A 51,259-nucleotide genomic window follows, 5' to 3' on the forward strand; every position below is an offset into this window, starting at 1 on the left:
AAATGAGTGAAATAATGCGTCCGATATTGGAAATTGCTGTAATTATTCCGGGTATGCTTCTTGCATATCTGCCGGTAAAGACCTGCCTGAGGCAGGCTCCTTTTAAACTTGGATTATGGATGTTTCCGCTGCTTTTGGGAATCAGCCTGTCAGGAGGTATTGTCTGTTATTATTTTCAGATTATGACTACTTTGTTTTTGATTCCTGTATTGCTGTTTCTCATGCTGCTTTATCATAAAACTCTTCAGATCTCCATTTGGAAATCCAGTAGTATTTTTCTGGCAGTCTGTGCTGTTTTTGCGTGCGTAAAAAGTCTGTCCAGGGCAGTAAATGCTATTATGATCTTTGAACCTGATATCGCAGAAAAACAATTATGGTTATGTGTGAAAGCAGGGATTTTTTATAATCTCATCTGTCTGAGCTTTGTATTGATTGCATGGTATCCTGCCACGCATATGGTACGGATTCTGATAGCAGATGAAAATTTCGCTCAGACGTGGTATATATTCTGGATCCTGCCGTTGATTTTTATCGGATTAAATCAATTCATGGTCCCCAAATATCAGAGTACTTTATATACAGGGCGGATTTTACAGATTTATATAGTAGTCAGTATTGTTCTTTTAATAATTCTGACTCTCTTTTATGCGATATTTCTTATGATGGCATTAAGTCTGAATAAAAATGCAAGGCTTCAGCAGGAAAATCATTTCCTTTCTCTGCAGCGCTCCAGATATGACAATCTTTGTGCGGCTATTGAAGAGACAAGACAGGTACGTCACGATATCCGGCATCATTATCTTCAGCTGGCTGCATTGGCAGAAAAAGGTGATATGGAAAAAATTAAAGAATATCTGTCCAGTGCCGACAGAAAAATGCCAAGTTTTGATTTCCATTTCTGCGATAATCAGGCTGTGGACAGTATACTTGGATATTATTCGAATCATGCAAAACAAGAAGGTATTCCTTTTCTGGCACAGATTGATATTCCAGATAACTTTTTGGGGGATGAGATGGATATATGTCTGGTGCTCTCAAACCTTCTGGAAAATGCAATAGAGGCAAGTCTGAAGACAGAAGATTCCAGAAGAAAGATTGTTATAAAGATGTATTTGCATCATACACATATTCTTCTGATTCAGGCTGAGAATAATTTCGATGCAAAGATACTGGAAAAGAATGGTGTTTTTCAGTCTACAAAGCATTCGGGAAATGGAATAGGAATTCAATCCATACGCCATATCACAGAAAGAAATGGTGGTGCTAGCAACTTTACATATAAGGATGGTGAATTTACAGCAAAAATCATGATCCGAATATAAAAGAAAGATTATCGATTGGATTGAGTTTGTGAGTAATGCAAAAAACACAGGAATATATTCATTCTGTTTCACGCATATTTATACCGTTCATCTCTAGACGACACATATGGTGCTTATTGGTGATACATGTAAGGCACGCATCAGCGTAGGTGTTATCGGCAAACATATCGAACCATGTACTGGCTGGAAATTGCGAGATACCTACAGTTGATTTCCTGCCATCCCTGGTATCAAGGACTTCAAAGAGATCCCGGTATTTATCAAGATCGAGTTCCATAAGACCGAAATCATCAATCACAAGCAGCTCCAGTTTGGTCAGAACACTTTCGCATGATGCTCTGCTTATTCTGCTGGATGAACCGACCAGTAATCTGGACAGCCTGAATGAAACAGTGATCCTGAAGGCTCAAAAATCCGACAGAATATGCTCACACAAAGAGGAATTATTTCGGTTGCTTTCGGAAAGTGTAATTATCTCGACATTTGGATGATTTACTATTTCAGGCCAGCAGGCTTCTGCAGGTTCCTGTAAGACGCCAAGAACAGGAATCTGTCCATCAAGAAGATGTAAGATTTCCTCACGGAATAAAGCAGCTTTTGCCTCATGTGGACCAAGCTCATCCATAATAAGCAGGGAACAGTCAGAACACATGGAAAGAATCCTGCAACCAAGACAATTGAAAGTATCTGCAGTATGCTCATTGGCTTTTCCGCACACAAACAGAAGATTCTGTTCATTTGGATCTCTGGATTCTGTCAGATGATACATATGGACAGAATACTGATCTCCCAGATATTCTTTTGTCCGTACGGTCAGAAATCCGTCTGCAGTTCCCTGGTAATTCTTTAATATTTTTTGAAGCAACGTAGATTTACCAATCTGTTTTTTTCCGGTTAAAAATATATGTCGAGCCATATCAGAATTCCTTTTTATTTTGTAGTAATACCGATTATTTTGCCATGCTATCATTTATGACAGTTCTGTAATCAGGTCGAACTGTTTTGTTTCGAACATCCCAGAGAATTCTTCCATAAGCGGAATGTGTGACTTCTTTGATTTGTCCGTCTTCATTTAAATGGGTGTGAACCCAGTCGGTGATCTTATGTACATTTTCCAGTGTGTGTTCCTCAGATGGAAGCATGTGTTCCATAAGAAAGTCAATGTATTGTTCGTCCGGAGTTACCCAGGTTTCGCGGTGAGATTTTTCATAGCTTGTTTCAGGATCATAGCCAAGTAAAAATAATATATTAAAAAGAGAGAAAAACCATCGACTATTCCACTGAGGCGTTAGTTGTCGGCCAAATACATCCTGCATGATCTGTTCCCGGAGTAAGTTCCGTCTTTCAAGATGTGTGGTGTTACAGCACCATGCCCGGCTCATTTCAATGGACTTCATCAGTCCGTTCATACCATGGAGTGCGGGGGTCATTGAACTGAATACAAGATCAAAGGCATGTTTATAACCTGCTTTTTCGATATCTAATTTTTGAAAGTCACATACATAAAGACAGGCATTACTTAATCCTTCTTTTTGAATATGTTCCATTCCGTGTGAGATCATTTTGTCGGAGATATCAAGTCCGACTACTTTATGTACGTGCCTGGCAAAGGCAGCAACAAAACGGCCGGGTCCGCATCCGATATCTGCCACATCATAATTTTTGTCAAGAAGTCCCTTTTGTTCGAGATAATTTATTGCACTGACAACACGTTCATTTCCTTTTTGATTCTTTTTGCGTGCATTTTCCCAAAATTCTGCACGTCTGTTCCACATTTCTACCGACTGCTCATTCATATCTGCAGACTGAGATTCCTGCAGAGAAATAAAGTAATCCAATACAGAATTCATTTAAGCTCCTCCCTGAAAACTGCTTCATGAATTATTTACAGGTAAACAGATGGTCCGTTCACATCCGTAACGGTCATGTGCTGTTATAACATCCATTTCAATATCATATACGGATTGTAGTGTTTCAGATGTAATGACCTCCTTGGGAGTGCCGAATCCAACGACTTTTCCTGTTTTCATGAGGAGAACCTTAGTACCGACAGAAAAAGGGTGCTCAGGGCTGTGTGTCGACATGATAATGCAGTATCCCTGACGGGCAAGTCCTGAAATTACATTCATGAGAAGCTGATGATTTGCATAATCCAGATTTGCTGCCGGCTCATCCATGATAAAGATTTTTGCAGACTGACAGATGGCCCGGGCAATTAAAACCAATTGTCGCTGTCCGCCACTTAAAGATGTATATTTCTTGTTGGCAAGATGCAGTGCATTTACTTTTTCCAATGCAGAGAAAGCAGCCTCACGGTCAGGTTCTTTTGGGGTTTCAAAAGCCGAAAAATGGGAAGCACGTCCCATAATTACGATATCAAGAACGGTATAGGCAAATACGGGGGAATGGTATTGAGGAATATAGGCGATCATATTTGCCAGTGCCTTCGTTGTAAAGTCATGAATGTTTTTTCCGTCAATGGCTATTTTTCCATCAGTAACAGGAAGGGTTCCCAGCATCATGCGGAAGAGAGTTGTTTTTCCGCAGCCATTAGGGCCAAGCAGGCAAAGTACATCACCATAGTCGGCATTGCAGCTGATACCTTTTAAAACATCTCCATTTCCGTAACCGCCAAAAACATTTTCTATTGTCAGAAGCATAAACTATGCACGCTCCCTTCGTTTGATAATAAGATAGATAAAAAATGGAGCACCCATGATGCTTGTAACAACACCAAGTGGAAGTTCCATGGATAAAATGGAGCGGGCAATGTCATCAACCAGTATCAGATATCCGCCGCCAAGCATAGCGCTTGCAGGTATCAGTCGGTTATAATCCACGCCTACCAGTGCGCGTGCCAGATGTGGAATCATTAATCCCACCCATCCGATCAGGCCGCCAAGGCAAACAGCTGCAGCACTGAGTAGGGTTGAAGCAATGATAAAAATTAGACGATATTTACGAATATTTATTCCAATACTTCTGGCTTCTTCTTCATCTAAAGTGAGCAGATTGATCTGCCAGCGAAAAATAAAGATCATACTTAGTCCAATGATCATTGGAATGACACTCCATACAAAAGAATTCATAGTAGTCTTGGTCAGACTGCCCATGAGCCAGAAGGTGATCTGTTGAAGAACGTCATTGGGATCTGCAATGTATTTGATCATGGTTACGCCCGCATTGCAGAGTGACATGATCATAGTTCCTGTCAGTACAAGACTGAGTGTGTGAGAGTGTGCAGACTTTCGGCTGATGAGGTAGGATGCGGCAACTGCAATCACACCGCCTGCAAAAGCAGAAAGCTGAATCACCCAGTTTGAAGCTCCGTTTAAAATAGCAAAAGCAGCACCAAGACTGGCACCGGATGAAACACCAAGGATGTCCGGAGATACCAGCGGATTGCGAAACATTCCCTGATAAGTGGAACCTGCTACTGAAAGGGAAACTCCAATAAATAAAGCGGAGAGGATACGCGGCAGACGGATATTCCAGAATATGGTAGCTGCCTGCGGCAAAATATCTCCCTTATAACCAAATTTTGATAAAAATGCTTTCAGTACCTGAGAGGGGGTAAGCGGATAATATCCGACTCCAAAGGAAAGTATTATAATTATAAATAAAATTACCAGCATAACTGTCAGTAACAGACGATGATGTTTTCGCTGGGTGGTATTTATTTCTTTAGCGTTATCTGTCAAATTCATGATCACTCACCTTGTGTAACTTGACTAACTGAGTTTATGGCGCTATACTCAGAAAAAAGCGAATTGCTTTTGAAAACTATTCGCATATATATTATAATGCGAAAAAGTTGTATAGTCAATTTAATAAACGTCAAATCTGACTGAATATGGAGAAAAGAAGGGAGAGAATTTATGAACAAAAAGCACAGACATCTTTTGGCGTTGCTGTTATGCTTCGTGATGACAGTCAGCCTTTTTGCAGGTTATTCGGAAACAAAAGCGGCTTCGGAAGAGACAACACAGAGTGAGGAGCAGACTGAAACACAGGAAACCGGGGAAACACGTGAGATCACAGATATGGCTGGAAGAAAGGTTACTGTCCCGGCAGCAGAAGATATAGAATCTGTTTTTTCGACAGGCCCGGTTGCTGCAATTTTTATGTATATGGTTGCACCTGATAAACTTCTGGGATGGAATTATGAATTAAATGACGTTGAGAAGTCAATTATTCTGGAAAAATATCATGATCTTCCGAATTTTGGAATGGGAGATGCGATCAATTATGAAGCTGTAATTGCTGCTAATCCTACAATTGCACTTAATTGTGGCAAAATCAATGATGCAATGGTTTCTGACTGTGATGCGTTATCGAAAAGTCTGGGAATCCCGGTTATTGCAGTGGATAACGAACTCAATAATTCGGCAGAGGCGTTTCGATTTATGGGTGAACTTCTTGGCGTAGAGGATCATGCAGAAGAGCTTGCTGAGTATTCAGAGAAGATATTTACAGATATTGCTTCACTTGCGGATATCCCGGAAGACGAGAAGGTCAGTGTATATTTTGGCAATGGAGAGGATTCTCTGGAAACTGCACCTAGAGGATCTCAGCATGCACAGATCCTTGATGCGGTCAATGTAACCAATGTTGCAGATCTGGAACTTGGAGACGGATCTCGCGTTCAGATTTCAGCTGAACAGCTTCTTGCGTGGAATCCAGATGTGATCGTTGTAAATGGTGAACCAAAAGCAGACAAAAGCGGAAACTCTGCAGCAGAAGATATTCTGAGCAATCCAGACTACGCTTCGTTAAAAGCGGTACAGGATAACAAAGTTTATGGAACTCCAAATGCACCGTTCAGCTGGGTGGATCGTCCGGCCGGACCCAATCGTCTGATTGGTATGCGTTGGCTCTCCGCAGTGGTTTATCCAGAATACATCAAATGTGATGTTAATGAAGAAATACGTGAGTTTTTTAATCTTTTCTATCATGTTGATCTATCTGATGAACAGTTGGAAAATGTTCTTAAAGGAACTTTATAAATGTCAGGCAGAGACGTGGAATAAGACTATACAATGAGATAAAAATCTCCGGTTCAGAGTGAACCGGAGATTTTGGCATATTAAGAAAAGTCATATCTTACGAAGTATTGCACTTCCATGCAGATCACATACAGGATCTGCGAAGAGATGGTTTTTCTGACAGAATTCATCAACAGCTTTTTTGCAGCCGGAGAACTGTGTGCTGTACACATCATGGATCAGGAGAACTCCGCCTGTAGAAAGGCGTTCATAAAACAGTGGAAGCGCAGCGGCAGTCGGAGCGTAGAGATCAGCATCCAGAGATACGAAACAGAAATCTGCATCTGTAATATCGGCAAAAGTATCCGGAAACCATCCTTTATGGATTACAGTCCGTGCAGGATCAGGCATAATGCGAAGAACAGAGTCAACATCAGTAGAAGAGAAATCACCTGTTCTGGCACGGGACAGATTACAGGAGGTCTCTATTGCCACATCTTTTTCTGAAAATCCCTCAAAAGTATCAAAAAGATGGATTTTGCGATCTGGAAAGGCAGCACTGATCAGGGAAGAAAATTCACCCTGAAAAACACCGAGTTCGGCAACATCTCCCGAAATATTTAACTGATAGATCTGCTCTGATAAGAGACGCATAACAGCAATCCGTGCATCGAACATGCGAAGGGCAGATGGATCACAAAATGGTCCGTGATAACCTAAGCTTTCCATCTGTTTTCTCATAGAGTTACGTCGTTCTTCATCTAATACACCCAGGATGATCAGATCCGGAAGAAGTGCAGCTGCATCATCTGGGGAACAGACAGGAACATGGCCAATATGCTGTCCATGCTTCCGGGAATCATTATCGGCAAAGCACAAAAGTTTACAGGAACTGCCAAGTAGTCTTGCAGTCATCTGTCCAATCTGTCCGGCACCAAAGATTACAGTTCGATATACAGGTTTTGTCATCATTTTGCGGCAGCCTTTCTGTCGGCACGAACCTCGATCATCTGTCCTGTGATGGAGATTGCTATTTCAGCCGGTGTTTCTGCTTTAATCTCAAGTCCTACAGGAGAGACAATCCGTTCCAGTTCTTGTTCAGTAACATCGTACTCTTCCACAAGCTTGCGGAAAACAGCAGCTTTTTTTGCACGGCTTCCGATAACCCCGATATAACATGCTGGTGTGGCAAGAAGCTGTGCCTGTACGATTGTGTCATAAGCATGCCCACGTGTCATCACGCAGCAGTAATCTGCATCTGTGACAGAGATACTCTGGTCCAGATGATTAAAATCACAAAGTATCGTTTCAACTGCATCCGGGAAAAGCACAGGATCAATAAATTCCGGGCGGTCGTCCAGAACGACACAGCGGAAATCAACACTTGCTAATATTGGTACAAGCTTTTGCGAAACATGTCCACCACCAAATACATAGACAGTTCCGGATGTGCCTATTTGTTCTGAAAACAAATCATAATCATCACCGCGATAACGGCATGGCTGTGCAGACAAGGACGATAATATGGATGAAGGAACAGCGGCATTTCCGATCAGGCCATAAGAAGGGCTGTAAAGACTCATGCCGGAGGTTGTCTTAAGATCACAGATCAGCCAGAAATCCTTTCGTTCCTCGTATGATTTTGCGGCAGTTTCTGTAATCTCTGAAATAACCGGATCATTATGATCAAGATACTGGAAAAAGACGGTAACATCACCACCACAGATCATACCGATATTCTCAACATCCTTACGGTTCAGTCGGAATTCATGTTCGCAGGATTCTTTTTTCTCAAGAATATCCTGAGCCATAAGTTCAGCACGATACTCGACAGCGCCGCCGCCGATAGTGCCTGCAATTCTACCGCTTTTTCCGATCAGCATGCGGGATCCGGCACCTCGTGGAGTCGATCCTGATGATGCTGTGATGGAAGCAAGCACAAGGTCATTTCCCTCCAGAAATTGCTGTTTTATTGTCTGAAATAATGTTCTCATATAAAAAACCTCCGGTAATTTTGTATGTTAAAGTGTTATATAACAGATGGATTGTATCATATCCTGCAGCGCGCGAGCCTGCTTTAACTGGCGTTCGTGTGATTTCATCGCTTCCGGACTTTTGCATTTATGCAGATTGTCAGCAAATCTTTTTTCGATAGATACACGCTGTGTTTCCTCAATCAGTTTATCAGCCAGAAAAACAATAGCCGTTTCATCCAGTTTTGTTTCTTTTAAACCATGATGCTGTGAAATGATCTGGCTGATTTCGGGATAACCTAATTGTAAGAAAAGGTCACCGCCTGTTTTTGTGTGATGTTTCTGAAGTCTTGCAATATCATGCAGAAGCGCACCGGAGCGGATGAGCTGCTGATCAAAAAGATATCCATGAACTTTAAGTATATCACATAAACGGCAGGCCAGTTCCGTAACGGCATCGCTGTGAGCCTGTACATGCTGCGGGAGATCAACAGAATTCCTGAGCATCCGACATAATTCATCATTCAAAACAGGATGCGGCAATATGTAATGTGAATCAGATAAGGCAGCATTTCCCTCTGTATCTACTCTTAGATGATAATAAGAGCCGCATGGAAGCCGGAACTTCTGTATGTCAGATATTTCCGGATAAAGCATCCATAAATAAAAAGAGATCACATCCGTATGAGCGACAACCGCAATATTACTGTCCGAAGAATGAAGAATCCTGGAAATCGCCTGTGAAAAGCGTGTACCGGATTCCAGAGGAGTCTCTGCTCCTGGAATCGGACATTCCGGATTTTTGCCACGTGCCTCATAAATCGCCGGCCATTTTTGACGTATTTTATCAAAAGAAAGGCCGTCCCACGATCCAAGATTTCGTTCTGACAGTTCGGAAACAGTCAGATGTGGAAGGGCAGGTGCTATATGACTGGCTGTATCGACAGCCCTTGATAAAGGACTGCAGTATATTGCAGAGATCTTATCGGACAGTTCCTCGTGCAAAAGGACTGCCTGTAAGTGTCCAAGCATGGATAAAGGCAGGTCAGTCTGTCCGATACAATAAGAATGCTCATCCGGATATTGTGGCTTTCCGTGTCGTATCAGATAAAGATCACGCATTAAAAAATCCTCTGAAACAATTTTCAAATATTTTTTCTGAACAGTTTCGTGTTTCTTCTGAAAAACGCGCATATCGTTTCAGAAACTCTTCACCGTATGGTGTCAGTTCACTGTGACTTCCGTTTACACCGCCCTGGCTTCTGCTGATCAATGGTTCGTGAAGTTGCGATTCCAATGTACGGATCAGATTCCAGCTGGTGGAATAGGAAATGTGCATATGCTCACAGGCATCGCGGACAGAGCCTGTTTCATGGATCAGCGTCAGAAGCGAATAAAGCTGTTCATCAAAGAATACTTTTTCGCGAGCCAGCTGAATGTGGATTTCTGAACGGATCAGACTCTGGTTGTGTGCATGGAGAAGCTCGGCATAATCCTCTGGTGTGTCGGCATCGTGAATGATTCCGGGATCCTCCACATTCAGAAAATACATGGGTGTGCCGCAGTGCTCTACAGCACCTTCAAGACCTGAACTGCCGTCATCTTTCAGGATGGAATCAATAAGTGAGGAACGGAGCAGGATCGGGTGACCGGGTTTACCCTCACAGACCGGAGTTACAAGAGGATGGTCTGCGGAGAGCATTTGAGTGACAGTCCGGGCTGTAAACAGTGGAACGTCCACAGGGGTAAAGAGCACTGTATCAACCTTGTCTTTCAGATACTCCAGTCCAATCCGGACAGAATCAAACATATGAGTTGTTGCATAGTCTTCGTTTCGAAGAAAGATTACATTATTGGAGGCAAGATGGCGCTCCAGCACATCTGCCTTATATCCTGTTACCACAACTACTTTAGAAATCCCGGCCTGCCGGAAATTATTGATCACTCGCTGGGCAATGGAAATGGATCCAAGCTGAAGCATGGGTTTAAAGTCTCCCATTCGTGATGATTTTCCGGCAGCAACAATCAAGGCACCTGTCTGCATGATAGTCACCTCCTTAAAGGCATTGTATAAAATTGATACCATTATATCATAAAAAAAAGAAAATTGTGTGAAAATAGCCAAATTTTATTTAATTGTAATTTGCAATATTGTAAAAAAGCATGATAGAATGAATATATACATAATGATGTGGACAGGAGAACTTTTTCATGGATAAGATTTTTGAAATTACCGCAAAAGAAGTTACCATACAGGTAAAAGATGAGCGTACGGGAGTTGAATACAGCCGGACACTTCCGATGGATTATTACGAAAATGCAAATGTATTAAAACTCAGCGGTGAGAATCTGGATGGAAGCAGTTCTTCCATTGTTTTCTATTCTGCCAGAGGAATGGAAAGACTCAAAGATCTGACGGGCAAGGGTGCGGATCATGATCCATGCGGAACACATAAGCCGGAAGATCAGTAACATAATAGGGACATTTTTTTAACAGGAGGGATGCAAGATGATCAAAAAGACATTGAAGATCAATGGTGTTGAGAGAATCCTTATTCTTGATAAGGATGAAACACTGGCACAGGTTCTCCGTAATCATCTTCTTCTTACGGGATGTAAGATTGGCTGCGGTGAGGGCCATTGTGGAGCTTGTAACGTAATTATGAACGGAAAAGTTACAAGATCCTGTATCTATAAGATGAGTCGTGTTCCGGATAATGCAGAGATTACAACCATTGAAGGTGTGGGAACAATTTCTGATATGCATCCGATCCAGGTTGCCTGGATGGCATACGGATGTGCACAGTGTGGTTTCTGTTCTCCAGGTTTCATTATCTCAGCGAAGGTTCTTCTTGACAATAATCCAAGCCCGACTCGAGAAGAAGTAAGAGAATGGTTTAACAAACAGCGTAACCTTTGTCGCTGTACCGGTTACAAGCCGCTCATCGATGCAACTATGGCAGCAGCAAAAGTTATGCGTGGCGAGATGACAAAAGAGGATCTTGTTTTTAAACAGACCGGTGATTCTATTGTTGGTACAAATTATATTCGTCCATCAGCAGCACAGAAGGTAACAGGTACCTGGGATTTTGGTGCAGATGATGCCTTAAAGATGCCGGAGGGAACTCTTCGTCTGGCACTTACACAGGCAAAAGTTTCTCATGCGAACATCCTCAGCATTGATACAACAGAAGCAGAAGGCATGCCGGGGGTTTTCCGTGTTATCACTGCAAAAGACATTAAAGCAGCCGGCGGAACAAACAAGATTAATGGTCTTGTAATGCTTCCGAAACACAATAAGACAGATGGATTTGAACGTCCGGTACTCTGCGATGAGAAGATTTTCCAGTTTGGTGATGCGATTGCAATCGTAGCAGCTGATACAGAAGAACATGCACGTGCAGCGGCAGATGCAGTTAAAGTTGAGATTGAAGAACTTCCTGCATATATGAATGCAATGGATGCGATCGCACCGGATGCGGCAGAAATCCATCCAGGTGTTCCAAATGCATTCTTTGAGACAAACTGTATCAAGGGACCTGATTTTGACTGGGACAGCATTCCGGATTCACAGCAGGTAGAGATCGAATCCTACTGTTCACGTCAGCCACATCTCCATCTTGAACCGGACTGTGGTTATGGCTACATTGATGAAGATGGTATGATAACAGTGCATTCCAAATCTATCGGTATTCATCTCCATATGCCGATGATCGCTGATGGTATCGGCGTTCCGATGGAGAATTTAAGAATTGTTCAGAACCATGCGGGAGGAACCTTTGGTTACAAGTTCTCTCCGACAAATGAAGCCCTGATCGGTGCAGCTGTAAAAATTCTTGAGCGTCCTGTATCTCTGGTATTCAATCAGTTCCAGAACATTACTTATACAGGAAAGAGATCTCCTGCATTTATGAATATTAAACTTGCGGCAGATGAAAATGGTAAACTCCTTGCTCTCTGGGGCAACAATTATGTGGATCATGGTCCATATTCAGAATTTGGTGATCTGCTTACCATGAGACTTTCTCAGTTCACAGGCGCTGGTTATGGAATCAATTCTATCCGTAACAAATCTACAACAGTATTTACTAACCATGCATGGGGATCTGCTTTCCGTGCTTACGGTTCTCCGCAGTCCTATATGGGATCTGAGATCGCAATTGATGTTCTGGCAGCAAAGATGGGAATCGATCCGTTTGATATGCGTGAAATGAACTGTTACAAGGAATCTGAAGGAACCACGATCCCGACAGGTTATCCGCCGGAAGTATATTGTGAGGAAGCACTGTTCAAGACTGCACGTCCGTTGTATGAAGCAGCTAAGAAACGTGTTGCCGAGAAGAATGCAGCTTCTGATGGCAAGATAAAATATGGTATCGGTGTATCTCTTGGTGTTTATGGCTGCGGACTTGATGGTGTTGATACATCCAATGCTTTTGCAGAACTGAATCCGGATGGAACTGTTACAATGTATGCTGCATGGGAAGATCATGGACAGGGTGCGGATATGGGCGTTCTTGTATCATCTCATGAAACACTTCGTCAGGCCGGAATCAGACCTGAACAGATCAAACTTGTTATGAATGATACTAAGACATGTCCGAATGCAGGTCCGGCAGGTGGTTCTCGTTCACAGGTTATGTCAGGCAATGCATGCCGTCTGGCAGCAGAAAACCTTGTTGCAGCAATGAAGAAAGAAGATGGAACGTTCCGTACTTATGACGAAATGGTAGCGGAAGGTCTTGAAACAAAATATGAAGGTAACTGGGTAACAACCTTCTGTGCAGATCATCCGATCGATCAGGATACGGCACAGGGTGATCCGTTTGCAACTTATATGTACACGATTTTCCTTCCGGAAGTTGCAGTTAATACAGAAACCGGCAAGGTTACTGTTGAGAAATTTACATGTGTTGCCGATGTAGGTACGATCATGAACAGACTTCTTGTAGAAGGCAACTTCTATGGTGGCCTTGTGCAGGGTTTGGGTCTTGCTCTGACAGAAGACTTTGAAGATTTGAACCACGATACCACTCTGAAAAATTGTGGTATCCCATACCCGAAGGATGCGCCGGATGATATTGAACTTCATTTCAATGAAACCTATCGTCCAAGTGGCCCTTATGGCGCTGCCGGCTGTGGTGAGGCTCCACTGGATGCTCCGCATCCTGCAATCCTGAATGCAATCTACAACGCGACAGGTGCACGTATTACACGTGTTCCTGCCCGTCCGGAAAGAGTTCTTGCAGCATTGAAGGAACTTGAGAAATAAATCATAAATCTGATTTTATCATGTGATATAATGAGGGGAGACGGTAAACTGTCTCCCCTTTAGAGACGAAAGAATTGTATTGATCCGGTTCACAGCAACGAAAGGAGTGCAGGCTATGACATATATACAGGAAAGAGGTTCTACTCATGTGTATCATGTAAATCGAATGTCAAAGGAAGAGATGGATCATATGATCAGTCTCTGCGTCCATGATCAGCCGGCGTACTGTGTTGCGGCCTGTCCCTTCAAAGTAGATACAAAAGAGATGCTGTTTTATGCTGCAAAAGGAAATTTTAAGAAGGCTCTGGCAATCTATGAAAAGATCACTCCATTTCCGATGATTCTCTGCGACGGATGCACGGCTCCCTGTGAAGAGAAATGTAAGCTTTGTGAAATTGGCGACGGTGTATCCATACGTGAAGTAGAGCGCGCAATTGTCCGATATGGGGAATCCGGAAAACGGAGCAGTGTTTTTCGTATAAGAAAAAAGAAAAAGGCAGTAATTTTCGGGTCAGGATTATTTCCACTGTTTCTGGCAGGGGAACTGGAGCGGAAAATGTATCCTACAACTATTTACTGTCAGGAAGAAAATTATGAAGAGTATATTGCAGCAGCTGCACATCTGTCGGAATCTGATTGTCGGAATGAAGCGAAACGTCTGAAATCCATGGATCTTGTTTTTGAATTCGGATGCAGTCTTGATCCTGTATTTATCAGAGAAAAGATGGAACTGGCAGATGTGGTTTGTGCATCAGAAGAGATTGCACAAAAGCTGGCACCACAGGAAGAAGCAGATATAGAAATCATGCTGAGAGAACAGGCCAGGATCGTCAGCGGATCAACACAATCAGTGATGGATGCTGCTTTTTCTGCAAAGAGAGCCGCCCTGACGGTAGATCTTCTCGTGCAGAATCTTTCTCCGTACAGCAACAGAGGCAGTGAAGGAGCAGTTACTACCAGGCTTTATACGAATATAGAAGGCATCAAAGGGTCAGAAAGAATCCCCTGTGGTGCAGAGGGATATTCGAAAGAAGAGGCTGTTGAGGAAGCAAAGAGATGCATACAGTGTCATTGTGATGAGTGTATAAAAAGCTGTGTTTACTTAAGTGAATATAAAAAGCATCCGGGTCTTCTGGCCCGTGAAATTTATAATAATACCCAGATTATTATGGGAGATCATCCAATGAATAAAGCGATGAATTCCTGTTCACTCTGCGGACAGTGTACGGTGACATGTCCGAACGGATTTGATATGAGTCAGGTTTGCAGATCCGCAAGAGAAAACATGGTATCCACGGATAAGATGCCATTGGCGCCGCATGAGTTTGCGTTGATGGACATGTTGTTTTCAAATTCAGAAGCTTTTTTATGTAAACCTCAGCCTGGATTTGATATCTGCAGATATGTGTTTTTTCCAGGATGTCAGGCCGGAGCGATTGCGCCGGATGTAGTCATGGATGTATATGAAGACCTGTGCAGAAGAGTTGAAGGCGGGGTTGCACTGATTCTGGGGTGCTGTGGTGCAATCAGTGAATGGGCAGGTCGTTATGAAATGACAGAAAAAGTAAATGAGCAGCTGAAACAGGAGCTTGCAAAGCTTGGCGATCCTGCAATCATAGCAGGTTGTCCGAGCTGTATGAAACAGTTAAAAGAGAGTACTGGTGCAGTGGTCACAGGAGTCTGGGAAATTTTGAAGGAAATCGGACTTCCCGAGACGGCCAGGGGACTGGAAGTACCGGTTGCAATACATGATGCCTGCGGTGCCAGAGGAGATGTACATACACAGGATACGATAAGAGAGCTTCTGACCGAAATGGGATGTACAGTTGAAAATACAGAATATTCCAGAGATCTGTCTCCCTGTTGTGGGTATGGCGGCCTGACGGCATATGCGAATAAGGATATGGCAGCCAAAATGGCAGCAAAATGTCTGGAACGTTCAGATGCACCATATGTGACATATTGCATGGCATGCAGAGATCGATTTGTCAGAGAAGGAAGAGAGTCCAGACATATTCTGGAACTACTGTATGGAGATCATGCCTGCAGTATGCCGGATATCAGCGAGAAACGATACAACAGGCTTATGCTGAAAGAAAAACTTCTGAAAAATATCTGGAATGAGGAACTGATGATGGAAAAAAAAGATTATACCGTGACCTATACAGAAGATGCGATCCGAATGATGGATGAACGTATGATCCTTAAGAGTGACGTTGAGAGAGTGCTGGCAGATTACCGAGAAAGTCAGGAAGCAGTCCTTGATGAAGAAACAAAAGAACTGGTAGCAAGAAGTCGACTTGGAAATGTAACATTCTGGGTGCGTTTTATAGAAACAGAAGAAGGGTATCTGGTACGCAGAGCATACAGTCATCGAATGAATATTATGAAAAGGGTGGGACAATAATGGCAGTTGAGAGAAACTATTATACGATTGATCCGGAAGGAAAGCTGACCTGCAACAAATGCAAGGTTCCACTGGTAAAAGGAAAAGCAAAATTCATGTATCTGGAAAACGGTTTTCCGGTTGAGATGCCGGTCTGTCCAAAGTGTGGTTTTGTCTATGTTCCGGAGGAACTGGCTCTTGGAAAAGTTCTGGCAGTGGAACGTGCACTGGAGGACAAATAAATGAACAGACATCCGGGTGGTGAGGCACAGACACTCCATCTTCTGGAATATGTCAAATTCAGGAAAGGAATGGAAGCCCTTGATCTTGGAGCGGGTGAAGGTGAGACCGTGCGAATCCTGAAATCCCTGGGAATAAATGCACATGGAGTGGATCTTTCACCACGGAGCAGGGATGTACAGAAAGGAGATTTTCTGAACCTTGACTACACAGCAGAGAGTATGGATCTTTGCATCAGCCAGTGTGCATTTTTTGTCAGCGGAGATCAGCAAAAAGCTGTTTCAGAATGTTGGCGTGTATTGAAAAAAGGCGGATTACTCGTGTTGTCAGATCTGGATCAGGGAAATCTTGTAGAGGTTGTTAAATGTACAGGATTCTGCATTCTTCACCAGGAAGACCAGACGGCTCTCTGGAGGGAATATTATCTGGAAGCAATCTGGAATGATTCATTCTGCTGCGAGGAGTATAAGCTTCTGCAGAAGCAGTATAAAGGAAAAAAGCTAAGTTATACGGCAGTGATTGGCAGAAAGGAGTAGCATATGGACCTTTATGAAAGAATAGCGGAACTTGGGAGCATGGGATATCATTGTTCGCAGATGATGATGATCATGACGCTGGAAACCATAGGTGAAGAAAATCCACAGCTTGTAAAAGCTCTGGGTGGTCTTGGCGGAGGAATCGGTTATTGTGGAGATACATGCGGATGTCTGACAGGAGGTGCCTGTGCGATAGGATATTTCCTTGGCAACCTGGCACCGGAGGAGAAAGAAGATGTTCAGATGAAACCGGCTGTGCAGGAACTGTATCAGTGGTTCCGTGAAAAGACGGAAGAAGAATTCGGAGTGTTTTATTGTAAAGATATCACACATCTGGACTGGGGAGTGATCATGGAGAGATGTCCTGCACTCATCGCAGAGACATACATGAAAGTTATGGAAATACTGACAGAACGGGGGATAATTGAAGTTTGATTACAATTGGTAAAACGAAAAGCGTCTGTCCGGTATGTATGAAGGTACTTCCGGCTAAAAAATGTATAGGTGAAGAGGGGATTTATCTGACAAAGGAATGTGATCTTCATGGGAAATTCCGGACACTGATCTGGGAGGGAAGTGTAGCAGATTACCTCTCCTGGGGAAGAGAAAATCTGTCTGCTGAGACTCCTGTAAATCCAAAGAGTAAAGAAAAGGCCTGTCCGAATAACTGCGGGCTCTGCGAGGAACATGAACGAAAAGGCTGCTGTATGGTTCTGGAAGTTACAAAGCGCTGCAATCTTCATTGTCCGGTCTGTTTTGCTTCGGCAGGTGAAAGTCAGGAGAAAGGAGATCCTTCTATCTGTGAAATAGAAAAACAGTTTGATTTTCTGATGGAGCATGGAGGTCCGTTTAATATACAGCTTTCAGGCGGTGAGCCGACGATGAGAGATGATCTTCCTGAAATCATACGTATGGGAAGAGAAAAAGGTTTTACATTTTTTCAGCTGAATACTAATGGGATCCGCCTTGCAGAGGAAGAGGAATATGCCAGAAAACTGAAAAAAGCGGGACTGAACACGGTGTTTCTTCAGTTTGACGGAGTGAGTGATGATGTTTATCGGACGCTTCGTGGACAGGATATGATGGAAGTGAAGAAGAAAGCTGTCCGGAACTGTTCCGAGGCGGAGCTTGGAATTGCTCTGGTACCGGTCATTGCCCCCGGAGTGAATGATATGCAGGCAGGGGATATCCTGAAGTTTGCTCTGGATCATATGCCATTCGTACGAGGGGTACATTTTCAGCCAATCAGTTATTTTGGCAGGTGTTCACAGGAACGCCCGCAAAATCCGATCACGATACCGAGGATGTTGAAGCTGATCGAGGAACAGACAGAGGGACTCATGAAAGCAGAGGATTTTGCCGGAGGCGGAGCTGAGAATCCATACTGTTCTTTTCATGCGAGTTATCTGAGAAAAGGTGAGAGAAAATTAAAGCTTCTTGAAAAGAAATCCGGAAAAGGATGTTGTTGTACAACCAGTGATGATTCCAGACAGTATGTTGAGAACCAGTGGAGCTACAGTACAAAAACTTATGATGAGGGTGAGATGACGCAGACAGACGCACTGGATGAGTTTCTGAATCGGGTTCATAATGAGACCTTTGCAGTATCAGGAATGCTTTTTCAGGATGCCTGGAATCTGGAACTTGACCGTCTGAAACGCTGCTATATCTGTGAAGTGGATTCGGAATATGGTATGGTACCGTTTTGTGCCTACAACCTGACTAATTCGAAAGGAACATATTTATACAGAAAGTGAAACGAACCAATATTGATGAAATGATCTGTAAGCAGGAAGGTATTGCAGAAGTTACGAGAGAAGCACTAAATAAAATACAGCTTGCTAAACTGAATGCTGTTCTGAAAAGAGAAAAAGAACGAGAGGGATTTTACAGGAATCTGCCGGAAAAACTGGAAAATCTGGATGCTTTGAAAACATTTCCGTTTACGACAGAGTCGGAGCTGGCGAAAAACAGTGGAAGGATGCTTCTGTGTTCACAGGGAGAAGTCCAGAGAGTAATCTCAGAACAGACGAGTGGAACAACCGGTGCCGGTAAACGTGTATTTTACACAGAAAGAGACTGTGAACATACGATAGAGCTTTTTATAGCGGGACTTGGTGAGTTTATTTATCCTGGAAGTACGACTATGGTTGCCATGCCGTTTTCCGGTCCCTTCGGTCTTGGAGAACTGATCGCGGAGGCCATCAGGCGTATAGGCGCAAAACCTCTCCTGACCGGAACTGGCAGAACTTACGGCGAACTAAAAACAATTCTGGAAAAAGAGCAGCCGGATACTTATGTCGGTATGCCGGTGGCACTGCTTTCCATGCTCAGAATGTGTGGAAAAGGCAGTATAAAAAGAGCTCTGGTATCTGGCGATGCCTGTCCGGAAACAGTGATGAATGCGATAGAAAAAATTCTGGAGACACAGCTCTGGCCGCATTATGGTTCCAGAGAGATGGGGCTTGGCGGAGCCATCTGCTGTGCTGCTCATGATGGCATGCATATGCGGGAAAATCATTGTATTATGGAAATCATAGATGAAAAGGGAAACGTACTTCCTGATGGAGAATGGGGAGAACTGGTGATCACAACCATTGGAATGGAGGCACAGCCTCTGATCCGGTACCGGACCGGAGACTGTACACGTATTATTCCGGGAAGATGTATCTGTGGAAGTGAAGTAAAGCGCCTGGATTTTGTGAAGCGGATCAGTCAGCCCGGAACGATCAGAGAGATGGATGATGTGTTGTTTCAGATTCCGGAACTGGTAGATTACAGTGTCAGGATCACAGAAGACAAAAAAGAAATTACAGCACTTCTCACATCAGACAAAGGAATGGAATCACTCAGGAATGTTCTGACAGACGGAGATACCATATCTCTGAATTGCAGAAAAGCAGAATGGAAAGATACAGCCTTATATTCTGCAAAACGCGTGATACTCTATTATACCGGATAATATGGACCACCACAACAGGAATTATTTGTATGCTCCATCATCTTACCTCCCAAGGAAAAAATACCGGGCTATCCATCAGGACAGTCCGGTATTTTTAAATTCTAATTATTCACAAAGTTTGGAAAATTCGTCAGCTACAAACTGAACTTTTGGTCCAATGATTACCTGTACGGAAGGTTTGCCAGGTTTGATAACACCAGCAACACCAGCAGATTTGATTACTTTATCACTGACTGCAGTAATATCTTTTACTTCAAGTCTTAATCTTGTGATGCAGTTGTCAATGCTTGTGATGTTTTCTTTTCCGCCACAGCCTTCGAGGATTTTTGCTGCGACTGCTGTGTAATCGTTGCTTCCTAATTCAACTTTTTTCTCTGCTTCAAGATCGTCGTCATCTTCTCTGCCAGGAGTTTTCAGATCGAATTTCTTGATTGCAAACTGGAAGGAAAATATTTGAAACTGCCTAAGATGACGGCTGTCAGAATGAAGCTTCACCGTCCGATATCAGAAAAATGGAAACTGAAATCTGTGACAGTCAGCAGGGAGCCATCCGGAAAATATTTTGCCAGTCTTTTATTTTGCTGTGAAAACCAAACAGCAGAAAAAAGACCGGCAGAAAAATTTATTGGGATCGATTTTGCGATGCAGGGAATGTGCATGACAGCACAATAAGAAGTCCGTAACCGGACTAATAAAAATCGCGGGGCACGCGAGGATAGCTTGTAGATACTTGGCTCTGTAGAGCCATTGAGCAAGAAGCCCCCACTTCAAAATCAGAGATTTAAGTGGTGGGAGCATGTCACAAATTATTGTTAACATTTATTGACATTTTCGCGTCAGAGAAACTTATTCAGGAAGAAAATGCAGGTGCTCTTTCCATAATTCTTTGAAGAGTGCTTCTACGGTCCAGAAAATATTTTGAGGAGTAATGATTGCTTTTAAGGGAACTGTCTGAGCACCAGTCTGTTTGTAGTCTGCCAGGAAGGAATCTATCTGTGCGGAATCTATTCCAGAGAATACAATCATTTCCAGAGGAAAATCCGGGCCGTTATAGATTACTTTTTCTTTAGCAAATCCCTGAATCCCGGCGAGGGCACCAAGTTTTTGATTATAATCTTTTCGAGAGATTTCTTTTATCTGAATTCTGTTTTTTTGAGCAATACTGCGGACTACCTTGATTTTTTCTTTTCCAAGTCCAAAAGTTAAGATAATCTGAGCCATTTTTCCATCCTTTATATGTTGAATTTATAATGAGAATTATTTAGCATTCTTTTATAAATATTCTATAACATTTTTACATGTAATGGCAACAGAAAATTTCTGTATGTCATTTGACGATCGCAGTAATTGTAATTTTCTGAATTTCAGTGTAAGATATCCATATCCTAGGAAAGTGAAAAAAATAGCATGAATGATAAATTTGCAGTATGTATTGGAAAAGGTGGACAACGGGACCAGGCAGAATCTTTTGCACGGAAAACGGAGAGCATCATTGCAGATAAACCAGGAAAAAACCTGACAGTTTTGTTCGATTCGAAAGGTATTTCTCTGACGGGATATGGATTAACCTATCAGGGCGATTTTGAAAATATGCTTCACCGTGTCACAAACGGGAGATTGCAGCATGAAATGCTGGTGCGGGCTGCCAAATCAGAAAAAGAAGGACGCAAGGCGATTGATGCCACGGCAGGTATGGGAGAAGATGCCTTCCTGCTTGCAGCGCAGGGATACGAAGTAACCCTGTACGAGCAGAATCCGGTCGTTGCTGTCCTTTTGAAAGACGCACTGCGGCGCGCAAAGAAACATCCGATATTGAAGGAAATCGCAGCCCGGATGAAACTGGTCGAGGGAGACAGCGTAGAATGTATGTCCAAACTTCTGGATCCGGTAGATGTTATTTACCTCGATCCCATGTTCCCGGCACGACAGAAATCCAGCCTCATCAACAAGAAGCTACAGCTGATCCAGAAACTTGAACCACCATGTTCCGAAGAGACGGATCTCTTTGATGCAGCAATCAAAGCTACACCGGAGAAGATTATCGTAAAACGTCCGCTGAAGAGCGAATTCCTTGCCGGAAGAAAACCTTCCTACACGTTAAATGGAAAAGCCATCCGTTATGATTGTTATACATTATAAAGAAATTAGACTAAAATGTAAAGATGATATTTGAAGTATTCAGGAAGGGAACCTCTGGATATACAGATATCCCTTCCGTCATATTTATTTCAAGAAGAAATGAATCAACTTATCATTAATTTTCTTATATGGCTGGTATCTCATTGGCAGATCCAGCCATGTTTTTTTGTCCACGATACTCTTATAGTGGGAGAAAGTCCGGAAGCCTTCACGGCCATGATAACCACCCATACCACTTTCACCAAATCCCCCAAAAGGCATTTCACTGGTCGCGAGATGGATAATAGTGTCGTTGATACAGCCACCACCGAACTGGCACTGAGAGGTGACCTTACGAGCAGCCACTTTATCACGGGTAAAAAAGTACAGAGCAAGCGGATGCGGCATAGAATTGATCTTACCGATTAACTCATCCAGTGAATTATAGGTGAGAACGGGCATGACTGGCCCGAAAATTTCTTCTTGCATTACTTTATCTTCATAGGTTACATGATCCATAACTGTAGGTTCAATACGCAGTGTATTGCGATCATTATGGCCGCCGAAAATGACTTTATCATGATCGATCAGACCTGAAATTCGATGGAAATGTTTTTCATTGATGATATTTCCGTAATTTGAACTGGAAAGCGGCTGTTCCCCAAATTGAAGTGAAATCTGTTTTTTTACTTCTGCAAGAAAAGCATCCTTAACAGAACTGTGACAGCAGATATAATCCGGAGCAACACAAGTCTGTCCGCAGTTCAGATATTTACCAAAAACAATCCGCCGTGCAGCCAGTTTCAAATCAGCAGATTCGTCAACAATACAGGGACTTTTTCCGCCAAGTTCAAGCGTTACAGGAGTAAGATGTGCGGAGGATTTTTTCATCACTTCTCTGCCGACATTCTGACTGCCGGTGAAAAAGATGTAATCAAAATGTTCTTCCAGCAGGCTGGTGTTTTCCGCACGTCCACCGGTGACAACTGCAACCATCTCCGGAGAAAAACATTCCCGGATCATTTTTTCAATCAACTTACTGGTATTCGGTGAATAAGCACTTGGTTTCAGAATCACGGTGTTTCCGGCAGCAATTGCGTCAATCAGTGGATCAAGAGAGAGCAGGAATGGATAATTCCATGGACTCATGATCAGAACGACACCATATGGACCTGGTTTGGTAAAACTCCGGGAATGAAACTGCGAGAGTGGTGTGTGCACCCGTTTTTCACGTGTGAATCTGCGTATATGTTTCAGCATATAAGAAATTTCACTTAAGACCAGACCTGTTTCACACATGTAGCTTTCGAAGTTACTTTTGCCAAGATCTGCTTCCAGGGCCGTTGCGATTTCTGCTTCATTTTTCTGGATACATGTCTTTAGTTTTTTCAACGCATGAATGCGTTTTTCTATATTTAAAGTTTCATTACTGTAAAAATATGCTCGCTGTTTTTCTATAAGTTTATGAATGTCATTCTGATTCATTCGAAGTGTCCTCCTGTTTTTTGTCCATGAGAATATAATAAAATTTTTCCAGTTCGTGTGCATCCATCAGTACCGGCACCGGATAGAGAGGATTTCCTTCTTTGTCTGCATAATGAGCCAGTTTTGGAATGTCTTCTTCTTTGATTTCTGGTATAGTATCCCCGATATTGAAACGTTTTTTCATATCTTTGACTGCCTGGATAAAAGCATGTGCGGCTTCTCTTTCAGGTGTACTGCTGTCAGCAACACCGGTTGACAGGGCAAGTCGGGCGAGTTTGGAATGAATCGTATCTCCATATGATTCCAGTACAAATGGAAGAAGTACTGCATTTGCAAGTCCATGAGGAACATTATACTGGCCACCAAGGGTATGTGCAACTGCATGAACATATCCAACATAAGATTTGGTAAAAGCACAGCCTGCAAAATAAGAAGCTCGGAGCATATTTTTGCGAGCTTCCTTATCCGAACCGTTTGTATAGGCACGGTCCAGATTTTCGAAGATCAGCTGTACGGCATCCAGTGCATTCTTTCGGGTACCAGGTGTTGTAGAGTTCCCGATATAAGCTTCGACAGCATGAGTTAAGGCATCCATGCCTGTGGTAGCAGTGATAAATGGCGGAAGGCTTAAAGTGACTTTCGGATCCAGAACAGCGTATCTTGGAATCAGAGGAAAGTCATTGATCGCATATTTGTATCTTGTTTCTGCATCAGTAATAACGGCTGCAAGAGTTGTTTCACTTCCGGTTCCGGCAGTGGTAGGAATGGCGATCAGAAGTGGAAGCTTTTTGTGTACTTTCAGGATGCCTTTCATCTGTGCAAGAGACTGATTCGGTTTTGCAATGCGCGCAGCAACTGCTTTGGCGCAGTCCATACTGGAGCCACCACCAAAACCAATGATTGCTTTGCATTCAGACTGGTACCAGAGGTCTTCAGCTTCTTTTACATTGACAGTAGTTGGATTGGCAACGGTTTTGTCATAAATGGAATAAGAAATATTGTTTCCTTTCAGGGCTCTTTCCAGGCGGTCGGTCAGTCCCAGATTGCGGATGCCTTTATCTGTGATGATAAGAACGTTATCGCATTTCTTTTTGAGAAGAATTTCAGGCAGGGACTTCACGCTTCCGATAACTTCAGGATTGCGATATGGAAGGAATGGAAGTGCAAATTTAAAGGCTTTCTGGAAAGCACGACAGTAAATTTTTCGTAATGTATTCATAAATCTAAAATCCTTTCGATGATTTAATTATTTGAATTGCAAAATATTTGTATTCAAAACATTCCTATTATAGCATTCAAATTGTTGTTGTAAAGAAAAATAATACCGAATATAAAAAGGATTCCCGACTGAAATTTTTCAGAACGAGAATCTTTTCTCTTATAAATGGTTTCTAAGTTATCTGTCTGCTCCATAGTATGGATCATTGCCAAATCCAAGAATCAGCATAAAGATTGGCTGCAGGAACATCAGACCGATCGCAAAACCAATTCCATGGCCGAATGCTCTTGAAAGCTTTATGCAATAGAGGATACTGATAATTGCAAGGATGATTCGGATCAGTGAGACAATGAGCAGGATTGTGGTATTGGTTCCATTCGGATCTGCCATTCCGTTAGCAACGGAAGTAATGATTCCGAGAACAAAAACAAGCCAGAAATAGGATGGCTGCCATGCGATTTTGTAAGAAATGTAATCGCTGTATACAGGAATGATACTTTTCCATCCTGCTTCACCGGCTTTTGTGAAAATGTTCCAGTTGGCAATGATCTGAAGAAGCCACCATATGAAAGCAAATACCAGATAAATGCCGCCTAAGAGCAACAGACCTCCGATTCCAATGAGTCCCATAATTTGGACACCTCTTTCCCTTTTGTAATTGAGTTCATTGAAGCACATTCCAGATGCCATGTCAAGATGTGTGCAGATGAAAACGACTGGTTATGTGTCTCTCTTCCGGATGGTAGAATTGTGTATGTAAGTGACGAATTCATAGCTGTTGTAGATAAAGACAGACGATAAAATTTATAAAAATATTGACTTCAACCATACTTCAAGTATTATTATAGTTATTGAGTGATAATACTTGAAATATTTTTATATTAGGAGGATTCAGACATGGAAAAATCAACCGTTTATTTTACTGATTTTCGCTGTCCGGTCGGAACGAGTCAGTTAGATAAGTTAAGAAAGCTCTGTGTGGCAGCCGGTATCAAAGATATTGATATGGATGGAAAATTTGTAGCAATTAAGATGCATTTTGGTGAGCTTGGAAATATGGCATTTCTTCGCCCGAATTATGCAAAAGTTGTTGCAGACCTGTGCAAAGAGCAGGGTGGTATGCCATTTCTGACAGACTGTAATACACTTTATCCGGGAAGCAGAAAGAATGCACTGGAACATCTGAACTGTGCAAACTTAAATGGATTTAATACGATTACAACAGGATGCCAGATCATTATCGGTGATGGCGTGAGAGGTACGGATGAAGTAGAAGTACCGGTAGTGAATGGTGAGTATTGCAAGACCGCACTGATCGGACATGCAATCATGGATGCAGATGTTTTTATCAGCCTGAGTCATTTTAAGGGACATGAAACAACAGGCTTTGGCGGTGCCCTTAAAAATATTGGTATGGGTTGTGGAAGCCGTGCAGGAAAGATGCAGCAGCATGCAAGTGGTAAGCCGGCAGTCAATGCAGAAGTCTGTCGTGGATGTCATCGCTGTGCCAAAGAATGTGGAAGTGACGCAATTACATATGTAAACAAAAAAGCTGTGATCGATTATGATAAATGTAAGGGTTGTGGAAGATGTATTGGAGCCTGCAGCTTTGATGCTGTCTATAATCCAAACAGCAGTGCAAACGAGCTGCTTGACCGTAAGATGGCAGAATATGCACAGGCAGTCTGTCATGGACGCCCGCATTTCCATATCGCACTGGTTCAGGATATCAGTCCAAACTGTGATTGTCACGGTGAGAATGATGCACCGATCCTTCCGGATATTGGAATGTTTGCAAGCTTTGACCCGGTTGCACTGGATCAGGCATGTGCAGATGCCTGTCTGAAGGCAACACCGATTGCAGACAGTCAGCTGGGTGAACATCTGGCAGAACCGGGATGGCATTGCCACCATGATCATTTCAAGGATTCCAATCCGAATATTGAATGGAAGGCAACTCTGGATCAGGCTGAGAAAATCGGTCTTGGAACAAGAGAGTATGAGCTGAAGAGAATTAAATAAATCAGAAAGACCTGCTGTTTTGATCGAAAGTGTACAGCAGGTCTTTTTATGGATTGAATGTTTAACAGATCACAATGATCTGAATTGGAGGTTTTTACTGGATCGGCTCGAAGTCTACGGCACCGTGTTTACACAACGGGCAGATGATATCTTCCGGAAGTTCATCACCTTCGTAGATATATCCGCAGACCTTGCAGACAAAGCCTTTCTTTCCTTCTGTCTGTGGTTTTGGTTTGACATTGTTCTGGTAATAGGTGTAGGTCATGGTCTCCTGGTCACTCATGACACGAGCTTCGGTGACACTGCAAATGAACATGCCGTGGGTTCCGAGGTCAACATACTGTTCTACTTTGAGAGACATGAATGCGTTGATGTATTTGTCAAGGAATACAAGTCCGTTACCGGAACGGTTGATTTTTTGACCTTCAAATTTATCTACAGTTCTGCCGGACTGGAAACCGAACCTTTCAAAAACAGAGAACGGTGCTTCCACGGACAGACAGTTTACATTCAGGACACCTGTCTGCTGGATTACGTGGTGAGAGTAATTGGCTTTGTTGATGTTAACTGCTACACGGTACGGATTATCGGTCAGCTGAGTAACAGTATTTACGATCAGTCCGTTGTCACGTTTTCCATCGTTGGAGGTTACAACATAGAGACCGTATCCAATACGGAAAAGTGCAGACATATCATTTTTGTTTGCAAGAGTATCGCTTTTGGCAATGTATTCTTTGCAGAGTTCATCAGTCATTGCCTCAATTTCTTTTCTGTTTTCTTCTTTTACAGCAGACCAGATGTGAACGTTGTTCTTTAACCAGTCGATCTTTTTACATGGAGCCATCATTTCCTTTATTACTTTTGCAGCAAGAGGAGCCCAGGAGCCGTTTTCGATGATTCCTACGGTGCGGTTCTGGAAGTTATGTTCCACAAGTCTGGTGATAAAGTCATTCATAAATGGATAAATGCTCGCGTTGTAAGTGGTAGTAGCAAGAATCAGTTTGGAATAACGGAAAGCATCACTGATGGCCAGGGACATATCATCTCTTGCGAGGTCATAGACAAGAACTCTCGGGCATCCTTTGGATCTGAGCTTTTCTGCAAGGAGATATACAGCATCTCTGGTGTGACCGTAAACAGAAGTGTAGGCGATCACGATTCCGTCTGTTTCCGGCGTGTAGGAAGACCAGGTGTCATAAAGTCCGATATAATGGCCAAGGTCTTCGGTAAGGACCGGGCCGTGAAGCGGACAGATCTTCTGGATATCAAGGGTTGCAGCAATTTTGAGAAGTGCCTGTACCTGTTTTCCGTATTTTCCTACGATACCGATGAAATAGCGTCTTGCTTCGTCATCCCACGGTTCTTCTGCATCGAGAGCACCGAATTTGCCGAAACCGTCAGCAGAAAAGAGAACTTTTTCTGTGCTGTCATAAGTTACCATAACTTCCGGCCAGTGTACCATCGGGGCAAAAACAAAAGTCAGCTGATGATATCCAAGAGAAAGTGTGCCGCCGTTTTCTACTTCGATCCTGCGATCAGTGAGATCCAGCTCAAAGAAATTCTGGATCATGTTGAATGCTTTTTGATTGGAAACAACAGTAGTGTTCGGATAAATTTTGAGGAAATTTGCAACGTTTGCTGCATGGTCCGGTTCCATATGCTGCACGATCAGGTAATCCGGAGTCCGTCCGTTCAGGATCTGCTGGATATGGTCCAGCCATTCATGAGTAAAGTTGGCATCTACGGTGTCCATAACCGCAATTTTATCATCCAGGATTACATAGGAATTGTAAGACATTCCGTTTGGAACTTTGTACTGTCCTTCAAAAAGGTCAATCTGGTGATCATTTACACCTGCATAGCGGATCGTATCTGTAATCTTCATATTTCGCATCCTCCAATTCATTATAAATTTCATTCTTGAAAAAATGGTTTCATATCCGTATCTTTGTTAAAAAGATAACAGAATGATCACGATAATTCTGTTGCAAAAGTCACAAAAATCAATTTTATTGAGAAAATACGTGCTATAATAATGAGAAACAATGAAGAAAATGAGGAGAAGAGATATGGAGCATATCACACTGTTTACAGATATTCTTCCCGAAGAACAGGAAAGAATGCGTGTCTGTTTTCATGCAAGAGAGATGACATTCCGGAATGGAGAAACGATTATGGAATATTCCAGTTCCATGAAAAAAATCGGGTTGATTCTTTATGGTCGGGCGGTTCTTAACTGCTGTGATGCGGAAGGAAATCAACACATTATTGATGAATTGAATAAGGATGCAGTTTTTGGGGAGCCGTTTCTTCTTCCTACAGATTCGCAGCATTATTATGTTTGTGCAACGGAGGAAACCAGAGTTATGTTTATAGATTACGAACATGTTATCAAACGCTGTGAGCAGGCGTGCCATCATCACAGTCAGATGGTCAGCAACCTTCTTCAGCTTACCGCAATTCAGTCCAGACAGCAGAATGAACGGATCTATATGCTTTCCAGATCCAGTACACGGAAGAAATTAATGGCTTATCTGAACGCACTCTCTACAGAAAAACACAGCAAAGATCTTAAGTTACCTATGTCCTATACTGCACTGGCACAGTATTTAAGTGTCGATCGCAGTGCGATGACGAGAGAACTTAAGAATCTGGAAGAAGAGGGAATAATAAAGAAAAGCGGAAAACAGATCCACATAATTTGATATAGTCTGAGCCAGTAGGGTATACTGAACATAATGTGATTTATGGGGAAGGTATGGAAATGGAACAGGATAAAACAGGAAGAAGCAAAATGCTCAGATTATTGCTTCTGTTTCTGATACCGGGGATTATTATCCAGAAGACATGGAAAAGCAGCAAGAATGCCGAGGGCATTCTTGAATTATTCGGACGTTTCTTCCAGAAAATCATACGCGAATTGTGCATACATAGCCGCTCCGCGTTTGAGAACGGATTCGTCTACTGTGTAGTGATCGTTGTGATTTTTGGCGGTGATACCGAGATCCCTATTCTGGCTTCCAACAAGGCCGAAGACTCCTGGAACTTTTTCCATATAGTAGGCAAAATCCTCGCTGATCATCATTTTAGGGAATGGCTTCAGGGAGTCTGTACCGTACATTTTGGTAGCTGCATTTCTTGCAATCCGGACGAGATCTTCGTGGTCATTGATGATCGGCGCAGGAAAATATTCAAATGTAAGGGTAGCCTTTGCACCCATGGAATCCGCTGTATTTTCTATGATTCTGCGGAGTAAAGGTTCTGTTTTTTGGCGCATTTTTGGGGAATGTGTACGGGTAGTTCCCTCCATGACAACTTTGTCTGCCAGGATATTGAAACGTTGTCCGCCGTTGATGGTTCCAACGGTAATGACCAGTGGGTTGAGCGGGTCATTCATACGGGAAACAACAGTCTGAATTTCGGTGATGATATGAGCAGCAGCCAGAATGGCATCGACACCCTGATGAGGTGTGGATCCATGGGCAGATTTTCCCTCTACTTCAATGCGGAAATTATCACAGCTGGCCATACGCGGACCGGATTCAAAATTCATATAAGGAGCATCCAGATCACCCCAGATGTGGACTCCGTAAATGGCATTTACATCATCCAGAAAACCATGCTCTACATAATACTGCGCACCATGGCAGGATTCTTCAGCAGCCTGGAAAATAATCTTTACATTGCCTTTTAATTGTTCTTTCTGTGCCATCAGCAGTCGGATGCCGCCAAGGAGCATTGCAATATGGCAATCGTGTCCACAGGCATGCATGACGCCAGGATTCTGGCTGCAGAAAGAAAGACCGGTATGTTCCTCAACCGGTAATGCATCAATATCTGCACGCAGTGCAATGGTCTTACTGTTCGGGGTAGATTTTCCACCTTTGATCATTGTCCAGAGACCGTTGTAATCCGGGTAATAGTGAGGAATAAGTCCCATCTCCTTCAGACGATTTCCGATTTCATGGGTGGTATTTCTTTCTTCAAAAGAAAGCTCCGGATGTGCGTGAAAATAACGTCGCTGTTCGATGATCCAGGATTCATTTTGTTCTGCCATATCTCTAAAGTTCATGGTGATTTCCTTTCTGTTTTATCTATATAAATACAAAACTCCTGTTTGCAATAACTTCTTTGGAATGCTATGATAAAGTCATAAATCATTATAAAAATAAACAGCAGAAAACGCAACAGGGAGATAAAAAAATGGAATTTTGGGATATTTATGATAAAGATAAGAAGCCGACAGGACGCACTATGAAACGTAACGACTGGTGTCTGAAAGATGGAGAATACCATCTGACAGTGCTTGGCGTAGTTGCACGTCCGGATGGAACTTTTCTGATTACCAAACGTGTTATGACCAAGGCATGGGCACCGGGCTGCTGGGAGGTTTCCGGTGGTGCTGCGCAGGCAGGAGAAGAGTCTTATGAGGCGGTTCTTCGAGAGGTAAAAGAAGAGACCGGACTGGATGTCAGAAATGCAGAAGGCGGCTATCTGTTTACTTATAAACGTGAGAATCCGGGTGAGGGAGATAATTATTTTGTGGATGTGTATCGCTTCGTCATGGATATCGATGACAAAGATCTGAAGCTGCAGACAGAAGAAACAGATGGATATATGTTTGCAACTCTGGAGCAGATCAAAGGATTTGCGGCAGAAGACAAATTTCTTCATTATGAAAGCATTAAAAAGGTTTTTGAATTCTGAGTGAGCTTACACATTTTTCAGGACAAAACTGTTTTTATGGTAATCCAGCAGTCCGTCCTGTTTCATCTTAGCCAGTTCTTTGGACAGGGCGCTCCTGTCAAGGCTGAGATAGTCAGCAAGCTGCTGACGGTTCAGGGGAATATCGATATAGCGGCTGCCCTGTAATTCGGCCTGATGGGAAAGATAAGAGAGCAGGCGGTCACGGATCTTCTTGGAGGATGTGTGGAGAATACGGCGAGAGAGCAGCAGGTTTTTGCGTGCACTGATCATGGTAAGATTGCGGATCAGCACAGAGTATTCTCCTTTACCGGAAGAGGCAAGTTGGAATAGTCTGGGAACATTTAGAAAGAGAATCTCGCAGTCTTCTAAGGCGATAACATCAACCATCATGGGTTCTCCGGGAATACAGGCATATGCTTCGGCAAAAACTTCTCCGGCCTGGGCAAGGCTGATGATATTTTTGTTTCCCCAGAGGTCATTATTTTCAATCTGAACAACACCGTGCAAAACGATTCCGATATCAGATACAGGAGTTCCGGCGTGATAAACCGGAACTCCTTTTTTATATGCTTTTGTGAAAAATTGCATACCGGACAGTAGCTTTTCTGTTTCGACAGGGGAACAGCCCTGGAAGAGTGCTGTGTCAGAAATCAGTATATAGTTTAATCCGTTGCTTTTTTTATAATTCATAAAAATCTCCATTTTAATTTGTTTGTGGTTATAACCACATATTTTTTGCCTTTATTTTAGTATCCTGCGGATGTAAGGTCAAGGCATGAAAAAATAGAAAAATACAAAACAGGAGGTTATTTATGATAAGAAGAATTATTCAGATAGACGAAGAAAAATGTAACGGATGTGGAGCGTGTGCAGCAGCCTGCCACGAAAGCGCGATTGGTATGGTGGATGGTAAAGCGAAACTTCTGCGTGACGATTACTGCGATGGACTGGGAGACTGCCTGCCGGCATGCCCGACAGGAGCTATTACTTTTGTGGAGAGAGAAGCGGCAGCTTATGATGAGGCGGCAGTAATAAGAAATCAGCGTTCTCTCCAACAGTGGCCGGTACAGATTAAGCTTGTTCCAACAAGTGCACCATATTTTGATGGTGCGAAACTTCTGATCGCAGCAGATTGTACGGCTTATGCATATGCCAGTTTCCATGAGGATTTTAAGAATGAAAAAATCGTTCTTGTGGGCTGTCCGAAACTGGATTCTGTAGATTACAGTGAGAAGTTAGAAGAAATCATCCGTAGTAATAATATTACAGAGGTAACGATCGTACGTATGGAAGTTCCATGCTGCGGCGGTCTGGAAATGGCAGCAAAAAGAGCTCTGCAGAACAGTGGAAAATTTATTCCATGGCAGGTAGCAACGATTTCTGTAGACGGAAAAATTCTGTAAGCAAAAGACTTCAGAAGTGCTTCGGAATGTTGTCTTTCCACAAAAACAAGACTGTAAATAGGCATTGCTAATTTCGACCAAATCTCGTATAATGTGACATAGAAAAGGACATTGTATGGAGGGATTTCAATGGGAAAGACCGTGACGATCTGTTTTACCAATAATAAAGGCGGAAGTGGCAAATCTACCACCTGTTCGAACTTAGGTGCAGCGATGGCTCGTGCCGGAAAGAAAGTACTACTGGTGGATGGCGATATGCAGCTGAATCTGTCTCTGGCATTTTTTCCAGAGGACTGGGTACTGGAGCATGCACAGGGAGAAAAGAACCTTTATCATGCAATTGGCAAGCAGGAGGATCTGACCGATTATATCGTGCATACACCGTATGAGAATCTGGATCTGGTTCCGTCATCTACGCTGATGAGTTCGATTGAATATGAACTTTTTACCAAGTGGCAGAGAGAGTTTATCCTTCGGAAATGCCTGCAGAAGATTAAAGATTCAGAAGTTTATGATTACATCCTGATCGATGCACCGCCGACATTGGGCGGTTGGGTCATGAACATTCTGTGCGCTTCGGACAAGGTGATCATCCCGGTAGAAGCGAGCCCGTGGGGGATGTTTGGTCTTGCAAATATGTTCGAATTTCTGAATGAAGTAAAGCAGATTTCGCCAGACCTCGAGGTTGCCGGAATTGCAGTAACCAAGGTAGATACCCGTAAGAACTACTTCAAACAGACAATGGAAACACTGCATCAGCTGGAGAGTATTTACGTATTTGAGCATGTGATCCGTGTGGACAGTTCTGTGGAATGGTCTCAGGATAACAGCATCCCGGTTGTAGAATACAAGAAATCCAGCAGAAGTGCAAAAGAATATACAGAGTTGGCAGAGGAGGTAATGAATCGTGTCAGTAGGTAAAGACAGCATCCTGCGTGCAGCAAATGCAGATGCAAAAAAAACAGAAGTAAAGGCAGAAACAAAACCAGCAGAGGAAGTAAAAGCACCGGCTAAAGCCGAAGCAGCTCCGGCAGCTAAGAAAGCTCCGGCAAAGAAAACAGCAGCAAAGAAGACTGCTACTGTGAAAAAGACAACTACAGCTAAGAAAACAACAAAAAAAGCTCCGGTGAAGAAAACAGTGAAGACATCTGTTCTTACACCACAGAATTCTGAAGAACTGGAGAAGGCATTTGTGAAGGGTGAACAGCCGGAGAAAGTGAATGGACCGGTTCATATCAAAGACGAGCTTCCGGTTTATCTTCTGTAATCAGAAGTCCCTTTTTATCGGAATTTACTGGATGGATATTCTGAATAAGTATAAACAAAAATCTGGTCATACAGGAAATCTTTTGTGATTCCTGCAGACCAGATTTTTTGTGCAGTTTTCCTTTTATAATAACTGGCTTATTCAGCAGAAACAGCTGCATCCTGTACTCGTTCATTTTCTTTGAAGATATGTCTGAAGATAAAACGAACGATCGGTCCGGCATAGATGAGCTGCCAGAAAAATGCCGTCGGGAAGTTCATAGCTGTCGTCTGAAGCCATACAGCGATGAACTGACTTCCTGCATTCTTAAACAGGATTGTAGCAGCAAGGCTCATCAGTGGACACATAAATGCCACAGATGGTACAGAAATAGCAAGAATTTTACTGAATGGATGACAATTTCTGAAATCTACCATACGTGCTGCACACATAAATGCAAGTTTAGATACGATGAAAAAGTCAAGAATGAAAGCAATCGGTCCCATGATGATAAGTTCATGGAATGCAGAAAGGAATACTTCGTTTGACATTCCACCGATGTTCAGTGAGATGTTGTAGCAGATCATGGCATAAACCATGAAAAATACCATAATAATTGTAAAAATTACTTCCTGAAATTTGTTTTTGGGCATAAAAAAAATTCTCCTTGTTCTAATTAATGATAACTACAGGTTACTGTTTGCGTAAGTTACAAGAGCATGTGTTGTTCGTTAATCATTCCAAGGGGAATGTACGTTTCCAATTAAACCATATTCAATTTTTTGCGTTGATTATATTATCACAGAGATTTTAGAATGTCAACTGTAAATTTTGTTCTGCTTTATATAAAAAGTCTGTCCACAAATTGTGCCACATCTTGTATTCTGCAAATAATAAATTATATAATATTAATGGTTAAATGATCCGGCGCGTATGAGAATGAAAAAGCACCCATATGATTGCTGACTTTGATGGTCAACAATTATATGGGTGTTTTCGTTTGTTCAGATATAGGTAAAAATCAGATTCTGTTATTTTGCAGGTCATTAATGATCTGATCAACCAGTTCTGTTGCTTTTTCAGTAGAACAGTAACTGGCTGGATTCATATGCTCCAGATAGTCACGAAAAATACTGACCAGGCAGGTTTCCTCTATGTTCAGTACAATGATCTGCCCGGTGTTATTTCTGAAAACCATACTTCCCATAGTCCCGCGAATACAGAGGTGAAGGTTGTGGGGCAGATGGCTTAAAGGTTTCTGAAGGAATCGATAGACACCGGTTTCGCAGCATTGGCGAACGCCATTCAAAATCTCAATACGTTGTTCCACAGTTAAAGGGTGATAGAAAATCTCAGGGATTTCATCTGTGAGTCCGGTTTTTGCAAACTGCAGAAGTCCTTCCCGAGTAGAATAGATCAGAAACTGCTCATTCTGGATTTTAACCATATTCATCTGAAAAGCCTGCTCTGCTGCCGCAAGGATAGCATCTGCCTGCGGAAGATCATAATTAAATATTTCATGTAAGAGGTTTCCGGTAAAAAAAGGTGTCAGACATGGTTCAGGCTGAATACCGATCAAATCATTCTGGTCATAGAAGGTATCAAACATGCTGTCAATAACTGCCTTGTGATTTTCGGGAGTAAGAGGAGCAGGTCTGAAAAAAAGACTGCACTGTTCTTTGTAGGATATAAACTGATTCCATAAAAGCTGTACGACATCAGGAGATTTGATGAATATGCCATTCTGATAATCGGAACTGCAGAGGATAGCAGCATCAGATGTCAGAATCATACAAGGAAAAAGATTAAAATTGTAATAATGTGACTGAATTCTGTCGTAATAATACCAGAGGGAATAATTCAGTCCAGCCATATATAAAGGAAAAATTTCACGAAGATATTTCAAATTGATCAGCTGGTGATCTTTGGTAAAGGCATATTCGGTTCCAACACAGAAGATGTGGTCAATCTTCAGCGATGCAGATGCATGCAGACTGGCGAGGAGACTGAAAAGAAATTTATAATCCGGTTGAATGAACATGGCAATTTTGCCATCTGCATGAACGGATTCAGAAAGTATCATCTGATGTACATAATAGTCGATATGCTGCTGAGAGACCAGTGAAATACAGTCAGTCTGGCACTGCTCAGATACAGGATCCGGTGAGAAAGAACTTCCTGTGATATCGGTGGCAGGTTGATCCGGAAACTGACAGATAAAATTTTCCACACTCTTTCGAGTGTAATATGTATCGGGTCCAACCTGAGTGATCTCCAGTGTTTCTTTCAGAAAGTTGTATTCTATAGGTGTCAGATGCATGAACTGTGTCATCTTTTCAAAAACTTCAGAAGATGGCGGGTTCCGTTTTCCATTGAGGATTTTGTACATGGTAGAACGATCCAGATTACAATATTTTGCCAGAGAAAAGACTTTTATATTTTTGTGTTCGATATAACGGGTAAGTGTATCAGAAAAAACAGACATATAAACTCCTTACAACAAATTTCATATATTTTAGAAAGAGAAAGGCAGGAATGATCACTCATCCCAGCCTTCGTAGAATCTGATATTTACGGAAATATTTCGTACAATATCTCCATCTTCCAGTTCCAGATCATCTTCATCAGAAACCGGAGGCAGCTGACAGTCATCTTCATCAAGCTCCAGAGAAATCCAGTTATAAGCAGCTTCGTTGGCTTCTTCTATAGCTTCATCCAGAGTTTCACCTTCACCGTAGCATTCAGCCAGATCCGGGAAAAAGCCTTTGTAAGTTCCCCTGTCTGTTTTGCGGAAAACCGCAGGATAAATAAATTTCATAATCTATATACTCCTTTGTATACACTGTTTGAGTAACAGCTGTAATCTTTCTAGTTCTTTAGTATACCATATTCTGCAAAGTTTAAAAGAGGAAATCCTGCATTCTGAGTGGAAAAAAGTATGCAATTTTTATATAATAGAGGATAACAGAAAAAGATTTCACAGCCTGCGAAAAACAGGCCTGTACATACAGAGGAGAAAAAATTGAGCATCAGATTAATTGCAAGTGATCTTGACGGGACTTTGTTGACAGATTGTAAGGAATTATCACCAAAAACAAGAGAGGTACTGGATCTGGCAGTACAGCATGGAATATATATTGTACCGGCAACGGGCAGATCTTTTCATTCCATACCGGAAATGATCCGAAATTATCCGGGAGTGGAGTATGTGATCACGGCTAATGGAGGTGCTGTTTATTCGGTAAGAGAAGGAAAAAGAGTCTATCAGTGTCTCCTGGAAAAAGAGTCGGTGGAAGCTGCTATTGCAGTGCGAAAAAGAGAAAATATGGTCCTAGAAGTGGTGATTGACGGAGTGCCTTATGCAGAAGAGGCATATGTTAAAGATCCGATGCAATATCTGGCGACAGAGTATGGTGCGAAATACATTAAAGCTACCAGAAAGCCAGTAAAAGATATCTGCAGATTTGCACAGAAACATGCAGAAGAGCTGGACAGTATTTCTTTTGTTTGTCGTTATGAGGACAAAGAACGACTGTATACTTCGCTAGACAAAGAAATCCCCAATATCTATGTAACTTCATCTGTGCCAAATCTGATGGAAGTCGGACATATAGATGCAGGAAAGGGAAAGACGCTTCTGTGGCTTTTGAAAAAATTGGAGATTTCAACAGAGGAAGCAATGGCTTTTGGAGATGCGGATAATGATATCAGTATGCTGACGTCTGTAAAATATGGAATGGCGATGGGAAATGGCACAGAAAACTGCAGAAAAGCAGCCCCTTATGTGACAGATACGAATGAAAAGGATGGTGTGGCGAAGGGAATTTTGAGGTTTCTATCAGAAGTAGAATAGACTTTGCAGGCGGAGAATAGTGATGAAAATGTAAAATTTGTCTGACACTATTGACAATGACAAAAAAACATGATATTTTATAAAAAATTTAATTTAGCTAATTAAACCGTTGAAGCGGAGATAAAAGCAGTTATGCGCGCACAGAGAGTCCGGGAGGGTGAGAGCCGGGTGGAAATGCAGGTTGCTAAATGGACCGCTGAGGGCACAGGGAAAGGCTTTTGCTTAGTATTCTGTGACGTAAGGCATACGTCAGTTGCCGGGAATATGCAGGTATTCCGCAAAGTGCACGGGTCGTTCCGTGAATCAAGGTGGCATCGCGGGTGAATTTTAACGCTCGTCCTTGACAGAAGCAGGATTCTGTCATGGGCGGGCTTTTTTATTATGACAGTTAAGGGAGTGCCTTTGGCACGGAACAACTGTCTTTCATTTTTTCAGAATCAGAAAAGGAGGTAAGATCCATGTATCCTACGATAGAAGACATCAGAAAAATTGCAGCAAAAGGACAGTACAAAAGAGTTCCGGTCTGCCGGGAAGTATATGCGGACAGATATACACCGGTGGAAGTTATGAGAACTTTAAGAAAGGCAAGCAGACATTGTTATCTGCTCGAAAGTGCCAGCCAGACAGAAGTCTGGGGACGTTATTCTTTTCTTGGATATGAGCCGACCATGGAGATTACCTGCACGGACGGAACAATGAAAATCCGCCGGACGGAAGGTGTAGATCAGGGAGAGATCACAAAGCAGGTTGTGCATCCGGGAGACGCTTTACGAGAGATTCTGAAAGAATATAAGAGCCCGGTGATGGAAGATATGCCACCGTTTACCGGCGGTCTGGTCGGATATTTTTCCTACGATTACATTAAATACAGCGAGCCGAAATTAAAGTTAGGCGAGCACGAAGATCCGGATTTCAGAGACATGGACCTAATGCTTTTTGACCAGGTGATCGCCTTTGACCACTACAGACAGAAGGTGCTTCTGATTACTGGAGTCATGCTGGAGGACCTAGAAGCTTCCTACCAGAAGGCAGAGAAAAAACTGCAGGAAATGGCAGATCTGATACGAAACGGTGAAAAAGAAGAATTTCCGCCATTAGAGCTTGAATCAGAGATAAAACCACAGTTCCCAAAAGAAAAGTATTGTGAAATGGTAGAAAAGGCAAAGCATTATATTCATGAAGGGGATATTTTTCAGGTGGTGCTTTCCAACCCGATGAGAGCAAAAGCCGAGGGTAGCCTGTTTGATACTTACAGGGTTCTGAGGGCAACCAATCCGTCTCCGTATATGTTCTATTTTTCCAGTGATGATATCGAAATTGCAGGTGCTTCCCCGGAAACACTTGTCAAGCTGGAAGACAAAAAACTGACTACTTTTCCACTGGCAGGAACAAGACCGAGAGGCAAGACAAAGCAGGAAGATCAGGAACTGGAAGAGGGACTTCTGAAAGACGAAAAGGAACTTGCAGAACACAATATGCTGGTGGATCTTGGGCGAAATGACATCGGAAGAATCAGCAGGATCGGAACGGTAGAAGTAGAAAAATATATGAGTGTGGAACACTTTTCACAGGTAATGCATATTGGTTCTACGGTTGCCGGAGAGCTTCGAGAAGATAAAGATGCGGTAGATGCCGTGGACTCTATTTTACCGGCAGGAACGCTTTCCGGAGCACCGAAATTCAGGGCATGTCAGATTATTGAAGAACTGGAGCAGAGTAAACGAGGAATATATGGTGGAGCGATCGGATATCTTGATTTTGCGGGAAATCTGGATACCTGTATTGCAATCCGCCTGGTATATAAGAAAAATGGTGAGATCTGTATCCGCTCCGGTGCAGGAATCGTGGCAGACAGTGTTCCGGAAAAAGAGTTTGACGAGTGCTGCAACAAAGCAAGAGCCGTAGTTCTGGCAATCGAAAAGTCACAGGAGGGATTGGAATGATCGTACTGATTGATAATTATGACAGTTTTTCTTATAACGTATATCAGTTGATCGGTTCTGTAGAACCTGATATAAAAGTTGTTCGAAACGATGAATATACAGTCAAAGAAATTGAAGCAATGAGACCGGAAGCCCTGATCATTTCACCGGGCCCCGGAAAACCGTCAGATGCAGGAATCTGCATAGAGGCAATCAGATATTTTGTAGGAAGACTTCCGATTCTTGGGATCTGTCTGGGACATCAGGCAATCTGTGAGGCTTTTGGCGGAGAAGTTTCTTATGCGAAAGAGCTGATGCATGGAAAGAAAAAAACGATTTATACGGTAGGAAAGAGCAGGATTTTTGAGGGACTGGGAGACAGCTTTCAGGCAGCCAGATATCATTCACTGGCAGCATTAAAAGATAAATTGCCGGATGTACTTAAGGTTACGGCAGAGGCAGAAGATGGCGAGATTATGGCGGTAGAACATACAGAATATCCAATTTATGGAGTACAGTTTCATCCAGAATCTGTTATGACGCCGGATGGAAAAAAGATGATAGAAAATTTTATAAATGTTGTAAGAGCATAGACAAGGAGAAAACTAAAATGATCAAAGAAGCAATCATAAAACTTTCCCAAAAAGAAGATCTGACATATCAGGAAGCAGAAAGCGTTATGGACGAAATTATGAGTGGACAGGCAACACCGGTTCAGATGTCTTCTTATCTCACGGCACTTTCCATGAAGGGAGAAACGATTGATGAGATTACTGCTTCAGCAGCAGGAATGAGAGCACATTGTATCAAACTACTGCATGATCTGGATGTTCTAGAAATCGTTGGAACCGGCGGTGACGGAGCCAATTCTTTTAATATTTCGACGACTTCTTCTCTGGTGATCGCTGCAGGAGGAATATCGGTTGCAAAGCATGGAAATCGTGCCGCATCATCTAAAAGTGGGGCAGCAGATGTCCTTGAGGCACTTGGGGTAAATATTACAATTCCACCGGAAAAGAGTGCTGAACTCCTGAAAAAAATTAATATCTGTTTCCTGTTTGCACAGAATTATCACATTGCTATGAAGTATGTAGCACCAATCCGTAAAGAACTTGGAATCCGTACTGTGTTTAATATTCTTGGACCTTTAAGTAATCCGGCAGGAGCAAATATGGAACTTATGGGTGTGTTTGATCAGACGCTTGTAGAGCCACTTGCGCAGGTTATGGCAAAGCTTGGCGTGACAAAAGGAATGGTTGTTTTCGGACAGGATAAACTGGATGAGATTTCTATGAGTGCCCCAACTTCTGTATGCGAGATCAAGGATGGCTGGTTCCAGTCTTATGAGATCACGCCGGAGCAGTTTGGATATGAGAGATGCAGTAAAGATGATCTGGTAGGTGGTACACCGGCAGAAAATGCAGAGATTACAAAGAAGATTCTGAAAGGTGAAGAAAGGGGACCGAAGCGTCAGGCAGTCTGCCTCAATGCAGGAGCGGCTCTGTATATCGCCGGTAAAGCAGAATCTATAGAAAAAGGTGTACGAATGGCAGAAGAGCTGATCGACAGTGGAGCAGCTTTAAGAAAATTAGAGGAGTTCATCACCTGCTCCAATGCTTAAGTGTTATAATAAAAAAGTCAGTGTATTAAATAAGAATATGAGATACCTGGACTTTATAAAGAAAAGAGAATTCAAAGATGAACATATTAAATGAGATTGCCGAAAAAACAAGGGAACGTATCGAGAAAGACAAAATAGAAATGCCAAGAGAAGACCTGATCCGTGAGATTCAGCAAAAAAAGGTACAGATGCTGCTGAATCCGCTGATCCAGTCGGAGACAGCAAAAACACCGCACAGTTTTTATCAGGCACTGAAAAAACCTGGAATGTCCTATATCTGTGAGGTCAAAAAAGCATCCCCGTCCAAGGGCCTGATCGCACCGGATTTTCCGTATCTGGAGATTGCAAAAGAGTACAAATCCGCCGGTGCATCCGCAATTTCCTGTCTGACAGAGCCATTTTATTTCCAGGGTTCTGACCAGTATTTATGGGAAATCGCATCAGAAGTTGATATTCCGGTGCTGCGAAAAGATTTCGTCATTGATGACTATATGATTCTGCAGGCAGCAGCTTATGGAGCGGCTGCCGTACTTCTGATCTGTGCATTGCTCGATGATAAACAGCTTCGCGAATACCGCGAAATGGCAGAAGAGCTTGGCATGGATGCTCTGGTGGAAGCACATGATGCAGAGGAAGTTGAGCGGGCATTAAAGAGCGGTGCAAGGATTATCGGAGTCAATAACCGTGACCTCAGAACTTTCGAGGTGGATATGGCAAACAGTATCAATCTTCGCAAACTTGCACCGGAGAATGTGATCTTTGTTTCAGAGAGCGGCATCCGCACATCAGAGGATATCCAAAGACTGCATGACAACAAGATCGAGGCTGTGCTGGTCGGAGAAACACTGATGCGAAGCCCGGACAAAAAAGCAGCACTGGAAGAATTAAATGGAGCACCGTTGACTGAGGATTGAGAAACAGAGAGATGCAGAAAATGACAGACGGGAATGATAGCGGGACTAAGATAAAAATATGCGGACTAAGGCGCAGGGAAGATATCCTTGCAGTCAATGAAGCGAAGCCGGATTACTGTGGATTTATCATAGAATTTCCCAGTAGTTTCCGGAGTGTAACGGCAGATGAAGTGAGAGAACTTGTGAAGGAACTGGATCCTGAGATCCGGCCGGTCGGAGTATTTGTGAATGCTCCAATGGAACTGGTAAGAACACTTCTGGATGACGGAACACTTGCACTTGCACAGCTTCACGGACAGGAAGATGAGTCCTATATCAGAGAATTAAAAACATATACAGACAAGCTGATCATCAAGGCTTTTTCCATAAAAACAGCCGAAGATATCGAGAAAGCACTGCAAAGCCCGACAGATTACATCCTGTTGGATCAGGGCGGCGGAGGAACGGGAAAGACTTTTGACTGGTCCTTGATCCCTGAGATCCAGAGACCGTTTTTCCTTGCAGGAGGGATCGGAGCCTCCAACCTGGGGCAGGCGATCCGGGAAATTCACCCTTATGCGGTGGATCTGAGCAGCAGTGTGGAGACTGAAAAGCGGAAAGATCCGATGAAGATCCGGCAGGTTGTGGATATTGTAAGAGAAATAAAAATAATAAATTAGAGAGAAATAAGGTGTTTTGAAAAGAAACACAGAGGAGGATATAAATGTCAAAAGGAAGATTTGGAATACATGGAGGGCAGTACATTCCGGAGACACTGATGAATGCAGTGCTGGAACTGGAAGAAGCATATAATCATTACAAAGATGATCCGGAATTCAACCGCGAACTGACAGATTTACTGAACAATTATGCAGGTCGTCCGTCACGTCTGTACTACGCAGCACACATGACAGAAGACCTCGGTGGAGCAAAAGTTTATCTGAAACGTGAGGATCTGAATCATACCGGAGCACACAAGATCAACAACGTTCTGGGACAGGTTTTACTTGCCAAAAAGATGGGAAAAACGCGTGTTATCGCAGAGACCGGAGCTGGACAGCACGGTGTTGCGACAGCGACAGCAGCCGCTCTTATGGGCATGGAATGTGAAGTCTTCATGGGTAAAGAAGATACCGAACGTCAGGCACTGAACGTATACAGAATGCGTCTTCTGGGAGCCAAAGTACATGCCGTTACATCTGGAACTGCAACCCTGAAAGATGCCGTTTCTGAGACGATGAGAGAGTGGACAAACCGTATTTCCGATACACATTATGTGCTCGGATCTGTCATGGGACCGCACCCATTTCCGACAATTGTTCGTGATTTCCAGGCAGTTATTTCCAAGGAGATCAAAGAACAGATTCTGGAAAAAGAAGGAAAACTTCCGGATGCAGTACTTGCCTGTGTTGGCGGTGGTTCCAATGCAATCGGAACTTTCTACAACTTTATTGAGGACGAGGGAGTTCGCCTGATTGGTTGTGAGGCAGCTGGACGCGGTGTCAATACTGTTGAGACTGCAGCAACGATCGCAACCGGAAAACTTGGTATTTTCCACGGTATGAAGTCTTATTTCTGCCAGGATGAGTATGGTCAGATCGCACCGGTTTATTCCATCTCCGCCGGTCTGGATTACCCGGGTGTTGGACCGGAACATGCACATCTTTATGATATCGGCCGAGCAGAATATGTGCCGGTAACAGACGACGAAGCAGTAGATGCATTTGAATATCTGTCAAGAACAGAAGGTATTATTCCGGCAATCGAGAGTGCTCATGCAGTTGCCTACGCGAGAAAGATCGTACCGCAGATGCGCAAAGATCAGATTGTAGTTATCACCATTTCCGGACGAGGAGACAAGGACTGTGCAGCAATTGCACGTTACAGAGGGGAGGATATCCATGAATAAGAAAATTACAGAAGCATTTGCAAAGGGAAAAGCATTTATCCCGTTTGTTACCTGCGGGGATCCGTCCCTTGATGTTACCGAAAAAATTGTTTATGCGATGGAAGAAGCAGGTGCAGATCTGATCGAACTTGGTATTCCATTTTCTGATCCGACAGCAGAAGGACCTGTTATCCAGGGTGCAAACCTGCGTGCTCTGTCCGGTGGAGTTACCACAGATAAAGTCTTTGATATGGTAGAAAAAATCCGCAAAAACAGTTCCATCCCGATGGTATTTATGACCTATGCGAATGTTGTTTTTTCTTATGGAATCGAGCGTTTTTGCAAGAGAGCAGCAGAGGTTGGAATGGATGGAATGATCCTTCCGGATGTTCCTTTTGAAGAAAAAGAAGAGTTCGCATTTGTTGCAGAGAAGTATGGACTGGATCTGATCTCTTTGATCGCACCGACTTCTCATGAGAGAATTTCAATGATCGCAAAAGAAGCAGAAGGTTTTGTTTACTGTGTATCTTCACTTGGAGTTACCGGTATGCGAAGTCAGATCACGACGGATATTGGAGCTATGGTGGAACTGGTTAAGGCACAGAAAGATATTCCATGTGCGGTAGGATTTGGTATTTCTACACCAGAGCAGGCAAAGAAAATGGCTGCTCAGGCAGATGGTGTTATTGTAGGGTCTGCGATCGTGAAGCTGTGTGAGGCGTATGGGGCGGAGTGCGTGCCGCATGTTGCGGAGTATGTGAAATCTATGAAGGATGCGATTAGATAGATAAAGGATTCCCGGTGGCGAGGAAATTAAATGGAACTTCAGTGTGATGTGAGCCTCCGTGAGTTATCAACTGAACATGGTTCAATTCAAAAATTCTAAAGTATCAGGAAGTACAGAACTTTGCTAAAAGCGATACAGAAAAGTGCTGAACTCGCGTAAACGCTCAGACAGCAGCATTTTCTGTATCAACGCAAAAACCTGTACGTTCCGATACTTGGACGAATTTTTTCAGGCGAACCAGATTCAGTTGACAACCACTGGAGACTCTTTCACCTGAAGTTTTTTTATTTCTCTGTTCACCGTACTTTATCTGGGAGAGTGTGGTGGATGCCGGAGTTAGCCAGGACAGTGCAGAGCGTGTTCGGATGTTTCTTACTATGGCAATATACAGGAAGTTAGGTATTCATGTGCAGGGACAGGAAATGTCTGCGAGGCTTTCGTTATGACGTGCAGGCAAGCTGCCGGCACCAAGCCCATTGTTTGAGGCGGAGCCGAGTTTGGGCGGCTGGCGGCAAATAGGCGCATGCACGGAATAGAAAACGCAGCATTATTTAATGTCCCTGCATATGACATACCTGCTTCCGTTATATTTCATTTCGTGTTATGATATATGTTAATTGAAACATTACCAAGAATGATTGCATGAGAGGAGCTGTGACATGGAATTCCAGCATGAACTGGTGATCCCGGATGAGGGACTGCCATTTAAATTTTTCCTGTTTGAGGGAAGTCAGGGAAATTATGTGAGAGAAAAACACTGGCATACATCTATAGAAATATTCGCCGTGATGGAAGGCTCTCTTACATTCTATTTAAATGATGAGAAATATCCACTCAAAGCAGGGGAGCTGATGATCATCAACTCCAACGAAGTACATTCGATAGATTCCCCTGAGGAAAATCATACAGCAGTCCTTCAGATTCCACTGAAACAGTTTGAGGACTATTTTACCGCGCATCGTTTTATCCGATTTGCAGCAAATGAGCAGGAGACGGATTCACAGCTCTGGCGGTTGATACGGGAAATGTATAAATTATACGGCAAGCGAGGAAGCGGGTATGAGTTTAAGATTCGTTCCTTTTATTATGATGTATTGTATCTGCTGGTCAATCATTACCGTCTGGATGAGGCGGGAGAGCAGGAAGTGCGCCACAGCCGCCGTCTGGATGCGCTTGCAAGAATTACTTCCTATATGAGAGAGCATTATCAGGAAGAACTCAAACTGACTGAAGTGGCGAATATGTTTGGTTATTCCGATGCATATTTATCCAGAATGTTTCAGAAATATGCAAATGTCAATTTTAAGACGTATCTGCAGGATATTCGTATGACCTATGCGTATCGGGAACTTCTGAATTCTGATAAGACGATCAGCCAGATTGCAATGGATAACGGATTTAGCAGCAGTCGTGCATTTACAAGAGAATTCCAGAAACGATATGGTATTTTGCCAAGTGAAGTTGAAAGAGAAAAATAAAGAATAAAAATACAAAAACAGGCGAATCAGAAACGCCTGTTTTTTATGTGTTTATCAAACTGTTTATGAAATTGGAAAAATACAAAGGTCAAAAAAGTGCACTAAAGAGGACAAAAAAACTGGCGAAAGGAAAAGGACTTCATGATATGATGTTTTCAACATAAAAATAAAGGAGGTAACTTCAGGTGAGGATTCAGAATGTAGCAGATGACGCGTTCCGTAGATATGGTAAAGTACTGGAGGGGTATGATTTTACGGAACTCCTGAAGGAAATGAAGCATACTCCGGTGCCGGAGGATGTAACTTATGTTCCTTCCGTAGAAGAAATGGAAGCACTGCCGGTTGCAAAAGAACTGCAGAACAAAGGATATGGCGGTCTGCCGATCGAAATCGGATATTGCAACGGACATAATAAGAAATTAAATGGTCTGGAATACCACCGCAGCTCCGAAATCAATGTTGCAGTGACAGACCTGGTATTGCTGATCGGACATCAGCAGGATGTAGAAAAGGATTTTACATATGACACATCCAAAGTAGAGGCGTTTCTTGTTCCGGCAGGTACAGCAATTGAAGTATATGCAACAACACTTCATTATGCACCGTGTCATGTAAATGAAAGTGGTTTCCAGTGTGTTGTAGTTCTCCCGAAAGGAACAAACACAGAACTGACTTTTGAAAAAGCAGCAGAAGGAGAGGACAAGCTCCTTACCGCTAAAAATAAATGGCTGATCGGTCACGAAGAAGCAGCTATCGAAGGTGCATTCAACGGACTGAAGGGTGAGAATGTCGGAATCGATTAAAAAGGTCGGAATCGACTGATCGTGAACTAAGAAACGAAACATAAAATATCTACTATATAATATGGAGGAATTTTTATCATGAATAACATGCCAGAAGTAAAAGTTGGAATCGTTGCTGTAAGCCGTGACTGTTTCCCGGAAAGCCTTTCCGTAAACAGAAGAAAAGCTCTTGTAGAAGCTTATGCTAAAAAATATGATGCAAAAGACATCTACGAATGTCCAATCTGTATCGTAGAGAGTGAAATTCATATGGTTCAGGCTCTGGAAGATATCAAAAAAGCAGGATGTAATGCACTTTGTGTATATCTTGGAAACTTCGGACCGGAAATCTCCGAGACACTTCTTGCAAAACATTTCGATGGACCTAAAATGTTCATCGCTGCAGCAGAAGAAACACAGAATGACCTTTGCCAGGGACGTGGGGATGCTTACTGTGGTATGCTGAATGCAAGCTACAACCTGCAGCTTCGTAATGTAAAGGCTTATATTCCGGAATACCCGGTTGGCGATGCAGAAGACTGTGCAGATATGATCCATGACTTCCTTCCGATCGCAAGAGCAGTTGAAGGTTTAAGCAACCTTAAGATCATCAGCTTTGGACCACGTCCGACAAACTTCCTTGCTTGTAACGCTCCGATCAAACAGCTTTACAACCTTGGTGTGGAAATCGAAGAAAACTCTGAACTGGATCTGTTTGAAGCATTCAACAAACATGAAGGTGATGAAAGAATTCCGGAAATCGTTAAAGAAATGGAAGAAGAGCTTGGTGCCGGAAACAAGAAACCGGAGGTTCTTTCAAAACTTGCTCAGTATGAACTGACCCTGAAAGACTGGGTAAGAGATCACAGAGGATATCGTAAATACGTAACCCTGACAGGAAAATGCTGGCCGGCATTCCAGACACAGTTCGGATTCGTTCCTTGCTATGTAAACAGCCGTCTGACATCCCAGGGCATCCCGGTATCCTGTGAAGTTGATATCTATGGTACATTAAGTGAGTTCATCGGACAGGTAGTAAGCAACGATATCGTTACACTGCTTGATATCAACAACTCCGTACCGAAGGATATGTACAAAGAATCCATCGAAGGAAAATTCAATTATACACTGAAAGATACATTCATGGGATTCCATTGTGGAAATACTGCTTCCAGCAAACTTTCCTTCTGTGAGATGAAATATCAGATGATCATGGCAAGATCCCTTCCAATCGAAGTTACAAACGGAACTCTGGAGGGAGATATCAAACCTGGAGATATCACATTCTATCGTCTGCAGAGCACAGCTGATAACAAACTTCGTGCTTACATTGCACACGGCGAGGTTCTTCCGGTTGCAACTCGTTCCTTTGGAGCAATTGGTGTATTCGCTATTCCGGAAATGGGACGTTTCTATCGTCACGTACTTATCGAGGGAGGATTCCCGCATCATGGAGCAGTAGCATTCGGACACTTTGGAAAAGCTCTCTTCGAAGTATTCAAATATATCGGCGTTCCGGTTGAAGAAATCGGTTACAATCAGCCGGCAGGCGTAAGATACCCAACAGAAAATCCTTGGGGCTAAATTTTAAATAAAAAATAAAATAAAACCAATACAGGCATCCCGGGAGTTTTCCTGGGATGTCGTGGTAAGGAGGAAATATGTACTATATCGGCGTTGACCTTGGTACTTCCGCAGTAAAACTTCTTCTGATGGAAGAATCAGGAAAAATCTGTAATATCGTATCAAAAGAATATCCACTGTTTTTCCCACATCCGGGCTGGTCAGAACAGAATCCGGAAGACTGGTTTACCCAGAGTGTTGAGGGAATGAAAGAATTGACCGAAGGAATTGACCGCTCTCAGGTAGCCGGAATCGGCTTCGGTGGACAGATGCATGGACTGGTAACACTGGATAAAGATGACAATGTCATCCGCCCGGCGATCCTCTGGAATGATGGACGTTCCCAGAAAGAAACAGAATATCTGAACAACGAAATTGGAAAAGATAAATTATCTCAGTATACAGCAAATATCGCTTTTGCTGGATTTACAGCACCAAAGATCCTGTGGATGAAAAAAAATGAGCCAGAGAAATTTGCAAAGATCGCAAAGATCATGCTTCCGAAAGACTACCTTGCATACAGACTTTCCGGATCCTTCTGCACAGATGTTTCTGATGCATCCGGAATGCTGCTTCTGGACGTAAAGAATCGCTGCTGGTCTAAAGAAATGATGGAAATCTGTGATGTAAAAGAAGAACAGCTCCCGAAGTTGTATGAGAGCTGGGAAGTTGTTGGAACATTGAAACCGGAAGTTGCAAAGGAACTTGGTTTCTCCGCAGATGTCAAAGTCGTAGCAGGAGCAGGTGACAATGCGGCAGCAGCAGTCGGAACAGGAACCGTTGGTGACGGACAGTGTAATATTTCTCTTGGAACCTCCGGAACCATCTTCATCTCAAGCAAAAATTTCGGTGTTGATGAAAATAATGCACTGCATTCTTTCTGTCATGCAGATGGAAGCTATCATCTGATGGGCTGCATGCTGAGTGCAGCATCCTGTAATAAATGGTGGGCAGAAGAAATTCTTCAGACAAAGGATTTTGCAGCAGAACAGGCTCCGATTCAGAAACTTGGTGAAAATAATGTATTCTTCCTTCCATATCTGATGGGAGAAAGATCTCCACATAACAACCCTGATGCAAGAGGTGTCTTCTTCGGAATGTCTATGGATACCACAAGAGCAGATATGACACAGGCCGTTCTGGAAGGTGTTGCATTTGGACTTCGCGATTCACTGGAAGTTGCACGTAAACTTGGAATCAAAATTGACCGTACCAAGATCTGCGGCGGCGGCGCAAAGAGCCCGCTGTGGAAGAAGATCATTGCAAATGTTATGAACCTTAAGGTTGATGTCCTTGAAGTAGAAGAAGGACCGTCCATGGGTGGTGCAATGCTTGCTGCTGTAGGATGCGGAGCTTATCCGGATGTTGAAACCATCGGAAAGAAGATGGCTCATGTAGTTGATACTGTAGAGCCGGAAGAAGAACTTGTGGCGAAGTACGAAGAGAAGTATCAGAAGTTTAAGAAACTGTATCCGACCCTTAAACCTCTTTTTTAAGGTACTTCCTTAAGAATCGTCAATGATTTTGGCAAATAAGAAAACCCTGAGGGGGACTATCTCACAGTTGCGAAGGCCGAAAGTCCCCCTCAGACTCCCCCTGTTTGGCCACGCTAAGAGCAAGTAAGAATAGGAAAATGTAGTTTACTGGGATTAGCTAAATATCTTTTAATAGTTTGTCAGTAGAATGATAAAATGCCAGGAGATCTTCCCCATGTGAGAGAGAAGAGTCCTGGTATTTTTCTATTTATTTCATATTTGATGTACAAAGAGAGATATATATCTTTTAGCCCAGGGGTTGCAAGGGGACTGGTCAAGTCCCATTGCGGTTTCTGTATATTGTCAAATAAAAACAGAGTCTTAGGGCAATAGCCCTGATAGAAAGAAATGTCAATGCAAATTGACGGGTCCAAGGGAAGTCCCCTTATGTTTATTTATTCACAAAGGAAAATTTTCGAAAATTTGTCAACATCATATTTGTGTAAAAAATATACAAAATTAAAAATCAATTTTTTGTACTTTTGTTAAAAGAAAAGAAAAAAATTGACAATTTCTTGACAACCAAGAGCGTTTATGATACTATTTTCTCATCAAGTTAATAAAGTCTCTGGTAACTGGCGGAGTAGTGGAAATCACCACATGGGAATCAGAGATTTGCAGAGCCGACCGTCTGGGCAGTATTTGAGAAATTCTCAGATACTGCTTTTTTTAACCGGAAGAATGTTCTGGATGGGGATAATGACAGATGCCCGGGATATTCGAATATGTGCAGAGGGTATATGGTTAGAAAGGGACGTGGCGCTTACAATGAAAGGAGACAATTATGGGATTCAAAAGTGACATCGAAATTGCACAGGAGTGCGAAATGCTGCCAATCACAAAGATTGCGGAAAAAGCAGGTATTGATGACAAATATCTGGAACAGTACGGAAAATACAAAGCAAAAATTGATTACAATCTCCTGAAAGAGAGTGACAAGAAAGATGGTAAGCTGATCCTTATGACAGCAATCAACCCGACACCGGCCGGTGAAGGAAAGA

At 42.8% G+C, this 51,259-nt stretch carries 49 protein-coding genes, 1 pseudogene and 1 riboswitch; of the genes and pseudogenes, 30 read left to right on the top strand and 20 right to left on the bottom strand.

What is annotated here, in order from left to right; translation table 11 throughout:
• Window positions 1-2 precede the first annotated feature (2 nt).
• On the top strand, window positions 3-1,322 hold the full coding sequence (locus LI112_RS08990; RefSeq protein WP_195967867.1) for a sensor histidine kinase: 1,320 nt from the start codon (window positions 3-5) through the stop codon (window positions 1,320-1,322).
• A 58-nt stretch (window positions 1,323-1,380) separates the two neighbouring features.
• Here LI112_RS08990 and LI112_RS08995 read toward each other — a convergent pair whose 3' ends face one another.
• Genes LI112_RS08995 through LI112_RS09015 form a run of 5 tightly spaced genes read right to left on the bottom strand, consistent with a single transcriptional unit; the run spans window position 1,381 to window position 5,029 of the window.
• On the bottom strand, window positions 1,381-1,689 hold the full coding sequence (locus LI112_RS08995) for an ATP-binding protein (RefSeq protein ID WP_118699495.1): 309 nt from the start codon (window positions 1,687-1,689) through the stop codon (window positions 1,381-1,383).
• Window positions 1,690-1,728: 39 nt separating this feature from the next.
• Entirely contained in the window at window positions 1,729-2,238 is a 510-nt protein-coding gene (locus LI112_RS09000) for a nucleoside-triphosphatase (RefSeq protein WP_227190589.1), read from the bottom strand.
• A 34-nt stretch (window positions 2,239-2,272) separates the two neighbouring features.
• Entirely contained in the window at window positions 2,273-3,172 is a 900-nt protein-coding gene (locus LI112_RS09005) for a class I SAM-dependent methyltransferase (protein ID WP_227190590.1), read from the bottom strand.
• 24 nt (window positions 3,173-3,196) lie between these two features.
• Window positions 3,197-3,982 carry an ABC transporter ATP-binding protein gene (locus LI112_RS09010; RefSeq protein WP_227190591.1) on the bottom strand — a complete coding sequence of 262 codons (786 nt, stop codon included), beginning with the start codon at window positions 3,980-3,982 and terminating at the stop codon, window positions 3,197-3,199.
• 3 nt (window positions 3,983-3,985) lie between these two features.
• Window positions 3,986-5,029, bottom strand: coding sequence for an iron ABC transporter permease (locus LI112_RS09015; protein ID WP_227190592.1), 1,044 nt, complete (start codon window positions 5,027-5,029; stop codon window positions 3,986-3,988).
• A gap of 171 nt (window positions 5,030-5,200) precedes the next feature.
• Here LI112_RS09015 and LI112_RS09020 point away from each other — a divergent pair, with 171 nt between their 5' ends.
• Complete coding sequence (locus LI112_RS09020; RefSeq protein ID WP_118699500.1) at window positions 5,201-6,328, top strand: ABC transporter substrate-binding protein; 1,128 nt, start codon at window positions 5,201-5,203, stop codon at window positions 6,326-6,328.
• A gap of 90 nt (window positions 6,329-6,418) precedes the next feature.
• On the opposite strand, the gene LI112_RS09025 is transcribed toward LI112_RS09020, so the two are convergent.
• From LI112_RS09025 to LI112_RS09040, 4 genes are read right to left on the bottom strand one after another with little or no spacing between them, the layout of a single operon-like run.
• Complete coding sequence (locus LI112_RS09025; RefSeq protein WP_118699501.1) at window positions 6,419-7,279, bottom strand: TylF/MycF/NovP-related O-methyltransferase; 861 nt, start codon at window positions 7,277-7,279, stop codon at window positions 6,419-6,421.
• Window positions 7,276-8,301, bottom strand: a complete 1,026-nt coding sequence (locus LI112_RS09030; RefSeq protein WP_118699502.1) for an XdhC family protein — start codon at window positions 8,299-8,301, stop codon at window positions 7,276-7,278. Before LI112_RS09030 ends, LI112_RS09025 begins: the two co-directional genes overlap by 4 nt.
• Before the next feature lie 27 nt (window positions 8,302-8,328).
• Window positions 8,329-9,402 (bottom strand): histidine phosphatase family protein, encoded by a 1,074-nt coding sequence (locus LI112_RS09035; RefSeq protein WP_227190593.1) that lies wholly within the window; start codon window positions 9,400-9,402, stop codon window positions 8,329-8,331.
• Window positions 9,395-10,324, bottom strand: coding sequence for an NTP transferase domain-containing protein (locus LI112_RS09040; protein ID WP_118699504.1), 930 nt, complete (start codon window positions 10,322-10,324; stop codon window positions 9,395-9,397). The genes LI112_RS09035 and LI112_RS09040 overlap by 8 nt, the downstream gene beginning before the upstream one ends.
• Window positions 10,325-10,491: 167 nt before the next feature.
• Between LI112_RS09040 and LI112_RS09045 the strand changes: the two genes are divergently transcribed.
• The 8 genes from LI112_RS09045 (at window position 10,492) to LI112_RS09080 (ending at window position 19,676) form a co-directional block, all read left to right on the top strand.
• Window positions 10,492-10,752: a hypothetical protein gene (locus tag LI112_RS09045; protein WP_118699505.1), complete on the top strand. Its 261-nt coding sequence runs from the start codon at window positions 10,492-10,494 to the stop codon at window positions 10,750-10,752.
• Window positions 10,753-10,789: 37 nt separating this feature from the next.
• Entirely contained in the window at window positions 10,790-13,552 is a 2,763-nt protein-coding gene (locus tag LI112_RS09050; protein ID WP_227190594.1) for a molybdopterin-dependent aldehyde oxidoreductase, read from the top strand.
• A gap of 115 nt (window positions 13,553-13,667) precedes the next feature.
• Window positions 13,668-15,959 carry a pyridine nucleotide-disulfide oxidoreductase/dicluster-binding protein gene (locus LI112_RS09055; RefSeq protein WP_148445078.1) on the top strand — a complete coding sequence of 764 codons (2,292 nt, stop codon included), beginning with the start codon at window positions 13,668-13,670 and terminating at the stop codon, window positions 15,957-15,959.
• On the top strand, window positions 15,959-16,180 hold the full coding sequence (locus LI112_RS09060) for a DVU_1557 family redox protein (protein ID WP_148445077.1): 222 nt from the start codon (window positions 15,959-15,961) through the stop codon (window positions 16,178-16,180). The genes LI112_RS09055 and LI112_RS09060 overlap by 1 nt, the downstream gene beginning before the upstream one ends.
• Entirely contained in the window at window positions 16,181-16,714 is a 534-nt protein-coding gene (locus tag LI112_RS09065; RefSeq protein ID WP_118699509.1) for a class I SAM-dependent methyltransferase, read from the top strand.
• A 3-nt stretch (window positions 16,715-16,717) separates the two neighbouring features.
• Window positions 16,718-17,149 (top strand): DVU_1555 family C-GCAxxG-C-C protein, encoded by a 432-nt coding sequence (locus LI112_RS09070; RefSeq protein WP_118699510.1) that lies wholly within the window; start codon window positions 16,718-16,720, stop codon window positions 17,147-17,149.
• The gene (gene trsS / locus LI112_RS09075) at window positions 17,146-18,471 is read left to right on the top strand and encodes a radical SAM (seleno)protein TrsS (protein ID WP_118699511.1); all 1,326 of its coding nucleotides are present in this window, start codon (window positions 17,146-17,148) and stop codon (window positions 18,469-18,471) included. The genes LI112_RS09070 and trsS overlap by 4 nt, the downstream gene beginning before the upstream one ends.
• Entirely contained in the window at window positions 18,468-19,676 is a 1,209-nt protein-coding gene (locus LI112_RS09080; RefSeq protein WP_227190595.1) for a DVU_1553 family AMP-dependent CoA ligase, read from the top strand. Before trsS ends, LI112_RS09080 begins: the two co-directional genes overlap by 4 nt.
• Before the next feature lie 105 nt (window positions 19,677-19,781).
• Here the strand turns inward: LI112_RS09080 and LI112_RS09085 are convergent.
• A pseudogene (locus LI112_RS09085) lies at window positions 19,782-20,120 on the bottom strand (glucose PTS transporter subunit EIIB); the annotation flags it as partial.
• Between the two features lie 402 nt (window positions 20,121-20,522).
• Window positions 20,523-20,897, bottom strand: coding sequence for a DUF3783 domain-containing protein (locus tag LI112_RS09090; protein ID WP_022389024.1), 375 nt, complete (start codon window positions 20,895-20,897; stop codon window positions 20,523-20,525).
• A 186-nt stretch (window positions 20,898-21,083) separates the two neighbouring features.
• Here LI112_RS09090 and LI112_RS09095 point away from each other — a divergent pair, with 186 nt between their 5' ends.
• Entirely contained in the window at window positions 21,084-21,815 is a 732-nt protein-coding gene (locus tag LI112_RS09095; RefSeq protein ID WP_005424220.1) for a class I SAM-dependent methyltransferase, read from the top strand.
• Window positions 21,816-21,899: 84 nt separating this feature from the next.
• On the opposite strand, the gene LI112_RS09100 is transcribed toward LI112_RS09095, so the two are convergent.
• The 3 genes from LI112_RS09100 to LI112_RS09110 form a co-directional block, all read right to left on the bottom strand.
• Window positions 21,900-23,279, bottom strand: a complete 1,380-nt coding sequence (locus LI112_RS09100) for an aldehyde dehydrogenase (protein WP_227190596.1) — start codon at window positions 23,277-23,279, stop codon at window positions 21,900-21,902.
• On the bottom strand, window positions 23,266-24,498 hold the full coding sequence (locus LI112_RS09105) for an iron-containing alcohol dehydrogenase (RefSeq protein ID WP_227190597.1): 1,233 nt from the start codon (window positions 24,496-24,498) through the stop codon (window positions 23,266-23,268). The genes LI112_RS09100 and LI112_RS09105 overlap by 14 nt, the downstream gene beginning before the upstream one ends.
• 177 nt (window positions 24,499-24,675) lie before the next feature.
• Complete coding sequence (locus LI112_RS09110; RefSeq protein ID WP_227190598.1) at window positions 24,676-25,128, bottom strand: DUF5684 domain-containing protein; 453 nt, start codon at window positions 25,126-25,128, stop codon at window positions 24,676-24,678.
• Window positions 25,129-25,395: 267 nt separating this feature from the next.
• Here LI112_RS09110 and LI112_RS09115 point away from each other — a divergent pair, with 267 nt between their 5' ends.
• Complete coding sequence (locus tag LI112_RS09115) at window positions 25,396-26,520, top strand: DUF362 domain-containing protein (RefSeq protein WP_227190599.1); 1,125 nt, start codon at window positions 25,396-25,398, stop codon at window positions 26,518-26,520.
• Window positions 26,521-26,614: 94 nt separating this feature from the next.
• Here the strand turns inward: LI112_RS09115 and LI112_RS09120 are convergent, their stop codons facing one another.
• A complete protein-coding gene (locus LI112_RS09120) occupies window positions 26,615-28,405 on the bottom strand; it encodes a flavin reductase (protein ID WP_227190600.1) in 1,791 nt (596 codons plus the stop codon).
• A gap of 184 nt (window positions 28,406-28,589) precedes the next feature.
• Here LI112_RS09120 and LI112_RS09125 point away from each other — a divergent pair, with 184 nt between their 5' ends.
• The gene (locus LI112_RS09125; protein WP_195967823.1) at window positions 28,590-29,225 is read left to right on the top strand and encodes a Crp/Fnr family transcriptional regulator; all 636 of its coding nucleotides are present in this window, start codon (window positions 28,590-28,592) and stop codon (window positions 29,223-29,225) included.
• 179 nt (window positions 29,226-29,404) lie between these two features.
• Here LI112_RS09125 and LI112_RS09130 read toward each other — a convergent pair whose 3' ends face one another.
• The gene (locus tag LI112_RS09130) at window positions 29,405-30,592 is read right to left on the bottom strand and encodes a M20 family metallopeptidase (RefSeq protein WP_227190601.1); all 1,188 of its coding nucleotides are present in this window, start codon (window positions 30,590-30,592) and stop codon (window positions 29,405-29,407) included.
• A gap of 131 nt (window positions 30,593-30,723) precedes the next feature.
• On the opposite strand from LI112_RS09130, the gene LI112_RS09135 reads away from it, so the two are divergent.
• Window positions 30,724-31,227: an NUDIX domain-containing protein gene (locus LI112_RS09135; protein ID WP_005424235.1), complete on the top strand. Its 504-nt coding sequence runs from the start codon at window positions 30,724-30,726 to the stop codon at window positions 31,225-31,227.
• A 6-nt stretch (window positions 31,228-31,233) separates the two neighbouring features.
• On the opposite strand, the gene LI112_RS09140 is transcribed toward LI112_RS09135, so the two are convergent.
• Window positions 31,234-31,917 (bottom strand): Crp/Fnr family transcriptional regulator, encoded by a 684-nt coding sequence (locus tag LI112_RS09140; protein ID WP_227190602.1) that lies wholly within the window; start codon window positions 31,915-31,917, stop codon window positions 31,234-31,236.
• 122 nt (window positions 31,918-32,039) lie between these two features.
• Between LI112_RS09140 and LI112_RS09145 the strand changes: the two genes are divergently transcribed.
• From LI112_RS09145 to LI112_RS09155, 3 genes are all read left to right on the top strand, one after another.
• Window positions 32,040-32,630 carry an ATP-binding protein gene (locus tag LI112_RS09145; protein ID WP_227190603.1) on the top strand — a complete coding sequence of 197 codons (591 nt, stop codon included), beginning with the start codon at window positions 32,040-32,042 and terminating at the stop codon, window positions 32,628-32,630.
• Between the two features lie 129 nt (window positions 32,631-32,759).
• Window positions 32,760-33,551 carry a ParA family protein gene (locus LI112_RS09150; RefSeq protein WP_173899027.1) on the top strand — a complete coding sequence of 264 codons (792 nt, stop codon included), beginning with the start codon at window positions 32,760-32,762 and terminating at the stop codon, window positions 33,549-33,551.
• Complete coding sequence (locus tag LI112_RS09155; RefSeq protein ID WP_179978755.1) at window positions 33,538-33,897, top strand: hypothetical protein; 360 nt, start codon at window positions 33,538-33,540, stop codon at window positions 33,895-33,897. Before LI112_RS09150 ends, LI112_RS09155 begins: the two co-directional genes overlap by 14 nt.
• A gap of 137 nt (window positions 33,898-34,034) precedes the next feature.
• Here the strand turns inward: LI112_RS09155 and LI112_RS09160 are convergent, their stop codons facing one another.
• The 3 genes from LI112_RS09160 to LI112_RS09170 form a co-directional block, all read right to left on the bottom strand.
• Window positions 34,035-34,529, bottom strand: a complete 495-nt coding sequence (locus LI112_RS09160) for a DUF2798 domain-containing protein (RefSeq protein WP_055055728.1) — start codon at window positions 34,527-34,529, stop codon at window positions 34,035-34,037.
• Window positions 34,530-34,897: 368 nt separating this feature from the next.
• On the bottom strand, window positions 34,898-36,361 hold the full coding sequence (locus LI112_RS09165; RefSeq protein ID WP_055055727.1) for a helix-turn-helix transcriptional regulator: 1,464 nt from the start codon (window positions 36,359-36,361) through the stop codon (window positions 34,898-34,900).
• Window positions 36,362-36,415: 54 nt separating this feature from the next.
• The gene (locus tag LI112_RS09170; RefSeq protein WP_005424246.1) at window positions 36,416-36,694 is read right to left on the bottom strand and encodes a type II toxin-antitoxin system HicB family antitoxin; all 279 of its coding nucleotides are present in this window, start codon (window positions 36,692-36,694) and stop codon (window positions 36,416-36,418) included.
• A 204-nt stretch (window positions 36,695-36,898) separates the two neighbouring features.
• Between LI112_RS09170 and LI112_RS09175 the strand changes: the two genes are divergently transcribed.
• The 13 genes from LI112_RS09175 to LI112_RS09235 all read left to right on the top strand — a co-directional run.
• Complete coding sequence (locus LI112_RS09175; RefSeq protein ID WP_227190604.1) at window positions 36,899-37,729, top strand: HAD family hydrolase; 831 nt, start codon at window positions 36,899-36,901, stop codon at window positions 37,727-37,729.
• Between the two features lie 458 nt (window positions 37,730-38,187).
• Window positions 38,188-39,672, top strand: a complete 1,485-nt coding sequence (trpE, locus tag LI112_RS09180; protein WP_227190605.1) for an anthranilate synthase component I — start codon at window positions 38,188-38,190, stop codon at window positions 39,670-39,672.
• Entirely contained in the window at window positions 39,669-40,244 is a 576-nt protein-coding gene (locus LI112_RS09185) for an aminodeoxychorismate/anthranilate synthase component II (RefSeq protein WP_005424252.1), read from the top strand. The genes trpE and LI112_RS09185 overlap by 4 nt, the downstream gene beginning before the upstream one ends.
• Before the next feature lie 17 nt (window positions 40,245-40,261).
• Window positions 40,262-41,272 carry an anthranilate phosphoribosyltransferase gene (gene trpD, locus LI112_RS09190; protein WP_005424253.1) on the top strand — a complete coding sequence of 337 codons (1,011 nt, stop codon included), beginning with the start codon at window positions 40,262-40,264 and terminating at the stop codon, window positions 41,270-41,272.
• A gap of 77 nt (window positions 41,273-41,349) precedes the next feature.
• Window positions 41,350-42,186 (top strand): indole-3-glycerol phosphate synthase TrpC, encoded by an 837-nt coding sequence (trpC, locus tag LI112_RS09195; protein WP_055066165.1) that lies wholly within the window; start codon window positions 41,350-41,352, stop codon window positions 42,184-42,186.
• 20 nt (window positions 42,187-42,206) lie between these two features.
• Window positions 42,207-42,845, top strand: coding sequence for a phosphoribosylanthranilate isomerase (locus LI112_RS09200; RefSeq protein ID WP_118051440.1), 639 nt, complete (start codon window positions 42,207-42,209; stop codon window positions 42,843-42,845).
• A 44-nt stretch (window positions 42,846-42,889) separates the two neighbouring features.
• A complete protein-coding gene (gene trpB / locus LI112_RS09205) occupies window positions 42,890-44,074 on the top strand; it encodes a tryptophan synthase subunit beta (RefSeq protein WP_227190606.1) in 1,185 nt (394 codons plus the stop codon).
• The gene (gene trpA / locus LI112_RS09210) at window positions 44,067-44,840 is read left to right on the top strand and encodes a tryptophan synthase subunit alpha (protein WP_227190607.1); all 774 of its coding nucleotides are present in this window, start codon (window positions 44,067-44,069) and stop codon (window positions 44,838-44,840) included. The genes trpB and trpA overlap by 8 nt, the downstream gene beginning before the upstream one ends.
• 659 nt (window positions 44,841-45,499) lie before the next feature.
• Entirely contained in the window at window positions 45,500-46,318 is an 819-nt protein-coding gene (locus tag LI112_RS09215; protein ID WP_227190608.1) for an AraC family transcriptional regulator, read from the top strand.
• Window positions 46,319-46,503: 185 nt separating this feature from the next.
• A complete protein-coding gene (locus LI112_RS09220; RefSeq protein WP_044925444.1) occupies window positions 46,504-47,121 on the top strand; it encodes a DUF4867 family protein in 618 nt (205 codons plus the stop codon).
• Between the two features lie 78 nt (window positions 47,122-47,199).
• On the top strand, window positions 47,200-48,684 hold the full coding sequence (locus LI112_RS09225; protein ID WP_118197877.1) for an L-fucose/L-arabinose isomerase family protein: 1,485 nt from the start codon (window positions 47,200-47,202) through the stop codon (window positions 48,682-48,684).
• 77 nt (window positions 48,685-48,761) lie between these two features.
• On the top strand, window positions 48,762-50,219 hold the full coding sequence (gene xylB / locus LI112_RS09230; protein ID WP_117628565.1) for a xylulokinase: 1,458 nt from the start codon (window positions 48,762-48,764) through the stop codon (window positions 50,217-50,219).
• 600 nt (window positions 50,220-50,819) lie between these two features.
• A riboswitch (ZMP/ZTP riboswitch) is annotated at window positions 50,820-50,902 on the top strand.
• Window positions 50,903-51,042: 140 nt separating this feature from the next.
• On the top strand, window positions 51,043-51,259 hold a 217-nt coding region (locus LI112_RS09235; protein ID WP_227190609.1), incomplete at its 3' end, for a formate--tetrahydrofolate ligase.

The sequence above is a fragment of the Blautia sp. 210820-DFI.6.14 genome (assembly GCF_020558815.1).
GTDB classification, from domain to species: domain Bacteria; phylum Bacillota; class Clostridia; order Lachnospirales; family Lachnospiraceae; genus Blautia_A; species Blautia_A obeum.

Bases quoted from the DNA above. Each gene is read 5' to 3' on its own strand.
- LI112_RS08990 (WP_195967867.1), top strand. From the start codon at position 3: ATGAGTGAAATAATGCGTCCGATATTGGAAATTGCTGTAATTATTCCG.
- LI112_RS09000 (WP_227190589.1), bottom strand. From the start codon at position 2,238: ATGGCTCGACATATATTTTTAACCGGAAAAAAACAGATTGGTAAATCT.
- LI112_RS09005 (WP_227190590.1), bottom strand. From the start codon at position 3,172: ATGAATTCTGTATTGGATTACTTTATTTCTCTGCAGGAATCTCAGTCT.
- LI112_RS09010 (WP_227190591.1), bottom strand. From the start codon at position 3,982: ATGCTTCTGACAATAGAAAATGTTTTTGGCGGTTACGGAAATGGAGAT.
- LI112_RS09015 (WP_227190592.1), bottom strand. From the start codon at position 5,029: ATGAATTTGACAGATAACGCTAAAGAAATAAATACCACCCAGCGAAAA.
- LI112_RS09020 (WP_118699500.1), top strand. From the start codon at position 5,201: ATGAACAAAAAGCACAGACATCTTTTGGCGTTGCTGTTATGCTTCGTG.
- LI112_RS09025 (WP_118699501.1), bottom strand. From the start codon at position 7,279: ATGATGACAAAACCTGTATATCGAACTGTAATCTTTGGTGCCGGACAG.
- LI112_RS09030 (WP_118699502.1), bottom strand. From the start codon at position 8,301: ATGAGAACATTATTTCAGACAATAAAACAGCAATTTCTGGAGGGAAAT.
- LI112_RS09035 (WP_227190593.1), bottom strand. From the start codon at position 9,402: ATGCGTGATCTTTATCTGATACGACACGGAAAGCCACAATATCCGGAT.
- LI112_RS09040 (WP_118699504.1), bottom strand. From the start codon at position 10,324: ATGCAGACAGGTGCCTTGATTGTTGCTGCCGGAAAATCATCACGAATG.
- LI112_RS09045 (WP_118699505.1), top strand. From the start codon at position 10,492: ATGGATAAGATTTTTGAAATTACCGCAAAAGAAGTTACCATACAGGTA.
- LI112_RS09050 (WP_227190594.1), top strand. From the start codon at position 10,790: ATGATCAAAAAGACATTGAAGATCAATGGTGTTGAGAGAATCCTTATT.
- LI112_RS09055 (WP_148445078.1), top strand. From the start codon at position 13,668: ATGACATATATACAGGAAAGAGGTTCTACTCATGTGTATCATGTAAAT.
- LI112_RS09060 (WP_148445077.1), top strand. From the start codon at position 15,959: ATGGCAGTTGAGAGAAACTATTATACGATTGATCCGGAAGGAAAGCTG.
- LI112_RS09065 (WP_118699509.1), top strand. From the start codon at position 16,181: ATGAACAGACATCCGGGTGGTGAGGCACAGACACTCCATCTTCTGGAA.
- LI112_RS09070 (WP_118699510.1), top strand. From the start codon at position 16,718: ATGGACCTTTATGAAAGAATAGCGGAACTTGGGAGCATGGGATATCAT.
- LI112_RS09090 (WP_022389024.1), bottom strand. From the start codon at position 20,897: ATGGCTCAGATTATCTTAACTTTTGGACTTGGAAAAGAAAAAATCAAG.
- LI112_RS09095 (WP_005424220.1), top strand. From the start codon at position 21,084: ATGAATGATAAATTTGCAGTATGTATTGGAAAAGGTGGACAACGGGAC.
- LI112_RS09100 (WP_227190596.1), bottom strand. From the start codon at position 23,279: ATGAATCAGAATGACATTCATAAACTTATAGAAAAACAGCGAGCATAT.
- LI112_RS09105 (WP_227190597.1), bottom strand. From the start codon at position 24,498: ATGAATACATTACGAAAAATTTACTGTCGTGCTTTCCAGAAAGCCTTT.
- LI112_RS09110 (WP_227190598.1), bottom strand. From the start codon at position 25,128: ATGGGACTCATTGGAATCGGAGGTCTGTTGCTCTTAGGCGGCATTTAT.
- LI112_RS09115 (WP_227190599.1), top strand. From the start codon at position 25,396: ATGGAAAAATCAACCGTTTATTTTACTGATTTTCGCTGTCCGGTCGGA.
- LI112_RS09120 (WP_227190600.1), bottom strand. From the start codon at position 28,405: ATGAAGATTACAGATACGATCCGCTATGCAGGTGTAAATGATCACCAG.
- LI112_RS09125 (WP_195967823.1), top strand. From the start codon at position 28,590: ATGGAGCATATCACACTGTTTACAGATATTCTTCCCGAAGAACAGGAA.
- LI112_RS09130 (WP_227190601.1), bottom strand. From the start codon at position 30,592: ATGAACTTTAGAGATATGGCAGAACAAAATGAATCCTGGATCATCGAA.
- LI112_RS09135 (WP_005424235.1), top strand. From the start codon at position 30,724: ATGGAATTTTGGGATATTTATGATAAAGATAAGAAGCCGACAGGACGC.
- LI112_RS09140 (WP_227190602.1), bottom strand. From the start codon at position 31,917: ATGAATTATAAAAAAAGCAACGGATTAAACTATATACTGATTTCTGAC.
- LI112_RS09145 (WP_227190603.1), top strand. From the start codon at position 32,040: ATGATAAGAAGAATTATTCAGATAGACGAAGAAAAATGTAACGGATGT.
- LI112_RS09150 (WP_173899027.1), top strand. From the start codon at position 32,760: ATGGGAAAGACCGTGACGATCTGTTTTACCAATAATAAAGGCGGAAGT.
- LI112_RS09160 (WP_055055728.1), bottom strand. From the start codon at position 34,529: ATGCCCAAAAACAAATTTCAGGAAGTAATTTTTACAATTATTATGGTA.
- LI112_RS09165 (WP_055055727.1), bottom strand. From the start codon at position 36,361: ATGTCTGTTTTTTCTGATACACTTACCCGTTATATCGAACACAAAAAT.
- LI112_RS09170 (WP_005424246.1), bottom strand. From the start codon at position 36,694: ATGAAATTTATTTATCCTGCGGTTTTCCGCAAAACAGACAGGGGAACT.
- trpE (WP_227190605.1), top strand. From the start codon at position 38,188: ATGTATCCTACGATAGAAGACATCAGAAAAATTGCAGCAAAAGGACAG.
- LI112_RS09185 (WP_005424252.1), top strand. From the start codon at position 39,669: ATGATCGTACTGATTGATAATTATGACAGTTTTTCTTATAACGTATAT.
- trpD (WP_005424253.1), top strand. From the start codon at position 40,262: ATGATCAAAGAAGCAATCATAAAACTTTCCCAAAAAGAAGATCTGACA.
- trpC (WP_055066165.1), top strand. From the start codon at position 41,350: ATGAACATATTAAATGAGATTGCCGAAAAAACAAGGGAACGTATCGAG.
- LI112_RS09200 (WP_118051440.1), top strand. From the start codon at position 42,207: ATGACAGACGGGAATGATAGCGGGACTAAGATAAAAATATGCGGACTA.
- trpB (WP_227190606.1), top strand. From the start codon at position 42,890: ATGTCAAAAGGAAGATTTGGAATACATGGAGGGCAGTACATTCCGGAG.
- trpA (WP_227190607.1), top strand. From the start codon at position 44,067: ATGAATAAGAAAATTACAGAAGCATTTGCAAAGGGAAAAGCATTTATC.
- LI112_RS09215 (WP_227190608.1), top strand. From the start codon at position 45,500: ATGGAATTCCAGCATGAACTGGTGATCCCGGATGAGGGACTGCCATTT.
- LI112_RS09225 (WP_118197877.1), top strand. From the start codon at position 47,200: ATGAATAACATGCCAGAAGTAAAAGTTGGAATCGTTGCTGTAAGCCGT.
- xylB (WP_117628565.1), top strand. From the start codon at position 48,762: ATGTACTATATCGGCGTTGACCTTGGTACTTCCGCAGTAAAACTTCTT.